This window comes from Pseudomonas sp. P7779 (assembly GCF_013386315.1).
In the GTDB taxonomy this organism is placed as follows: Bacteria; Pseudomonadota; Gammaproteobacteria; order Pseudomonadales; family Pseudomonadaceae; genus Aquipseudomonas.
On record NZ_JACARZ010000021.1, the window covers coordinates 1 to 46,583 of the forward strand.

Annotated in this window: 27 protein-coding genes and 1 riboswitch; of the genes, 17 read left to right on the plus strand and 10 right to left on the minus strand. The window is 62.4% G+C overall.

The genetic code is table 11. The features are described from left to right. Positions 1 to 72 precede the first annotated feature (72 nt). The 4 genes from gspE (at position 73) to HX869_RS08060 (ending at position 17,114) form a co-directional block, all read left to right on the plus strand. A complete protein-coding gene (gene gspE / locus HX869_RS08045) occupies positions 73 to 1,491 on the plus strand; it encodes a type II secretion system ATPase GspE (RefSeq protein ID WP_178902958.1) in 1,419 nt (472 codons plus the stop codon). Next, a complete protein-coding gene (gene gspF / locus HX869_RS08050; RefSeq protein ID WP_177080281.1) occupies positions 1,491 to 2,702 on the plus strand; it encodes a type II secretion system inner membrane protein GspF in 1,212 nt (403 codons plus the stop codon). Before gspE ends, gspF begins: the two co-directional genes overlap by 1 nt. Positions 2,703 to 3,185: 483 nt before the next feature. Continuing rightward, positions 3,186 to 4,349, plus strand: a complete 1,164-nt coding sequence (locus tag HX869_RS08055) for a substrate-binding domain-containing protein (protein ID WP_003210472.1) — start codon at positions 3,186 to 3,188, stop codon at positions 4,347 to 4,349. A 201-nt stretch (positions 4,350 to 4,550) separates the two neighbouring features. After that, on the plus strand, positions 4,551 to 17,114 hold the full coding sequence (locus tag HX869_RS08060; RefSeq protein ID WP_178902959.1) for a filamentous hemagglutinin family protein: 12,564 nt from the start codon (positions 4,551 to 4,553) through the stop codon (positions 17,112 to 17,114). Between the two features lie 293 nt (positions 17,115 to 17,407). Here HX869_RS08060 and HX869_RS08065 read toward each other — a convergent pair whose 3' ends face one another. From HX869_RS08065 to HX869_RS08075, 3 genes are read right to left on the minus strand one after another with little or no spacing between them, the layout of a single operon-like run. Continuing rightward, a complete protein-coding gene (locus HX869_RS08065; protein ID WP_177019852.1) occupies positions 17,408 to 18,328 on the minus strand; it encodes an ABC transporter substrate-binding protein in 921 nt (306 codons plus the stop codon). Continuing rightward, complete coding sequence (locus tag HX869_RS08070) at positions 18,325 to 18,657, minus strand: (2Fe-2S) ferredoxin domain-containing protein (RefSeq protein WP_178902960.1); 333 nt, start codon at positions 18,655 to 18,657, stop codon at positions 18,325 to 18,327. The genes HX869_RS08065 and HX869_RS08070 overlap by 4 nt, the downstream gene beginning before the upstream one ends. A gap of 11 nt (positions 18,658 to 18,668) precedes the next feature. Next, positions 18,669 to 20,603 carry a TonB-dependent siderophore receptor gene (locus tag HX869_RS08075; RefSeq protein ID WP_178902961.1) on the minus strand — a complete coding sequence of 645 codons (1,935 nt, stop codon included), beginning with the start codon at positions 20,601 to 20,603 and terminating at the stop codon, positions 18,669 to 18,671. Between the two features lie 93 nt (positions 20,604 to 20,696). Next, positions 20,697 to 20,904, minus strand: a riboswitch (cobalamin riboswitch). A gap of 101 nt (positions 20,905 to 21,005) precedes the next feature. On the opposite strand from HX869_RS08075, the gene lexA reads away from it, so the two are divergent. From lexA to uvrA, 6 genes are all read left to right on the plus strand, one after another. Then, positions 21,006 to 21,623: a transcriptional repressor LexA gene (lexA, locus tag HX869_RS08080; RefSeq protein WP_003210482.1), complete on the plus strand. Its 618-nt coding sequence runs from the start codon at positions 21,006 to 21,008 to the stop codon at positions 21,621 to 21,623. Further along, complete coding sequence (imuA, locus tag HX869_RS08085) at positions 21,623 to 22,234, plus strand: translesion DNA synthesis-associated protein ImuA (protein ID WP_008432576.1); 612 nt, start codon at positions 21,623 to 21,625, stop codon at positions 22,232 to 22,234. Before lexA ends, imuA begins: the two co-directional genes overlap by 1 nt. Positions 22,235 to 22,241: 7 nt before the next feature. Next, positions 22,242 to 23,657, plus strand: a complete 1,416-nt coding sequence (locus tag HX869_RS08090; protein ID WP_177049833.1) for a DNA polymerase Y family protein — start codon at positions 22,242 to 22,244, stop codon at positions 23,655 to 23,657. Then, the gene (locus tag HX869_RS08095; RefSeq protein ID WP_372865199.1) at positions 23,633 to 26,722 is read left to right on the plus strand and encodes an error-prone DNA polymerase; all 3,090 of its coding nucleotides are present in this window, start codon (positions 23,633 to 23,635) and stop codon (positions 26,720 to 26,722) included. Before HX869_RS08090 ends, HX869_RS08095 begins: the two co-directional genes overlap by 25 nt. A 113-nt stretch (positions 26,723 to 26,835) precedes the next feature. Further along, positions 26,836 to 28,545, plus strand: coding sequence for an ATP-binding protein (locus HX869_RS08100; RefSeq protein ID WP_178902963.1), 1,710 nt, complete (start codon positions 26,836 to 26,838; stop codon positions 28,543 to 28,545). 165 nt (positions 28,546 to 28,710) lie between these two features. Then, a complete protein-coding gene (gene uvrA / locus HX869_RS08105; protein ID WP_177028437.1) occupies positions 28,711 to 31,239 on the plus strand; it encodes an excinuclease ABC subunit UvrA in 2,529 nt (842 codons plus the stop codon). Positions 31,240 to 31,276: 37 nt separating this feature from the next. On the opposite strand, the gene HX869_RS08110 is transcribed toward uvrA, so the two are convergent. Next, positions 31,277 to 32,224, minus strand: a complete 948-nt coding sequence (locus tag HX869_RS08110; protein WP_177022073.1) for an AraC family transcriptional regulator — start codon at positions 32,222 to 32,224, stop codon at positions 31,277 to 31,279. A 161-nt stretch (positions 32,225 to 32,385) separates the two neighbouring features. Between HX869_RS08110 and HX869_RS08115 the strand changes: the two genes are divergently transcribed. The 3 genes from HX869_RS08115 to HX869_RS08125 are packed head-to-tail and all read left to right on the plus strand — an operon-like array spanning position 32,386 to position 34,943. After that, a complete protein-coding gene (locus HX869_RS08115) occupies positions 32,386 to 32,814 on the plus strand; it encodes a hypothetical protein (protein ID WP_003210496.1) in 429 nt (142 codons plus the stop codon). Positions 32,815 to 32,817: 3 nt separating this feature from the next. Beyond that, entirely contained in the window at positions 32,818 to 34,290 is a 1,473-nt protein-coding gene (locus HX869_RS08120; RefSeq protein WP_023658733.1) for a M48 family metallopeptidase, read from the plus strand. Beyond that, complete coding sequence (locus tag HX869_RS08125; protein ID WP_177045014.1) at positions 34,287 to 34,943, plus strand: hypothetical protein; 657 nt, start codon at positions 34,287 to 34,289, stop codon at positions 34,941 to 34,943. Before HX869_RS08120 ends, HX869_RS08125 begins: the two co-directional genes overlap by 4 nt. 74 nt (positions 34,944 to 35,017) lie before the next feature. Here HX869_RS08125 and HX869_RS08130 read toward each other — a convergent pair whose 3' ends face one another. Together HX869_RS08130 and HX869_RS08135 are read right to left on the minus strand one after the other, a co-directional pair. After that, positions 35,018 to 36,070 carry a DUF1176 domain-containing protein gene (locus tag HX869_RS08130; RefSeq protein WP_177022075.1) on the minus strand — a complete coding sequence of 351 codons (1,053 nt, stop codon included), beginning with the start codon at positions 36,068 to 36,070 and terminating at the stop codon, positions 35,018 to 35,020. Positions 36,071 to 36,233: 163 nt separating this feature from the next. Continuing rightward, positions 36,234 to 36,995, minus strand: coding sequence for a BPL-N domain-containing protein (locus HX869_RS08135; RefSeq protein ID WP_178902964.1), 762 nt, complete (start codon positions 36,993 to 36,995; stop codon positions 36,234 to 36,236). Between the two features lie 333 nt (positions 36,996 to 37,328). Here HX869_RS08135 and HX869_RS08140 point away from each other — a divergent pair, with 333 nt between their 5' ends. After that, on the plus strand, positions 37,329 to 38,060 hold the full coding sequence (locus tag HX869_RS08140; RefSeq protein WP_177019861.1) for a hypothetical protein: 732 nt from the start codon (positions 37,329 to 37,331) through the stop codon (positions 38,058 to 38,060). Positions 38,061 to 38,310: 250 nt separating this feature from the next. On the opposite strand, the gene HX869_RS08145 is transcribed toward HX869_RS08140, so the two are convergent. Continuing rightward, entirely contained in the window at positions 38,311 to 39,912 is a 1,602-nt protein-coding gene (locus HX869_RS08145) for a PLP-dependent aminotransferase family protein (RefSeq protein ID WP_256736754.1), read from the minus strand. Between HX869_RS08145 and HX869_RS08150 the strand changes: the two genes are divergently transcribed. Together HX869_RS08150 and HX869_RS08155 are read left to right on the plus strand one after the other, a co-directional pair. Further along, positions 39,911 to 40,573, plus strand: coding sequence for an FMN-binding negative transcriptional regulator (locus tag HX869_RS08150; RefSeq protein WP_008432591.1), 663 nt, complete (start codon positions 39,911 to 39,913; stop codon positions 40,571 to 40,573). The genes HX869_RS08145 and HX869_RS08150 overlap by 2 nt on opposite strands. Further along, positions 40,558 to 41,322, plus strand: coding sequence for a sulfite exporter TauE/SafE family protein (locus HX869_RS08155; RefSeq protein ID WP_003210527.1), 765 nt, complete (start codon positions 40,558 to 40,560; stop codon positions 41,320 to 41,322). The genes HX869_RS08150 and HX869_RS08155 overlap by 16 nt, the downstream gene beginning before the upstream one ends. Before the next feature lie 435 nt (positions 41,323 to 41,757). Here the strand turns inward: HX869_RS08155 and HX869_RS08160 are convergent, their stop codons facing one another. Continuing rightward, positions 41,758 to 42,957 (minus strand): MFS transporter, encoded by a 1,200-nt coding sequence (locus HX869_RS08160; protein WP_177039825.1) that lies wholly within the window; start codon positions 42,955 to 42,957, stop codon positions 41,758 to 41,760. Positions 42,958 to 43,055: 98 nt separating this feature from the next. Here HX869_RS08160 and HX869_RS08165 point away from each other — a divergent pair, with 98 nt between their 5' ends. After that, positions 43,056 to 43,997: a LysR family transcriptional regulator gene (locus HX869_RS08165; RefSeq protein WP_177036102.1), complete on the plus strand. Its 942-nt coding sequence runs from the start codon at positions 43,056 to 43,058 to the stop codon at positions 43,995 to 43,997. Positions 43,998 to 44,099: 102 nt separating this feature from the next. On the opposite strand, the gene HX869_RS08170 is transcribed toward HX869_RS08165, so the two are convergent. Together HX869_RS08170 and HX869_RS08175 are read right to left on the minus strand one after the other, a co-directional pair. Further along, positions 44,100 to 44,900, minus strand: a complete 801-nt coding sequence (locus HX869_RS08170; RefSeq protein WP_178902965.1) for a GNAT family N-acetyltransferase — start codon at positions 44,898 to 44,900, stop codon at positions 44,100 to 44,102. 369 nt (positions 44,901 to 45,269) lie between these two features. Next, the coding region (locus HX869_RS08175) for a methyl-accepting chemotaxis protein (protein ID WP_178902966.1) at positions 45,270 to 46,583 on the minus strand (1,314 nt) is incomplete at its 5' end.

Consider the following 46,583-nt stretch of genomic DNA (forward strand, 5'->3'; position numbering starts at 1 on the left):
TGTAAGAGCGGAACCAATACAAGCCGTAACCGAAGGAATGGATATGTACTCAACCAAACGAAGCCCAAAAGCATGAGCCTCCTGCCCTACGCCTGGGCCAAATCCCAACGCATCCTCCTTCACCCGGGAACCCAGGGCCCGACGCTGACCATCTGCCCCTCGACCCCCGGCTGGTCCATCAGCGAGGTCCACCGCCAGTTCGGCCAAACCCACCTGATCCAGGTGCGCGACGACGAACTCGACGGCCTCCTGGCCACTGCCTACGCCGACACCGGCAGCGCCGCCGCCGTCGTGGGCGCCGCCGAAAACGAAGTCGATCTCTACCGCCTCATGCAAGACATCCCCGAAATCACCGACCTGCTCGACACCCAGGACGGCGCCCCGGTGATCCGCATGATCAACGCCTTGCTCACCCAGGCCGCCCGCGACGAAGCCAGCGACATCCACATCGAACCCTACGAAACCCACTCCGTGGTGCGCTACCGCGTCGACGGCACGCTGCGTGACGTGGTGTCCCCGCGCAAGGCCCTGCACGGCGCCTTGGTCTCACGCATCAAGATCATGGCCCAACTCGATATCGCCGAAAAACGCCTGCCCCAGGACGGCCGCATCGCCCTGCGCGTGGCCGGTCGCCCCATCGATATCCGCGTCTCCACCGTGCCCACCGGCCATGGCGAGCGCGTAGTGATGCGCCTGCTGGACAAACAAGCCGGCCGCCTGCAGCTGGAAACCCTCGGCATGGACCCCGCCGTCCTGGCCAAACTCGACACCCTGATCCGCCAACCCCACGGCATCGTGCTGGTCACCGGCCCCACCGGCAGCGGCAAGACCACCAGCCTCTACGCCGCCCTGGCCCGGCTGGATGCGAGCACCAGCAATATCCTGACCGTCGAAGACCCGGTGGAATACGACCTGCCGGGCATCAGCCAGATCCAGGTCAACGCCAAGATCGACATGACCTTCGCCCTGGCCCTGCGGGCAATCCTGCGCCAGGACCCGGACATCATCATGATCGGCGAAATCCGCGACCTGGAGACCGCACAAATTGCCGTCCAGGCCTCGCTCACGGGCCATCTGGTGCTCGCCACCCTGCACACCAACGACGCCGTCTCGGCGGTCAACCGCTTGATCGACATGGGCGTCGAACCGTTCCTGCTGGCCTCGTCACTGCTCGGCGTATTGGCCCAGCGCCTGGTGCGTCGGCTGTGCCCGCACTGCAAGCAGGAAGACCCGGCCGCGCCCGGCACCTGGCGGCCTGTCGGGTGCGCGCAGTGCAACCAGATCGGTTACAGCGGGCGTACCGGTATCCATGAATTGTTCTGCATCGACGACGAGCTGCGCGGGCTGATCCACCAGGGCGCCGGCGAGCAGGCCTTGAAGGCCGCCGCACGCCGCGCCGGCATGTTCAGCATGCGTGAGGATGGCGAACGCTGGGTACGCAGCGGCGCCACCGCCCCCGAAGAAATCCTGCGCGTAACACGGGACGCCTGATGAACCGATACCGCTACGAAGCCGCCGACGCCAGCGGCAAGCTGGAGTCCGGGCACCTTGAGGCAGACAGCCAGAGCGGCGCGTTTGCCCACCTGCGCAGCCGTGGCCTGACGGCCTTGCGGGTGCAGGTCGAGAACAACAACGAGCGTGCCGGCGGTGGCGGCCGGTTCAGCGCCAAACTCTCGGACAATGACCTGGCCTGGGCCACGCGCCAGCTGGCGAGCCTGCTCGGTGCGAGCCTGCCACTGGAGGCCGCGTTGAGCGCCACGGTGGAGCAAGCCGAGAAAAAACACATCGCCCAGACCTTGAGCGCGGTGCGCGCCGATGTGCGCAGCGGCATGCGCCTGGCCGATGCGTTGGCCGCCCGGCCCCGGGACTTTCCGTCGATCTATCGGGCGCTGATCGCGGCGGGGGAGGAGTCCGGCGACCTGGCCCAGGTCATGGAGCGCCTCGCCGACTACATCGAGGAGCGCAATAACCTGCGGGGCAAGATCCTCACGGCGTTTATCTACCCGGGCGTGGTGGGGCTGGTGTCCATCGGCATTGTGATTTTCCTGCTCAGCTACGTGGTGCCGCAGGTGGTCAGTGCGTTTTCCCAGGCTCGCCAGGACCTGCCGGGGCTGACGTTGGCGATGCTCAATGCGAGTGACTTTATCCGCGCCTGGGGCTGGCTGTGTTTTGCCGGGATCGTGGGTGGTTTCTGGAGCTGGCGCCTGTACCTGCGCAACCCCGTGGCGCGGTTGAGCTGGCACAGCCGGGTGTTGCGCCTGCCGTTGATCGGGCGTTTTGTACTGGGCCTCAACACCGCGCGGTTTGCCTCGACCCTGGCGATTCTCGGCGGGGCGGGCGTGCCGTTGTTGCGCGCCCTGGAAGCGGCGCGCCAGACCTTGTCCAACGACCGGCTGAGCCAGTGCGTCACAGATGCCACCGCCAAGGTGCGCGAGGGCGTCAACCTGGCTCCTGCGCTGGCGGTGGAAAAGGTCTTTCCGCCCGTGCTGATCCACCTGATCGCCAGCGGTGAAAAAACCGGCTCGCTGCCGCCAATGCTCGAGCGCGCGGCGCAAACCCTGTCGCGGGATATCGAGCGTCGGGCGATGGGCATGACGGCGTTGCTTGAGCCACTGATGATCGTGGTGATGGGGGCCGTGGTGTTGGTCATCGTCATGGCCGTGCTGCTGCCGATCATCGAAATCAACCAACTGGTGACCTGACTGCTGACGAAACACGATCAAAAATGTGGGAGCGGGCTTGCTCGCGAAAGCGGTGTGTCAATCAACACATGTCGCGCCTGATCCACCGCTTTCGCGAGCAATCCCGCTCCCACATTTGAATCGCGTTTCTTCAAGACTATTTTCGCGCGCCCGACACGCGGGTCCCAACCTCGGGTTCCTCATTCTATCATCTGCCCAACCCCACCACACGGCCCGTAACGCCTCCAGCCCGGTCCTCGAAATCCGCGCTGAAACCTCGCTGTCACCTCACCCCCAAACCGCTCAAAAGTGTGACCAAAACACCCGAGAATCTTTTTAAAAATCAAGCCGTTCCTCCCGAGGTTTTTTCCTTTAGCTGTCATCGGATGCTGCGAAATTTCATACCCATGGCCTCACCCCTGGGTACCCCCCGGAACACAGCCCGGGACCGAAGCCATAGCGTCATCTACCCCAACGTACAAACACGACGAAAGGAGCTTCTTCATGTTTAAGCGCAACGTTCTCGCGGTATCCATGACCCTCGCTGCACTGTGCTCGGCCCAGGCTGCCATGGCAGACATCAACGGCGGCGGCGCCACCCTGCCACAACCGCTGTACCAGACCTCCGGCGTATTGACCGCCGGTTTCGCCCCGTACATCGGCGTGGGCAGCGGCAAAGGCAAACTGGCGTTCCTGAACAACGACTACAGCCAGTTCGGCACCGGCACCAAGAACGTTCACTGGGCGGGCAGCGACTCGAAGCTGACCTCGACTGAACTGTCCACCTACGCCTCCACCAAACAAGCGACCTGGGGCAAGCTGATTCAAGTACCTTCGGTCGCCACTTCGGTTGCCATTCCATTCAACAAGGCCGGTACCAACGCAGTTGACCTGAGCGTTGATCAACTGTGCGGCGTGTTCTCGGGCCGCATCACCACCTGGAACCAACTCCCGGCTACCGGTCGCACCGGTAACATCGTGGTGGTTTACCGTAACGAAGCCAGTGGCACCACCGAGCTGTTCACCCGTTTCCTGGCGGCCAAGTGCGTCAATGAGTCCAAGAAATTTGTGGTCACCACCAACTTCGCGGACAGCTTCGGCGTGCCACCAGGCGCTGTGCCTGCCGTGACCAGCCAAGGCGTGATGACCGCACTGAACGCCGGTGATGGTCGCATTACCTACATGAGCCCGGACTATGCCGCGCCTACCTTGGCTGGCCTGGATGACGCCACCAAAGTGGCCAAGGTCGCCGGTGTTTCTCCAGCCCCTGATAACGTTTCCGCCGCCATCGCTGCTGTGCCCGTACCGGCTGCTGCCAACGTCGCCAACCAGAACGCCTGGGTACCGGTGTTTGCTGCCGCCGCCGATGCCAACGATCCAAGCGTCGTGCCTTACCCAAGCAGCGGTTATCCGATCCTGGGCTTCACCAACCTGATCTTCAGCCAGTGCTACGCCGACGCCACCCAGACCTCGCAAGTGCGTGCGTTCTTCACCCGTCACTTCGGTGCCAGCGCCTTGAACAGCAACGACAACGCGATCAAGGCCAACCGCTTCGTGCCACTGCCAGCTGCCTGGAAAGCCGCGATCACCAGCAACTTCGTTACCGCAACCAGCGCGCTGAGCATCGGCAAGTCTGATGTCTGCAACGCCATCGGTCGTCCGCTGTAACCCACGCTTTTACCGACCGGCAACACCCGATCAGCAACGGCCTGTGCCGTTGCTGATTTTTGCGTTTGCGGCTCGGCTATCAGCCTTACATGAACTTTCCATGACAGAAGTTCAGTCCCGCCCCTCGCCAACCGCCTAACTCCCATACGTGACGCACGTCGCCAGTTCCCCATGGGCAATAACAAAGAAGGAAGCTTCCTGATGGTCCGCTGCAAACCACCGGTCAACCTGAATGCCCAAGGCCCTGGCGGCCAGACGATCCTGCGCCTCAAACCCCTGGCCCAGGCGATTGCCTTGTTCATGGTGGCAGGCAGCGCCCACGCGGCGACAGCGTTCAGCTCCGGCTGGTTTGCCGACAAGGGTGCCTCCCAGGCGGCGACAGCGGCCCGCCTCAACGGGGCGCAGGTGCCGGGGATTCCATCGTTGAATCAGCAGGCGCGGGCGAACCAGCAGTTGTCACGTTCCATCAGCACGCTCAACAACAGTGTCGCGGCGATTGCGGCCCAGCAGGCCGCCCAGGCCGCTGGCCGGCAAGCGGCGCTCGGCCAGGTCTCGACGATTCCCGACGGCCTCGGCAAGGGCGGCTTGCAGGTGGACAACAGCCTGACCCAGGGCTGGACCAACGCCAAGGGCCCGACCCAGAGCCAGTCCGGTGGCAAGACCACGGTGACCATCGAGCAGACCGCCGACAAGGCGATCCTAAACTGGGAAACCTTCAACGTCGGACGCAACACCACGGTCGATTTCCAGCAGCAATCGAATTGGGCCGTGCTCAACCGTGTCAACGACCCCAACGCGCGCCCCAGCGAAATCCAGGGCCAGATCAACGCCCCTGGCACAGTGATGATCATGAACCGCAACGGGGTGATCTTCAGCGGCAGCAGCCAGGTCAATGTGCGCAACCTGGTGGCGGCCGCCGCCACCATCACCGATGACCAATTCACCCAACGCGGGATCTATGTGGATGCCAACGGCACCCAGCCGACTTTCACCGACGCGGCGGGCAAGGTCGAGGTGCAGCGCGGCGCGTTGATCCAGACTCACAACCCGGCCACCTCTACCGACGCCGGTGGCTACGCCTTGCTGCTCGGCTCGGAGGTCGAGAACGCCGGCAGCATCATCACCGCCAGGGGCCAGGCCACCCTGGCCGCCGGCGACAGTTTTTATATCCGCAAGGGCGTCGGCACCACCGGCAACGACCGCTCCACCACCCGTGGCAATGAAGTGGCCACCAGCCTCAAGGCCGGCAGCACGTCGGGCAAGGTCAGCAACAGCGGCCTGATCATGGCGTCGACCGGCGACATCACCCTCACCGGGCACCAGGTGCAGCAGAACGGCGTGGCCCTGGCCAGCACCTCGGTGGATACCCGCGGCACGATTCACTTGCTCAACGCCGCCAGCGACACCAGCGCCAGCGTGACCCTGGGCGAGGGCAGTACCACGGCGATCCTGCTGGACGCCAGCGGCAGCACCGCCCTCAACAGCCAGAAGGACAACGGCCTGATCAAGCTCGACGGCTTGCCTGCCAACCTGATCACCGGCCAGTTCAACAACCTCAGCGCGGTGGCCGATCGCACCGACCAGTCGCGGATCGAGATCGTCAGCGGCGGCACTGTGGATTTGCGCAAAGGCTCGATCACCCTGGCCACCGGCGGCCAGGTGGCGGTCAGTGCCGGCCAGCGCAGCCTGGTGCGTGACGGCGCGATGATCGACGTGTCCGGCGCGATTGGCGTCAAGGTGGCGATGGAAGCCAACAACATCAAGATCAACGTGCAAGGCAACGAACAGCGCGACGCGCCCGCCAACCGTGACGGCGGGCAATTGATCAACAACGATGTATGGGTCGACCTGCGGGACCTGGTGTTCGTCCCGGCCGGCACCAACGGCTATGCGACGGACCGCTGGTACACCGCCGGCGGGCTGCTGGAAGTCGGCGGTTACCTGGGCACCCAGGGCCACTCGGTCGGCGAGTGGATGGCCCAGGGCGGCACTGTGACGTTCACCGGCAAGGACGTGGTGACCCAGCAGGGGGCCCAGGTCAATCTGTCGGGCGGCACCGTCGATGTGCAGGCCGGCTACATCCGCCAGACCTGGCTCAAGGGGCCTGACGGCCAGCTCTATGAGCTGTCGAAAGCCCCCGGGGACATTCTCTACGCGGGGATCTACAAGGGCTTTGAAGACACCAGCGTCCGCTGGGGCCGCAGCGATTTCTACTACAACCCGCTGGTGGCCCAGCAAAGCCGCTACGAGGCGGGCTACACCGTGGGCCGCGACGCCGGCAAGCTGGTGGTGGGCACCACCAACGCGGTGCTGGAAGGCCAGTTGATCAGCGATGTATTCCAGGGCGATCGCCAGACCCAGGCACCGAATATCAACCTTGATGGTTATCAGCAGTCACAGCAGGCCATGGCCCAGCGGGCGCAGTTGATCATTGGCCAGTACACGCCGGTGTACAACAAGGCCACCGGCACCTTGCGCTACGCCTTGACCCCGACCATCGACCAGGTGCTGATCGAGAGCAGCACGCAAAAAATCGCCGACGGCCTGGACCTGGCCACTGCGCTGCCGACCGAACGCCAGGGCAAACTGGTGCTCGACAGTGACCAGCTCAATGGCTACCGATTGGGCGCGATCAAGGTCGGCGCAAAGCAGCAGATTGACGTCAATGGCGCACTCAAGGTGGCTGACGGCGGCGACATCACCCTGTTCGGCCCCGTGGTTTCAGTCAATGCCAACCTCACGGCCCACGGCGGCAGCATCAACGCGGGCAACCTGCTGAATCAGGTCGACCTCAATCGCTCCAATGCCGTTGGCGATGTGATTCTGCCGGGTATCGGCCGGCTCGATGTGGCCGCCGGAGTCAAGCTGGACAGTTCCGGGCGCTGGAATAATCTGGCGCTGGACCCTTCGGCCACTGATGGGGTGGCGTATATCAACGGTGGCAAGGTGTCGTTGCGCAGCTCCGGCGACGTGAACCTCGCGGCGGGCAGCCTGGTGGAAGCGTCGTCCGGGGCAACCATCGGCCTGGATGGCAAAGTCCGGGGCGGCAAGGGCGGCGACGTGACCGTGGGCGCACTGGGGGCTTTGGACCTGGGCGCCGAGATTCGCGGCTATGGCGTCAGCACAGGCGGCACCCTGACCTTGCAGGCCAACAAGGTGCAGATCGGCCAGAGCCCGCAGGCGCCGGATGCCAAGACCTTGCAGTTGGCCGGGGATTTTTTCAACAAGGGTTTTTCGGCCTATGACATTACCGGCAACGAAGGATTGCTGGTCGCCGATGGTACTCAGGTGGATGTGAACGTGCCGGCCTACCGGCTCTCGGAGCAGGCCGCCACGACGCCGGGTGGCGGCGATGCGGCCAGCGTGATGGAGCGCTGGACCCCGCCGTTTTACCAGGAAGACGCCAGCAAGGGCGTACTCGGCCAACGCCGTGGCGCCAGCCTGACCCTTTCCGCCGGCCACCTGGAGTCGCCTGCCGAGCAACTGCCGACAACCGCGCTGTTGGTCGGCAAGGGCGCGGTGATCAGCGTCGACCCGGGCCAGTCGATCAACCTGCGCAGCATCGGCCAACTGACGGTCGACGGCACGCTCAATGCCTGGGGTGGCAGCGTCAACCTGAACGGCCTGACCACGCGCGCGTTCGAGCCGGCCAACGCGGTTGGCCACGGCCGCTCCATCTGGCTGGGTGAAAACGCACTGATCGATGTCGCCGCCCGGGCCGCGACCGCCGTGGACAATCGCGGGAGCCAATACGGGTTGGTCCGTGACGGCGGCAAGATCAGCATCGGTGGCGAGATCAACCTGAGCACCGGCACGGTCACTGCCAGCGACCTGTTTGTGGTGGTACGCGAGGGCGCCCGGCTGGACGCGTCGGGCACGCAAGCGGTGTTGGATGTGCCGGGGCAGGGCGCAACCCGGGTGGCCAGCAATGGCGGCAGTATCAGCCTGGCGTCCAACAATGGCTTGTACCTGGACGGCAGTCTGGTAGCCCGGGCCGGCGGTGCCGGCGCAGCGGGCGGCAGCCTGAACGTAGCGCTGGACAGCCCGTATTACACCAAGAGCAGTGTCACGGATCGCGTGCTGAAGGTGCGTGAATTGGTGCTCGGCCAGACCTATCAGGCCCACCCGCTCGCCGGCACCGCCGCCGACGCGGCCGACAGCCTGGAATACGGCCACGCTCGCCTGGGCGTCGACCAGGTCAGTGCGGGCGGCTTCGACAGCCTGGCATTGATGAGCAACGGCCTGTTGAGTTTCGACGGCGATGTGTCCTTGAACATGGGCCAGAGCCTGCGCCTGTACAGCGGTGCCTTCAACCTCAGTGAGGGCGCGGCAGCCAATGCCCGGGTGAATCTGTCGGCACCGTCTCTGCTGCTGTCCGGCATGGATTCGCCGGCCCGGGAGTTCTACGTGAACCCGGTGTCGGTGTTGCCGTTACCCTCGCTGCGCGCCACCGAGGCGCAGTTCAATGCCAGCGGCAGCTTGATCGATGTGCGCGGCAGCGTGTTGTTTGGCAGCAAGGGCAAACTGCGCCAGGCCGACGACAGCCTGGTCGGCCTTGAGCGTCGCGGCTTTGATCAGGTCAACCTGACCAGCCAGGGCGATCTGCGCTTCCTGGCGGGTGCGAACCCGGACGGCGTGGCCTTGAGGGTCAGCACCCAGTTATTGACCCAGGGCGACATGACCTTGCGGGCGGCGCAGTTGTATCCGGCCACGGAGGTCGGTGCGCGGGTCATTGCCGGCTACCTGAGCGAATTCAACAGCCTCAACATCACGTTCGACCCGCTGCGCACCCTGACCATTGGCCGTACCGGCAACACGGATGCCGCGGTGCCTTACTCGGCATTCGGGCGCCTGCAACTGGGCGCCGCGACGGTGCGGCAGGGCGGTGTGGTGCGGGCGCCCCTGGGGTTGATCGATATCGGCAGCATGGGCAGCAGCCAGGTGCAATTGCTGCCGGGCAGCGTGACGTCGGTGAGCGGCAAGGGCCTGGTGCTGCCGTATGGCGGCACCCTGGACGGGCAGGTCTATAAGTACAACGGCAAGACCGTGACGTTTGTCGGCCAGGGCGGGCTGGTCAACCAGGACGCGGAACTCAGCGTCGGGGTGATTCTCGGCGGCCAGTCGGTGCAGGTGCAGCCTGAGGCTACCCTGGACCTGTCGGGCGGCGGCGAATTGCTGGGGGCCGGTTTCGTTTCCGGGCGCGGAGGCTCTACGGATGCGCGCTACAGCCCACTGGTGCAGTTTGGTGCCAATGGCGGTTTTGTGTTGCCGGGCCTGGGCACCAACCCGATTTACGCCATCGTGCCCGGGGTGCAGCCTGGCGCGGCGCCGGTGGCACCGGAGAAGGGCGCAGTCGATCCGTTGGTGGGCCAGCAGGTCACCATCGGCGCGGGAGTGCCGGGGCTGCCGGCGGGCACTTATACCCTGATGCCGTCCACCTACGCCTTGATGCCCGGCGCTTTCCGCGTCGAGATCAACGGCCTGGCCGGGCTCGGCAGTGATGCCGCCACCCAGCGCATGCGCAATGGCTCCTGGTCCACCGCCGGGCGCTTGTCCATCGCCAACACCGGGATCGGCAACAGCGTTGCCAGCCAGTTGATTTTGACCTCGGCCGATACCTTGCGTCGCTATTCCCAATACAACGAAACCAGCTACGCCCAGTTCGCCATGGCCGACGCCGCGAAACAGGGTGTGCCACGCCCGATGCTCGCCGTCGACGCCAAGACCCTGAAACTGGCCTTGCGGCCAGGGGGCGGCGCTGATGCGTTTTCGTTCCAGGGCATAGGCCGTTTTGAGGCCGCGACGGGTGGCTATGGCGGCGCGGTGGCGGTGATTGATCCAAGCAAACTGGGTATTGAAGTCGTCGCGGCGGGCAGTTCCGCAACCAGCGGTTTTTCCGGCATTACCTTCAACGATGACAGCCTCAACGCCTTGGGAGCCTCGCGTTTGATGGTGGGGGGGATGACGGCAGTTACGTATGGCCAGTCCGGGAATTACATCGTCCTGGCTGGCGGTACGAGTCGGGCCAACAGCACCGTCACGCTTCGGGAAGGTGTGACGCTCGCAGCGCCGGAAGTCTTTTTGTTGAGTGACACCAACGCGATCGTCCTGGAGCAGGGCGCATCCATCAACACCATCGGCCGTGGCAAAGCCAGCTACGACGCTCGTGACGGTTTTATCTACAAAGTCACCAATATGCTGGCGGCGTCCAACGGCTTGCTCAATGTCATTGCATTCAATACGACGGTGCCCAGCGGCGGGATCAGCATCGGTGTGTGTGACACGGGCCTGTGCAGCGGGCAAACCGGGCTGTACTCCGAAGGCAGCATCGTGGCGTTGACCAACAATACCTTCCAGTTGGGCGACCAGGTGCGCTACGGCACCCGTCACCTCAACCTGGGGGTCAACACCATTAACCTCGGCAGCGCCCAAGCCCTGGCCGCTGCCGCTGTGGCCAATCAGTTGCCGGCCGGCCTGACACTCACCCAGGCGCTTCTTGATCGCCTGCTCAAAGGTGATTCACAGTTCGGTGCGCCGGCCCTGGAAACCCTGCAGCTCTCGGCGCGGGACAGTTTCAACTTCTACGGCAGTACCTCCCTGGACACCTATGACCCACTGACGGGTAAATCGCGGCTGAGCAACCTGATGCTTGCCACTCCGGCGATCTACGGTGCCGGTGGCGCTGGCGACGTGGCCAACATTCATACCGCCAACCTGATCTGGCAGGGCGCGACCACCCCACCGGGCTCGGTGATCGCCGGCGGGGCGGGCACTGGCAGCGGGCGCCTGGATATCAACGCCGAGCGTATTGAGTTCGGCTACGGCGCCTTTGCCCAGACCAACACCGTGAGCAGTTTCGATCGCCTGGCTTTGGGCTTTGCCAGCGTGAACCTCAATGCCAGCGAGCGCATTACCGCCAACCACAAGGGCAGCCTCTCGGTGTATCAGAGCCAGGGCGCCTATGACCCGGTGAAGGGCTTCCAGTACAGCGGCGGCGACCTGAATATCCTCACCCCGCTGATGACCGGCGAAGCCGGTTCGGTGAACCGCATCACCGGAGGTGGGGCGATTGATATTGCAGCGTCCGCGGGGGCGCGTGGCAAGGCCGACGGCCAGGGCGCCGAACTGTCCCTGCAAGGCGACAGCATTCGCCTGGCCACGGCGGTAGTGCTGCCCAGCGGTAAAATCAGCCTGGGCGCCCGGGGTGATGTGGTGCTGACGGATGCGGCGTTGATCGACGTGGCCGGTCGCGCCACTGTGTTCAACGATGTGAGCCAATACGACGCGGGCGGCACGGTGCTGCTGGACAGCCGCAGCGGCAACATACTGCAGGCTGCCGGCTCGACCATCGACCTCTCGGCCAAAAACAACCAGGCCGGCAAACTGCGGGCGGTTGCGGTGGACGCGGCGGGCGGTATCGTCGACCTGCAAGGCACGATCCTCGCCGGCAGCAGTGGCTATTACGATGCGGGCGGGACCACGATGCCTTATGAGGCCGGTACCGTGGAAATCCAGGCCCAGCGCCTGGGCAGCAGCGGTTCACTGGACCAGCAGTTCGCCGACCTCAACCAGCGCCTGAATCAAGGCCAGGTGTTCGGCACACGCAGCTTCCAACTCAAGCAGGGCGACTTGACCATCGGTAATGGCCTCAAGGCCGGCACCGTCAACGTCTCCGTGGACAACGGCAGCCTGCGGGTCACCGGCCTGGTGGACGCCAGTGGCGAGCGCGTCGGCAGCATCAACCTGGCCGGCAAGCACGGCCTGACGCTGGACGGCGGCGCGGTACTCGACGCCCATGGCAGCAAGCTGCGGGTGGACAGCTACGGCAAGATCATCGATTCGCCCAACCGGGCCATGGTGGTGCTCGGCTCCGGCACCGGTCAACTGACCCTGGCCGATGGCGCACGCATCGACCTGCGCCACGGCACCGAGGCGGTCCAGGGCAATGACGGGCGCAACCGCGGCACCCTGGAACTGAATGCACCACGGCTGATCAACGTCGATGGCACCAGCAACGACATCAACATCGATGCCCATGGCCGCCTGACGATCCAGGGCGCGCGCTCGATCACCCTCAACGGCATGATCAGTTACGACGATGCGCCACTGGTCTCCGATCCGACGGCCAGCGGGCGGCCTTACCAACAGATCGACCAGGCCTACCTGGATGGCAAGCATGTGCTGAGCACGGCCTTTATCAACGGTGCATTGCTCAACCAGAACCTGCTGCAAAACAAACTCGCCGGGCTTAACAATGCAACCTACGCCGATGCCTTCCACCTGCGCCCGGGCGTGGAAATCGTCAGCAAGACCGCGGACGGTGACCTGGTGGTGCAGGGCGATCTGGACCTGTCCGGCTACCGTTACGCCAGCCTCAACCCCAACAGCCAGAAAACCTCGGTGTATGGCTCCGGTGAGTCGGGCAGCCTGACCCTGCGCGCCGGTGGCGACCTGAACATTTACGGCAGCATCAACGACGGTTTTGCGCCGCCACCGCAGACCGTCGATGACAAGGGCTGGGTGTTGTTGCCGGGCATCGACTTTACCGGCGGCACGATCATCGTGCCGGGTAACGGCATCACCCTGGCGGACGGCACGACCTTCCCGGCGGGCACCGTGCTCAACTACGACCTGCCGATCAAGGCCGTGGGCGTGGCCGCCGGTACGCGCTTGCCGACCCGGGCGACGCTGAACCAGGACCTGACGCTGCCTGCCGGTACGGTATTGGCCGCAGCGGTGTTCGACAGCGCGGGCAATGTGCTGTTTGCCGCAGGCACGTTATTGAGCCAGGCACACACCCTGGCGGCCGGCTCACAGCTGGACGCCGGCAGCCTGCTGACCCAGGACACCCGGCTCGGGGCGCTGACCTGGCCCAAAGGGGTGCCGTTGCCGACGAACTACGAGGCGCTTAACCCGACGCAAAACCACGTGACCCTCAATGGCGACATACCGCTGCCGCGCGGCGCGTTGATTCCTTCCGGCACCAACGTCAAGTTGCCGGGCGGGGCTGAGTCGGTGGCGTTGCGCCCGGAAGTGGCGGGGCGCCAGGGCAAGCTGTGGGCCCTCTCGCCGATGCTGGCCGAAGGTTCGCAATCCTGGTCGCTGCGGTTGGTTGCAGGTGCTGACACCGAGGCGGCCGACAGCCGCATCCTGCAAGCCCATCCGCGCAGCGGCGACCTGCGTTTGGCTGACAGCCACTACGGCATGTTTGCCAAGGAGATGCCCGCCAAGGGCAAGTTGACCTGGACCGCCTTCGCGGTGGAGGACTTTGCGGCCAATGGGGTGGTGGTCAAGGAAGGCGACCCGATCGACCAAAAGATCCTCGATGATTTCGGGCTGGGTTCGATTGATGATTTCTGTGGGGGCAATCCGGCGTACTGCGCCGTGAAAGTTGGCTATGTCTGGACCGAATTCGGCGCCAAGGACCTGGCGGACAACGGGATTATCGTCACCGTCGGAACGCCGATCGAGCAAAGCATCCTGGACCAGTTCGGTATCCCTTCCATCGATGAGTTCTGTGCAAGCTCGCCCGCCTACTGCCAGGCCCAAAGCGGCAAAGAGTATGCGGCGACCCCCTCCAGCAGCCGTTTCAGTGTGATTCGCACCGGTACGGGCGACCTCGAACTGCTCAGCGCCGGCAACTTGAGCATGGACTCCCTGTACGGGGTCTACACCGCCGGTACATCGTCCACTGCAACCGGTGCCAGTGACCCCTACAACCAGCCCAAGGCGCTGAACAGCGCGAAGACGGTGCTGAACGATACCAACAGTTATTTTGAACAGTTCGTCAACGGCTCATCTGACAGCCTGTACCGTGCCTGGTACCCGGAGGCAGGGGGGAATTTGAGCGTGAACGTGGGGGGCAACCTGACGGGGAATATCCTGGGAGGCGTCTTCAACCCAAGTCGGCCCAACCCCCTGGATAACGGCATCGACTCCGCCGATGTGGCCAACTGGCTGTGGCGCCAGGGCAGCGGCACGGTGAACACCGGCGGGCAGGCGCAGCCGACGGCCTGGTGGATCAATTTCGGTAGCTATACCGCCAACGCCTCCAAGGCTGATGCGTTCGTCGGGTTTACCGGTTTCGGCACCCTCGGCGGCGGTGACGTGGATGTACAGGTAGGCGGGGATGCCGGTGTGCTTCGGCGCATGGACGGCAACCCAATGTCGGCCTCTGCCAACCCGCGCAGCCAGGGGCTGGTGCTGGCGGTTGGCAGTACCGGGCGGGTTGCCGGTGATGGCAGCCTGCAGTTGACGGGCGGTGGTGATCTGCGGGTGCGTATCGGTGGCGCCCTGAACCCTGGCAGCGTGGTTGATGTAAACGATCAGAACGGCCAGTTGGTGAATATCCGGGGCAATGTCCAACTGCAAAGTGCGACCACGGGCCGGATCGACCTGACCTACGGCAGCAACAGCTCTGAGCAGAGCCCGGGCGAAACCCGCGCATTCGATCCGTTCCAGGCGACCCGTGGTCGGGCAGTGGGGGGTATCACCCTGGTGCCGGGGGATGCCACATTCAACCTGACCACATTGGGTGACCTGGTGCTGCAGCAAGTGATTGACCCGGGCCGTGTCGTCCTGCTGAACAACTCATCGTTTACCCGTGGCGGGACGAGTGGGACCGGCGAAAGTTGGTTCTCGTTGTGGACCGGTCACACGGCAATCGACCTGTTTTCAGCGGGGGGCAACTTGACGCCATCTGTCTCCGCCGCAGCGTCCGACCTGGCAACTGTCTACCCATCGATCGTTCGAGCGACGGCGGCTGGCGGCAGTATTTATTACGGTAACGCCGTCCTGGGGTACCAAGCCGATACGAGTCCGATAAATGCCTTGGTGCTCGCCCCCGGTGCCAGCAGCCAGTTGCAATTCCTGGCCCATGACTCGATTTATGCGGGCGGTATGTTTGTCACGCCTTCCGGGGCCGACCCCAGCATCATGGCCACACCTTGGCGGCCGGCGTTCGTCGGGACCATTGATGGTCAGGTGGTTGCCGATGGCAACAATCTGTCGGAGAACGGTAGCTCGTCGGGTTCCATTCCGCGTCCTTTGTTTGCCTTTGGCTCCGCCACGGCGTCGGCAGCCGCTTACGCGCCAACGGAACCGGCGCGGTTCTATGCCTTGACCGGCGATCTGGTGGGGGTCAGCAGCGGCCGGACCCTGACGTTCAATTCTTCCCCCTCGTTTTTGCATTCAGGGCAGACCTGGTACGAGGGTAACGGGCCAGTTTGGATGATGGCGGGGCGAGACATTGTCAGCAGTGGCAGCCGTTTTAATACGGCCCCTGGTGCGGTCAGCGAGCAGTCGACCGGCAACCTGTTCATCCACAACAACCCCACTGACATCTCCATCGTCTCCGCCGGGCGCGACATTCTGTACAGCAACTTCCAGGTTGCCGGTCCTGGCCTGCTGGAAGTGACGGCGGGCGGCAATATCCTGATGTCCGGGCGTGACCCGGCGAAGGGCGGCGAAGTCAGCATCACCAGCCTGGGCCCGGTGGTCGCGGGCGACAACCGCCCTGGCGCAGGCATCGTCATGCAAGCTGGCGTCGGCCCCAACGGCCCGGATTACCGGCGCTTTGTCGAGGCCTACCTGGACCCGGCCAACCTCGTCCAGCCAGGCGAAGCCCTGTCGATCCAGGGCGGCAAGGTCGCCAAGACCTATGAGAACGAACTGGTCACCTGGCTCGCCGAGCGCTTCGGTTTCGTCGGCACCCGCGAGCAGGCCCGCGCGGTTTACGCCGCACTGCCCGCTGAACAGCAACGGGTGTTCGCCCGTGATGTGTACTTCGCCGAACTCAAGGCCGCCGGCCGTGAGTACAACGCGGTGGGCGGTGTGCGCCAGGGCAGCTATGTACGGGGGCGTGCAGCGATTGCCGCGCTGTTCCCGGACAAGGACGTGGCCGGCAACCCGATCACCTACAAGGGCGATATCACGTTGTTCGGCGGCTCGGGTGTACACACCAATTTCGGTGGCTCGATCCAGATGCTCACCCCGGGCGGTGGGCAGACCTTCGGCATCGAAGGCGCGGCACCGCCGTCCACCGCCGGTGTGATCACCCAGGGCGCCGGCGATATCCAGCTGTATTCCATGGGCAGCATCCTGCTGGGCCAGAGCCGCATCATGACCACCTTCGGCGGCTCGATCATGGGCTGGTCCGGCGAGGGCGACATCAACGCCGGTCGCGGATCCAAGACCACCGTGGTGTACACGCCGCCCAAGCGTGTCTACGACAACTGGGGCAACGTGACCCTGTCGCCGGCGGTGCCGAGCACCGGGGCGGGGATTGCCACCTTGAACCCGATTCCGGAAGTGCCGGCCGGAGACATCGACCTGATCGCCCCGCTGGGCACCATCGATGCGGGTGAGGCGGGGATTCGGGTCTCGGGCAACATCAACATTGCCGCGTTGCGCGTCGTAAACGCCGCCAACATCCAGACCCAGGGCAAGTCGTCCGGGGTGCCGGTGTCGGCGGCGGTAAACACCGGGGCCATGACCTCGGCGAGCGCAGCCGGTGCGGCGGCGTCCCAGGCGGCGGAAGATGCCGCGCGCAGCCAGCAGGCGGCGGCCAAACAGGGCCGGGCGTCGATTGTCACGGTGGAAGTGTTGAGCTTTGGCAGCGAGCCAGTGGAGCGCAAGCCGGAGGACGGGCAGAAGACCTCGGGCTACAACCCCAACAGCCCGGTGCAGGTACTCGGCGCCGGACCGTTGAGTGACCAGGCGCGGGCGCGGTTGACGGATGAGGAGCGCCAGCAGATCAGCTTGTAGTTTTAGAAAAGGACCTCTCGTTGTATTTGGGGCGATCATTGATCGCCCCTTTTTTTCGTCTTGGGGGCCCGGCTTTCCCAGGTGGGATGGTGGTGCGGTCGAGCCGGTAGTCACTGAGGCCGGGATGAGTGATATCTCGGCCACCAAGTGCGAGCTCTATCACCCTGATCTGTCAGGCCAGGAGCTGGAGGCGATTAAAAGTACGAAGCGCTCAGCATTGGAAACCTACAGCGTTTCACAACTTTGGTCGGTGGCATGGACTGAGTAAATTGGTCAGGCGCTTCGCTCGTGAATTATTCAGCCAGTTGTTTGAATTGCCTCGCCAACTCCAACACGACTCGGCCGCTATTCGCGGTGGGCACCAAATGGGTAAAGGGAATATCGATCATCCGGTTCTCCCGCACCGCCCGCAAACGCGACAGCACCGGGTCGGTGGTCAGCAACTGACGTTTGCGGCTGGCCGGTGACCACAGCGCATCTGCCAGCAAAATCACATCCGGGTCACTCATCAGCAGGGTTTCGCTGCTCACGGTGACGCGGTATTGGTTGATCCCGGCAAATAAATTGCGCGCACCAGCAGCCGCCACCAACGTGGTGACAAAACCACGCCGACCCTCGCTGTCCAACCCGTTGACCTCACTGTCCAGGTAAAACACCGACAGCGGTTTACCCTCACCAGCCAGCGCCTGGGCACTGGCCAGGTCGGCGTCCATGGCATCGCTCAACGCCCGCGCCCGTTGCTGTTTGTGCACCAGGGCGCCGAGGGTAAACAGGTCGTTGCGAATATGCCCGAAGTAATCCAGCGAGTGCCCGTCGCACGCCGACTCCAGCAAGTACGACCCAACCCCGTTGCCTGCCAACCCTGTGCGGGAGGTGACACCAGTGCCAAAGGCAGTGGCGAATCCACCGACCACCAGATCCGGTTTCTGCGCATAGAGCACTTCGCTGGACGGGTACTTGGGCGCAATCACCGGCACGCCGAAATACTCGCCGTGTCGGTGGGCCACACCGTTGTCATCCAGATACGCCACGCCCACCAAGGCCGGGCCGACATCCAGCGCCAACAGCAGGTCTGCGGCATGCTGGTTGAGGGCCACGATGCGCGAAGGCGGTGAGTGGGCGGCGGTCCAATCCTGGTTGCAGTTGCGAAAGCTGTCGGCCAATACCGATGGCGCGCAGAGCAGGGCGCCCAGCAGCAGCCACGAGGCCTTCATGGGCGCTCCTTGATCAGCAGATCCTCGACGACTTCGCCGCCCACCAGATGCACTTCCACCAGCCGTTGCACATCGTCTTTGTTGTGCACGCCGTACCAGCAAGTGTCCGGGTACACCGTCACGATTGGCCCCAGGTTGCACGGGAACTGGCAGTGGGTGCGTGTCAGCAGCACGCCGCCAGGCTTTTTGATGCAGTCGTGTTGCAGCAGGTGGCGGCGCAGGGTTTTCCACAGTTGCAGCGCGCCACGCTGCGTACAGCGTGGGCCAGTGCACAGGAACACGTGACGGGCGTGGTCAGGCACGTGGGACCAGTCCGGATGAGTTTCCACGGGCGTACTCATCAGAAGCGATACGTGTAGCGTACTTCGGAGGTGAACGGCCGCCCGAGGTTGTCGACGTTGCTGGCGCGGCTGGTGACGTAGTCGCGGTCGAACAGGTTCTCTACCAGCAGGCTCACGCGGTGTTGGTGGGCGTTGTCGAGGTAGCGATAGGCGTCGGCATCCACCACGGTGTAGTTGCCGTATTCGACCTTTTTCGAGCTGACGATATCGCCGATGTAACGCACGGCGGTGCCGGCGCCCCACAGGCGGTCCGCCGATTCATAGCCGACCCGCGAGCGGGCGAAGAAGCCCGGGATATCGTTGATGGTGACACCCGCACGGGACTCGGTGAGGTTGCGGGTCATGTCGGCCTGCACGCTCCATTGTTCATTGAGCTGCAGCTTGGCGTCGGCCTCGAAACCACGCATCTGGATCTGCCCCTGGCCGTTGACCCACTGGATATCGTCCAGGGTGATCAGGTCGGTGATCTTGCGTTTGAACAGCGTGACGCTGGCGCTGAAGTCCCGGGCCAGCAGGCTGCCCTTGTAGTCGATGCCCAGTTCGGCGTTGCGGCTCTTCTCCGGCTTGAGGTTGCGGTTGCCTTTCTCATCGTCTTCGTTGACGAACAGTTGCTCGGCGTTTGGCAGTTTGTAGGCAGTGCCGTATTGGCCGCGCAGGGCCCAGTTGTCGTTGAGGTCGTAGAGCGAAGTGAGCATGCCGACAGTGGCGCTGTCGCCGCCGCTCATGGCTTCGTGGCGTACGCCGATGCTCGGGTGCCAGTTCGGCAGGGCTTCAATATTCGGGCGCAGTTGGGTGTACAGCGCGTGGGCCTGGGCCTTGTTGTCGTCGATGATCAATACATCGTCCTGGCCCTTGAACCACTGGTTGTCGGAACCGAATACCAGCACATGCTCACCGGGCAACACGGCCTTGCCTTCGGCCTGCACGCCCCAGTCGGTGAAGCCCCAGTAGTCGTTGTGGTTGATGACCCGGGTGCCGCCGCCTTCGATATTGTTGATGCGGGTATAGCGTGTGTCCCAATCGTTGATATGACCTTTGACGAAGTAGCTCAGGCGCTCGTTGAGGGTTTGCTCGAAGGTGGCCGTGGCGATTTGTTGCACGCGGTCGTTGGTGGTCTTGTGGTTGTCCACCGGCCGGGCGAAATCGAGGTTGGCGTCGGCGTACTGGTAAAACAACTCAAGGCGCGTGTCATCGCCAAACGACTGGATCGCCTTGGTGCCGAAGGTGGTGACTTCGTAGGAGCGTTTCTTGTCGCTGACGTTTTTCATGTCGCGGTTGCGAAACGGCTGGTAGCCCTCGGAGACGTTGCGGCTGACGTAGGCCAGCAAGCCAAGATCGCCGAAACCGTTGTTGAAGATCTTCTCGACCCGGGCATCGCCGGTGGTGCCGCCGAAGGTGTCTGCGCCCAGGTTCACCTCGCCGGACGCCTCGCGGGTTTGCGGGCTGCGGGTAACGATGTTGATCACCCCCGACACCGCCTGGGTGCCGAACAGCAGGCTCTGGCCACCCTTGAGCACTTCGATGCGCTCGATGGCGTTGGCGGGCAGGGTGTCCAGGTACAGGCCGCCGTACAGGCGGTTGTTCAGGCGCACGCCGTCCAGCAGGATCAGCGTGTCGTCGTTGCGTCCACCCAGCAGGGAATAGGTGCCGTAGTCGAACGGGCCGTTCTTGGGGGCCACGTAGAGGCCGGGGATGAACATCTGCATCACGCGCGACACATCGGCGGCGGGGCCGGCGCGTTCAATCTGTTCGCGGGTGACGATCTCAACCTTGCTGCCGTACTGGGCCATGTCGGCCACGGTGGTGGATTCCACCGACGGTGCGGAAATGATCTGCTGCTTGAGCTCAAGGGGAGGGTCGTCGGCCAGCAGCAGGGGGCTGAACAGGCAGCCGAGCAGCAGGCTGGGCACGGAAGTAGTGTAAGGTCGAATCATAGTCTTCTCGGAAAAGTATCTTTCGCGAAAAGCACGCACGAGTAGGCACCGAGCACACGCCAATACCGGCCCATGCCCGCCCACCGCAGGATTTTGCCAAACAGAATTCCAGGCCGGTCTCCGGGCTCACGCGTATGGACACCTTCACCTTCCCATGGCGCGCAGGCCACAGTGGTGTGTCGAAGGGGTCACGCGTCTACCGTTGCGGGGGCAGCACCGGACTGGCTCGAAAAGAGCGGCACCGGTTTCCCGTTTCACCCCATGCACGGCGGCATGAGGCACCTGAAACAGGCCGGCATCTGAACATTCGAAAGACCGTTCGTCAACTTGGCGGGTACTTTTCCGGCGGTTGCCAGGGAAGCGACTGACGGATATTGCCAGAAAATTCCCACAGGAGTACAAATGTACTCCATGAAGAATCTAACGCCCCGCCGTACCGCCATCCTGACCTTTATCCGCGACCGTATCGCGCAGCAAGGCCAGTCCCCCAGCCTCGCCGAGATCGCCGAGGCGTTCGGCTTTGCCTCCCGCAGCGTGGCGCGCAAGCATGTGCTGGCGCTGACCGAGGGCGGCTTTATCGAGGTCAACCCGAACCAGGCTCGCGGCATCCGCCTGCTCAATCAACCGGCGCGGCCGGAGCTGCTGGATATTCCGGTGCTCGGCCGGGTGGCCGCCGGTTTGCCCATTGGCGCCGATGCCGAAGTGCACAACCGTCTATTGCTCGACCCGGGCATGTTCGCGAAAACCCCGGATTACCTGCTGCGGGTGCAGGGCGACTCGATGATCGAAGACGGCATCCTCGATGGCGACCTGGTGGGCGTACGCCGCAGTGCCGAGGCCTTGAACGGGCAGATCGTGGTGGCACGCCTGGACGGTGAAGTCACCATCAAACGTTTCGAACACGTGGGCGAGCGCGTGCGCCTGCTGCCGCGCAACCCCGCCTATCAACCCATCGTGGTGCGGCCCGATCAGGACCTGGCCATCGAAGGGGTGTTCTGCGGCCTGGTGAGGCAAGGCTGATGGGCGCCGTCGTTGCACTGGACTCGCTGTTCAATGGCGGCCGGGTCTGGAAAGGCCGGCCCGCCGCGCCGCCGGCCAGCGTCCATCCCACCGGGCTTGCGGCCCTGGATGCGGTGCTGCCCAGCGGTGGCTGGCCGGAAGCGGCATTGAGCGAAATCCTGATGGCGAAGGAGGGCGTGGGCGAGTTGCAGCTGGTGTGGCCGACCCTGGCACGGTTGGCGGCGGCCGGTGAGCGCATCGTGCTGGTGGCGCCGCCCTACACGCCGTACCCCCACGCCTGGCAAAACGCCGGGGTGGATGTGCGCCAGCTGTCAGTGATCCAGGCCGATGAACGCGATGCCTTGTGGGCAGTGGAGCAATGCCTGCGTTCCGGCAGCTGTGGCGCGGTGCTGTGCTGGCCGCGCAAGGCCGATGACCGCGCCTTGCGCCGCTTGCAGGTGGCGGCGGAAACCGGCCAGACCCTGGCCTTTGCCTGGCGCTCCTTGAACGAGGCCATCAACCCGTCACCGGCCGCGTTGCGCCTGGCGGTTGAGGCGAGCCCTGCGCAAGTGCGGGTGCTCAAGTGCCGGGGTGGCCTGGCCCATCCCGCGCCCATTGCGCTTGGGCACTGAGGTTGGCATGCGCTGGGTGTGTATTGTGTTCCCGCAATTGGCGCTGGACGGGGTGCTGCGTTCGCGCCCCGAACCGGACCAGCCGTTGGCCCTGCTGGCCGGCACGCCGCAGCGGCGGGTGCTGCAAACCGTCAATGACGCCGCGCGCAAACTCGGCCTGCGCCCCGGCCAGTCGCTGACGGCGGCCCATGCCTTGACCAAGGCGTTCGCCTGCGCCGAATACGACCCGGCGCAGATCGAATACTGGCAGCAGTTTCTCGCCGCCTGGGCCTACCGTTTCAGCTCCCAGGTCAGCGTGTTCTACCCACGGGCGTTGCTGTTCGAGATCGAGTCGAGCCTGGGCCTGTTCGGGCCCTGGCCGTTGCTCGAAGCACGCTTGCGCAAGGAGCTGACCGAACTGGGGTTTCGTCATCGCATCGTCGCCGCGCCGAACCCGGCGGCGGCGCGGATATTGGCGAATGCCTACGACGGCCTGGCCGTGGCCGATGAGCAATACCTGCAACACGCCCTGGCACCGATCCCCATCGACCGCGCCGGCCTCGACCCGCAAGCCGCCAGCGCATTGTCGCGCATGGGCTTGCGCACCCTGGCCCAGGTGCAGGCGTTGCCTCGGCATACCCTGGCCCGGCGCTTCGACGCTGCGCTGCTCAAGCACCTAGATGCACTGTGCGGCCAACGGCCCCTGGCGCTGGCGTTCTACCAGCCGCCGGACCGGTTTGATGTGCGCATCGAGCTGAATTTTGATGTGTTGTCCCACCAGGCCTTGCTGTTTCCCTTGCGCCGTTTGACTGGCGACCTGTCGGCGTTCCTGTGTGGCCGCGACAGTGGCGTGCAGCGTTTTGACCTGCACCTGGAGCACGCGGCCGAGCCCGACAGCGTGATCAAGGTCGGCCTGCTCAGCGCCGAGCGTGACGCGGCGATGCTGTTCGAACTGGCCCGTGGGCGCCTGGAGCAAGTGCAAGTCACCTCGCCGGTGCGCGGCTTTCGCCTGGTGGCCGAGGACCTGCCGGTGTTTGTGCCCCAGCGCCAGGACCTGTTCGACGAGCGCCCGCAACAAACCCTGCCGTGGGAACAACTGCGCGAACGCCTGCGGGCGCGGTTGGGGGACGAAGCGGTGCAAGGCCTGCGCTTTCACGCCGACCACCGCCCAGAATGCGCCTGGCAAGCCGGTGCTGATCTTCGCCCGTGCTCACCCTCAAACAACGTGCAACGCCCGGGCTGGTTGTTGCATGAACCGACGCCCCTGGCCGAGCAGGGTCTACACATCCTGATGGGCCCGGAGCGCATCGAATCCGGCTGGTGGGATGGCGCCGATGTGCGCCGCGATTATTACCTGGTGCGCACCCGTGCCGGCCAGCAAGGCTGGGCCTACCGCACCGTGGGCGAGAGCGGCACGCTGTGGCTGCAAGGCTGGTTCGCATGAAGTACGCGGAGCTGCATTGTCTGTCCAACTTCAGTTTCCAGCGGGGCGCCTCCAGTGCCCGCGAGCTGTTTGAACGGGCCAGGCAGCAGGGTTACGAGGCGCTGGCCATCACCGATGAATGCACCTTGTCGGGCATCGTCCGTGCCTGGCAGGCAGCCAAGGAAGTCGGGTTGCCGCTGATTATCGGCAGCGAGATGCGCCTGGAAAACGGCCCGAAGCTGGTGCTGCTGGTGGAGAACCTGGAAGGCTATCAACACCTGTGCCGGCTGATCACCATTGCCCGTCGCCGTGCGGGAAAAGGCCACTACCGCTTGCTGCAGGAAGACTTCACCGCGGTACACGGCTTGCTCGCGTTATGGATGGTCGAAGACACCGACACCCAGGCCCATATCCAATGGCTGTGCAGCACCTTCACCGATCGCCTGTGGCTGGCGGTGGAACTGCATTGCGGCCAGAACGATGCCCGTCACCTTGAGCAACGCCTGAACCTGGCCGCCAGCCTGCACCTGCCGGCGGTGGCCTGCGGCGATGTGCATATGCATGTGCGCGGTCGCCGTGCGTTGCAAGACACCATGACCGCAATCCGTCACCACGTCCCGGTGGCCGAAGCCGGCGCGCGCCTGCATCCCAATGGTGAACGGCACTTGCGCAGCCTCGATGCATTGGCCGCGCTGTACCCGGCGCACTTGCTGGAAGAGTCCCTGAACATTGCCCGGCGTTGCACCTTTGACCTCGGCCAATTGCGCTATCAATACCCCAGGGAGTTGGTACCTGAAGGCCAGGATGCAAAATCCTGGTTACGCACCTTGACCGAGCAAGGCATCGCCCAGCGTTGGCCGAAAGGGGTCGACGCCAAGACCCTCCAGCAGATCAATAACGAACTGGAACTGATCAGCGACCTCGGCTACGAAAGCTACTTCCTCACCGTACACGACATTGTGCGCTTCGCCCGCAGCCGTTCGATCCTGTGCCAGGGCCGTGGCTCGGCGGCCAACTCGGCGGTGTGTTTTGCCCTGGGCATCACCGAGATCGACCCGAGCCTGATGAACATGCTGTTCGAGCGCTTCCTGTCTCGTGAACGCAACGAGCCGCCGGACATCGACGTGGACTTCGAGCACGAACGCCGCGAAGAAGTGCTGCAATACGTCTTCCAGCGCTACGGTCGTACCCGCGCCGCGTTGACGGCGGTGGTCAGCAGCTATCACGGCGCCGGCGCGGTGCGCGACGTGGCCAAGGCCCTCGGGTTGCCGCCGGATCAGGTCAACGCCCTGGCCGACTGTTGTGGGCGCTGGAGCGACGAAGCACCGCCCCTGGAACGCTTGCGCGAAGGTGGTTTCGACCCCGACAGCCCGGTGCTGCGCCGGGTGCTGACCTTGACCCAACAACTGATCGGCTTCCCCCGGCACCTGTCCCAGCACCCCGGCGGCTTCGTGATTTCCGAACACCCGCTGGACACCCTGGTGCCGGTGGAAAATGCCGCCATGGCCGAGCGCACCATCATCCAGTGGGACAAGGACGACCTCGACGCCGTGGGCCTGCTCAAGGTGGACATCCTCGCGCTGGGCATGCTCAGTGCGATTCGCCGCTGCTTCGACCTGCTGCGCCGCCATCGCAACCGGGACCTGAGCCTGGCTTCGGTGCCCAAGGAAGATGCGGCAACCTACGCGATGATCAGCAAGGCCGACACTATCGGCGTGTTCCAGATTGAGTCGCGGGCGCAGATGTCGATGTTGCCCCGCCTGCGACCGGAAAAATTCTACGACCTGGTCATTGAGGTCGCCATCGTGCGGCCGGGGCCCATCCAGGGTGGCATGGTGCATCCGTACCTGCGGCGGCGGAACAAGGAGGAAGAAACCACCTACCCGTCGCCGGAACTCAAGTCAGTACTGGAGCGCACCCTGGGCATCCCGCTGTTCCAGGAACAGGTCATGCAGATCGCTATGGTCGCCGCCGATTACACACCCGGCGAAGCCGACCAACTGCGCCGTTCCATGGCCGCCTGGAAACGCCACGGCGGCCTCGAACCCCATCAGCAACGCCTGCGCACCGGCATGCTGAAAAACGGCTACAGCGAAGCCTTCGCCGCGCAGATCTTCGAGCAGATCAAGGGCTTTGGCAGCTATGGTTTTCCCGAGTCCCACGCCGCCAGTTTCGCCTTGCTGACCTATGCCAGTTGCTGGCTCAAATGCCATGAACCGGCAGCGTTTGCCTGCGCCCTGATCAACAGTTGGCCCATGGGTTTCTACAGCCCCGACCAGATCCTGCAGGACGCCCGTCGCCATCATTTGCAGATCCGCCCGGTGGATGTGCAGGCCAGTGACTGGGATTGCAGCCTTGAGCCGATCGAAGGCCAGCAACCGGCGATTCGCATGGGCTTGCGCATGATCTCCGGGTTTCGCGAAGAGGATGGCCGGTGTATCGAAATGGCGCGCCAGGCCCGGGCGTTTTTTGATATTGCCGACTTGGGCGAGCGTGCCCAATTGGACACTCGCGCCCAGGAACTGCTGGCGGATGCCGGTGCCTTGCGCGGCCTGGCCGGGCATCGGCACCGGGCGCGTTGGGAGGTGGCCGGGGTGCAGAAACAACTGGGCCTGTTTGCCGGTATCGCCAGCCCGGAAGAGGCGGTGGTGGAGCTGCCGCAACCGACAGTCGGCGAAGATTTGTATGCCGACTACGCCAGCGTCGGCACCACCCTGGGCCCACACCCGTTGGCGCTGTTGCGCGATGAACTGCGCGCGCGGCGTTGCCGCAGTTCCAGGGAATTGCTGCGGGTTGAACATGGCCGCAACGTCAGCGTCGCCGGCCTGGTCACCGGTCGACAACGCCCGGGCACGGCCAGCGGCGTTACCTTCGTCACCCTGGAAGATGAGTTCGGCAATATCAATGTGGTGGTCTGGCGCGATTTGGCCGAGCGCCAACGCCAGGCGCTGGTGGGCTCGCGGTTGCTCAAGGTGGATGGCCGCTGGGAGGCGGTGGGCGAGGTTCGGCACCTGATCGCCGGGCGCTTGACCGACCTGACCCCGTTGCTGTCGGGCATCAGTGTGCGCAGCCGGGACTTTCGCTGAGTCGGCCCTTGCTCCTTCCTGCCGGCATAAGCAATATGCGATGAAACCAACCGCCACTGCCGGGCTCAAAGTTTTCATCGCCGCCCACCTTTTATCTTTTGCAGAGCCGACCGATGCAGTTTTTATCCAATACCCACGGCTGTGAGGGTTGGGCTGGGGAAATGGCCCAGAGGATTCGTGCTTTCGATTGGTCCACCACCGACCTCGGCCCGATGAGTGCCTGGCCCTCCAGCCTGACCAGCGCCGTGCAGATGATGCTGGCATCGCCCATGCCCATGGTGATGCTGTGGGGGCACGCCGGTTACATGATCTACAACGACAGCTATTCGGTGTTTGCCGGCGGTCGCCACCCTTATCTGCTGGGTGCGCCGGTGGAACTGGGCTGGCCGGAAGTCGCCGACTTCAACCGCAATGTGGTCGACACCTGCCTGGCCGGCGGCACCTTGTCCTACCGCAACCTGCCCCTGGAACTGTTGCGCGACGGCCGCCCGGAAGAAGTCTGGATGGACCTGTATTACAGCCCCGTGGCCGGTGACGACCAACGACCGGCCGGGGTCCTGGCGATTGTGGTGGAGACCACCGAACATATGATCTCCGAGCGCCTGCGCCAGGAACTCACCCACAACCTGGAGCAGCGCGTGGCCGCGGAGGTTCAGGCCCGTTCCGCTGCCGAAGAACAGTTGCGTCAATCACAGAAGCTGGAAGCCATCGGCGGCCTGACCGGCGGCGTGGCCCACGACTTCAACAACCTGCTGCAAGTGGTCGCCGGCAATCTGCACCTGCTGGCCCGGCATGAGCCGGACAACCCCCAGGTGCAGCGCCGGGTCAGCGCCGCCATCGCGGCAGTGGAACGTGGGGCCAAGCTGACCTCGCAACTGCTGGCCTTCGCCCGTCGCCAGCCATTGTCACCGGCGGTGTACAACCCGCTGCGCATCTATGAAGGCCTGGGCGAGCTGCTGCAGCGGGCGCTGGGAGAAACCATCCACATTGATGTGCAACTGCCCCAGGATCCATGGTGCATTAACGTCGACCGCAACCAACTGGAAAACGCACTGCTCAACCTGGCGATCAACGCCCGGGATGCCATGAAAGGCGAGGGCGTGATTCGGATCACCGGCGAAAACATTATTCTCAACCCTCCGGATTGCGCCGGTAAAAGCATCAACCCCGGTGAATATGTGCGCCTGGCCGTCGCCGACAGCGGCGCCGGCATGTCACCAACGATCCTGGCACGGGCCTTCGAACCGTTTTTCACCACCAAGCCGAATGGCCACGGTACCGGCCTGGGCCTGAGCATGGTGTTCGGGTTCGTGCGCCAAAGTGGCGGGCATGTTGAGGTCGAGAGCGTGGAGGGCAGCGGCACCGTGGTGCAGATGTATTTCCCGCGCAACCTGGGAGAGCCGGAAAACCACGATGCGCCCGTCGAGCTCACACAACCCACCGGCGGCCAGGAGACCATCCTGGTGGTGGAAGACAACGAAGGCGTACGTGCGGCTGCGGTGGAATTGCTTGAACAGTCCGGCTACACCGTGCTTACCGCCGAAGATGGCGACCGGGCCATGCTGATGCTCCAGGCCGGCCTGCAACCGGACCTGATTTTTACCGACGTCGTGATGCCGGGCCGGGTCAAAAGCACCGACCTGGCCAAGTGGGCGCGAGAGCAAGTGCCGGCGATAGCGGTGCTGTTTACCTCCGGGCATACCCGCGACATCCTTTCCAGCAACCACCTGCTGGGCACCGACATTCACCTGCTGAGCAAACCCTATGGCCCGGATGAATTGGCGCAACGGGTGCGCTCGGTGCTGACCTCACGAATGATGTGACGGATGGAGATCCAGCCAGCAACACCAAACCACTTTGGGAGCCGGGCTTGCCCGCGATGGTGGAGTGTCAGGCACCCCATCCGGTAACTGGCACACCGTCATCGCGGGCAAGCCCGGCTCCCACAGTGGATCTTCACTGCCTTGAACACACCGATAAGGTTACCCATGACTTCCCAGCGCAACCTGCCACCAGACACCTCACTCACCTCCCAACGCCCTGGCTTCGTGCGGGTGCGGGGTGCACGGGAACACAACCTGCGCAACGTCGACGTGGACATCCCCCGCGACGCCCTGGTGGTGTTCACCGGCGTGTCAGGCTCCGGCAAGTCCTCGCTGGCATTCTCCACCGTCTACGCCGAAGCCCAGCGGCGCTACTTCGAATCCGTGGCGCCCTACGCCCGCCGCCTGATCGACCAGGTCGGCGTACCGGACGTCGACTCCATCGAAGGCCTGCCGCCCGCCGTGGCCTTGCAACAACAGCGCGGTACACCCAGCACACGTTCATCAGTGGGCAGCGTCACCACCTTGTCCAGCCTGATCCGCATGCTCTACTCCCGCGCCGGCAGTTACCCGGCGGGGCAACCGATGCTGTACGCCGAAGACTTTTCCCCCAACCTGCCCCAGGGCGCCTGCCCGCAATGCCACGGCCTGGGCCGCGTGTACGAAGTGACCGAGGCCCTGATGGTGCCCGATCCTTCCCTCACCATCCGCCAACGCGCCGTGGCGTCCTGGCCGTTGGCATGGCAAGGCCAGAACCAGCGCGACATCCTCGTCACCCTGGGCTACGACGTCGACATCCCGTGGCGCGACCTGCCGAAAAAGCAGCGCGACTGGATCCTCTTCACCGAAGAAACCCCCACCGTACCGGTGTACGCCGGCTTCACACCTGCCCAAACCCGCGACGCCCTCAAACGCAAACTCGAACCCAGCTACCAGGGCACCTTCACCGGCGCCCGCCGCTACATCCTGCACACCTTCACCCACTCCCAAAGCGCCCTGATGAAAAAGCGCGTGTCGCAGTTCATGCAAGGCAGCCCATGCCCGCTGTGCGAAGGCAAACGCCTGAACAAGGCCGCGCTGTCGGTGAAATTTGCCGGCGTGGACATTGGCGAACTGTCGCAAATGTCTCTGCTGCAACTCGCCGAACTGCTGCGACCGGTGGCCGAAGGGCAGGGCGATAAAAAGCTCTCCGTGGAAAAACGCCTGGCCGCCCAACGCATCGCCCAGGACCTGCTCGAACGCGTCAGCACCCTGACCGACCTCGGCCTGGGCTACCTGGCCCTGGAACGCAGCACACCAACCCTGTCCTCCGGCGAACTGCAACGCCTGCGCCTGGCCACCCAACTGGGCTCGCAACTGTTCGGCGTGATCTACGTGCTCGACGAACCTTCCGCCGGCCTGCATCCCGCTGACGGCGAAGCCCTGTTCGCCGCCCTCGACCGCCTGAAGGCCGCCGGCAACTCACTGTTCGTGGTGGAACACGACCTGGAAACCATGCGCCGGGCCGACTGGCTGATCGACGTCGGCCCGGCTGCCGGTGAACACGGCGGCCAGGTCCTGTACAGCGGCCCACCCGCCGGCCTGGCGCAGGTCGAAGCCTCGCAAACCCGCGAATACCTGTTCGCCGAAAAACGCCCGGTCAGCCAACCACCGCGCCAACCCACCGGCTGGCTGAGCCTGGAAGGCGTCACGCGCAACAACCTCAACGACCTCAGCGTGGACTTTCCCCTGGGCTGCTTCACCGCCGTCACCGGCATTTCCGGCTCGGGCAAATCCAGCCTCGTCAGCCAGGCGCTGTTGGAACTGGTAGGCGCAGGCCTGGGCCGCGTGGTGGAAACCGAAGACGAACCCAGCCTCGAAGACGACGCCCCGCAAACCAGCGGCGGCCGCATCAGTGGCGGCCTGGAACACATCCGCCGCCTGGTCCAGGTGGACCAAAAACCCATCGGCCGCACACCGCGTTCCAACCTCGCGACCTACACCGGCCTGTTCGACAATGTACGCAAACTGTTCGCCGCCACACCGGCGGCGAAAAAGCGCCATTTCGACGCCGGGCAATTCTCCTTCAACGTCGCCAAAGGCCGCTGCCCGAACTGCGAAGGCGAGGGGTTTGTCAGCGTTGAATTGCTGTTCATGCCCAGCGTGTACGCGCCATGCCCGACGTGCCACGGAGCGCGGTACAACCCGGAAACGTTAGCAATCAAGTGGGAAGGGCTGACCATCGCCCAGGTGCTGGGGCTGACGGTTGAACAGGCGGTAGAGGTATTTGCTGAAGAGCCGGGTGTGCTGCGCTCGCTGCAAGTGCTGCGGGATATTGGCTTGGGTTATTTGCGCCTTGGCCAGCCGGCGACCGAGTTGTCAGGCGGGGAGGCGCAGCGCATCAAGCTGGCGACCGAGCTGCAACGCAATGCCCGGGGCGCGACGTTGTATGTGCTGGATGAACCGACGACCGGGCTGCATCCGCGGGATGTGGATCGGTTGTTGAGCCAGTTGAATCATCTGGTGGAGGCGGGGCACACGGTGATTGTGGTAGAGCATGAAATGCGTGTGGTGGCGCAGAGTGATTGGGTGATTGATATTGGGCCGGGGGCTGGGGACAGAGGCGGGAAGGTGGTGGTGAGCGGGACGCCGCAGAAGGTGGCGAAGAGTAAGGGGAGCCGGACTGCGCCGTTTTTGGGGCGGGAATTGGGATAGCTAATGGCCGGAAGGGGTCTATTCATGGCTTTGCTCTCTAGCGTTCGGCACCTGGCGGGTGACCAAAGTAGGCCTTGTAGGCATGGTTGAAGTTAGCGGGATTGGCATAGCCCAGGCGGTAGGCGATCTGCGCCACCTGCCACTTGCGCTGACGAAGCAGATTGCGCGCAAGCTCCATGCGTTGCTGGCGCACATAATCCAGCATCGACTGGCCGTAGATTTGACTGAACGCCCTGCGCAACGTGGTTTCCCCCACACCCAGGCGCCGGGCCAGCGCTTGAGTGCCGGGAGGGTCGATGAGGTTGGCATCCAGTTGAAACCGCGCTTCATGGGCCAGGTCTGAATGACCGCGTACCGCAGGTATTGGCCTGGCAGGTTGAGGGGCAAGATGGGCTGCCAGCTCCACCAGCGCTGCCAGGCTCAGGCTTTCCTGATTAAGGCGCTCCAAGGCGCCTTGGTAGGGAGAGTGATATATCCGCTCCAGCAAACGCCCCAGTGCCGGGCACCCGTGCAGTCCCGAAAATTGAACGCCGTCATTGAGCAGGCTGAGTAACGGCTGGAGCGCCGAGTCTTCTTCGGCCAGCTCGCGCAAATAATCGCCTGCGATGCGTAGCCCGGCCATGCGCGCATGACTGCCGGCGGGCAGTTGATCGACGGTTTCCATGCTCTCACTCAGGCCCAGCACATGGACTGCGCCCGTGGTGTATTCATTGAGCACACCGTCGACCCGATGCTGCCACTGGCCGCCGAGCACCTGCACGATGCACACACTGTCGGGCAATACCTTGTGGATCTTCAGCGGCTCGGGGAACTGCAAGTCACAGTCGAAATACTGCAGGTCTGGCCGAACGGTCCGTGCGCGGTAGTGGCCGATGGCAGAACCAATAACCTGACGAGCGCTGTCGTCGAATACGCCGGCCTGGTCCAGGGGACCCGGGTGATCGAAGCAGAAGTGTGTGTCGAGATAAGGATTCTGGCGTTTCATCGAGAAGGGTTTGAGTCATGTCCTTATGTGTTCGCGCCATTGTACCCCGTCACTCGTCGTTGTGAACCGCAGTCTCATTGTTGTGCGCAACGGCCTGCACGGTTGGCAGATCGCCGAGGGTGACTTTCAATGGTCGGCCGTGAAATTCAAGGAACCTGAGTATGCTGATTTATCGCAAATGGGCTGCCGTGCTAAGCATGGTACTGGCCGTCATGACGGGCAATACCTTCGCTCAAGATCGCCCGGAAGTCGCAGATAAGGTCGCTGCGTATTCGGGTGAGGCCGGGGTGAAAGTCTGGACACTGCGTATCGGGGCCCGTGACGAAAATCAGGCACTGGTGCAAGTGGAAGGGGCTGACCACGACTGGAACCTGAAAATCCAAAAGATGTCTGTCGAGAAGACCAGCAAGGACACGCGCTATTACACCACGGTAGACGGTCAGAAGTTCGTCGTACTGATTCTGCAAAACGGCTGGGGAGAGCTGTACTTGCCAGGCGAAGCAAAAGCGCTGGCCGTCGCCTATAACGAGGCGCTGGCGAGTCAGGGCAATGCGCAAGCATTTCTCACTGACTATCTCCAGGCGAACTGAGCCATGAGCCTGTTGAGACGATGGTCGTGGGGCCTGGCGATGTTGCTGCTGCCGCTGGTACTGATGGGCTGGAGCAGCCTTCAGAGCTGGCGTGCCGACAGTACCCTGGAAGAAGCGCAGGTGATGCGCCAATGGCTCGCCAGCCCGAGCGATGAATTGAGGCAGCAACTGCCGCAACAATGGCGCAAAACGCCGGTACTCCCGGACGACAGCCTGCGCGGCTACCTGCAGCGTGAGGTCGCTCGGGCCGATGCCGACCAGGGCTCGGTGCACATGCGCCAGGTCTTGGCGTTTCTCGGTTACTGGCTGGCGGTCGCGGCCGTGCTGGCGGGCTGCGCGACCTGGGTAAAACTGCGCCTGGATGCCTGGCGCGCGTTGCGTTCGCGGGACTTTCTTTATGACCGACTGGTCCTGAGCTGGCGTGCGCTGGGGCAGTGGCTGGTGGTCTACACCGGGTTGATAGTGGGGGCGCTGGCGATGGCCCTGCTGTATGAAGTCAGCTGGGGCTGGAGCAACCGCCAGAACAGCGGCATGGTGATACTGCTGGTGGTGGTGCCCTTGCTGGTGATGCTGTACCTAGGCGTGCTGTTGATTGGGCGCCTGCGTCGGCAATGGCAGGATATGGAAACGCCGCAATCCGGGTTTCTGGGGCGTTCAATCAGCCGGGCCAGCGCCCCGGCCTTATGGGAGTGGATAGAAAAACTGGCAGCCGTCACCCGCGCGCCCGTGCCAGACCACATCGTGATTGGGGTCGACCAATCGTTTTTCGTCACCAGTGTCCAGGTGGCCCTGCAACCCTCGGGGCAACTGTTGACGGGCCGTACGATGTACCTGCCGCTGACTTTCCTGTCGACCTTGAGCCAGGAAGAAGCCGCCTCGATTATCGGCCATGAGCTTGGCCACTTCAGCAGCCGCGACACCGAGCGCGGCAGTGAAGCCGGGGCACGGTTCAGCCTGATGTACATGCATTTCCTGAACATCAGCGCGGTGGATGACATGCCGTCCTGGATCGAACGCCCGGCGATCTGGATGACGTGGCGCTTTCTGCACCACTTCCAGATAGCCGTGCACCATTGGAGTCGTGCGCAGGAATTGGTGGCGGATAAGGTCGGGGCGCAAATTGCCGGCGAGCGGCTGTTTTGCCAGGCGCTGCTGCGCGTCATCGCCCTTGATGCCGAAGTCAACAAACTGCTTGGGCAGCGTACCCACAGCAACTTGATCCAGGCGTTAGCGGACCACCTTCGCCAGGCTCCGGTGATCTTGAACGAGGCGGTGATGGATCACGCGATCGCTCATCCGTTCGATACCCATCCCCCCACTGCCGTGCGCCTGCAGCAACTGGGTGTGGTTCTCGACGACCAGTTGCTGGCCCAGGCAACACGGACGCCCACCGCGCACGACCGGCAGTGGTTCAGTCAACTCACTCATGATCCGCAGTCGGCTGAAGATGCCAACAAGAATGGAGTACCGGTATGAACCACCCTGATGATCCACTGGCCAGCCTGGCCCAATCCCTCACTGAGGATTTTAATCAGCACACTGGCGATCAGTTGCAGGCGGCCATCCAGGAACGCGAGGAGTGGTTGGCCGAGGTTCCCGCAGTCACCGAACTGGCCTACCCACGCAAGGTGCGCCGCACCCTGTTGCTCTTTTCAGTGTTCGCTTTCGTGATGGCGGGCGGGAGTGCATGGGATGGCAAAAACGCGTTGATGGGAGGCATTTTTGCAATCGTGGCGCTGGTCTTGCTCAGCGGGGTGTGGCTGCACCGTCGGGCCGGCGAAGAAATCCTGATGCGCCTGACCCATAGCCACTTGTGGTTTCGCAACCTTGATGCAGAAATCGATCTGCTGGATATCGGCGATATCCACATCAAAGAGGGCCGCATCAAGCTATGGATCACGCTGACATTGCGCGAGGGTGCGCCATTGCCCGCCTGCAAAAACGCTGCGGGCCCCCTGATGCCCCACGTCAAGATCAAGCGCTCCCGGGAGCCTCAGATATGCCTGACGCTGTTCGGCCTGCAACTGAACGGTAACGTCCTCACCGGCGAACAAGTGCTGGAAATGCTGGACACCTACTGCAACGCGGCGCGTGTAGAGGGTGAGTTGCGGGCGTTGAAGGCTTCCTGAAGGGGTAGGGGGCTACACCCGTTTGTGGCGAGGGCGCTCGCGCCTCGCCACACACATTGATGTATTCGACAGTTTCAGCGACTTGCCTCGGTACGCCACAGCACAGGCCAATGAACCTGCTCCAGCCCCATGCAGGTGTTCATTTCAGCCGCATGGGTCAGCGTGAAACCGTTACCGTCGTAGCGCCAGCGCAGCGCAGTGCCACAACCGCCCATGCCCATCGCCATTGCCTGGCTGCTCAGCTCACCCGTGGCCGGATCAAAATCGACCAGGCCGTTGGGCTCTCTTTCCGGCAGATTTGGCACTTCGGCGACCCGTGCTGGGCGCGCCTGCTCAGGGTGGTCCAGGGGCGCCTGGTAGATATTGTAGAAACAGTTGTATGCCCCACAGCCGGTTTCGATGATCACCAGCGCTTGATCTGCACTCAAGGCATAGGCGTTTGCCTTTGGCGCAACGCCTTCATTCAGATCCGCTTGCCACTCCTTGCGCGTGGCCGCCACCACGGCATCCGCGACTTCTTTTGCCCTGTCCGGGGTTAGCGCAACGGGTGCCTGCCAACTCGGTGCCGGCGGTGCGGCCGGTGCTTGCGGCACGCTGCTGGCGGGCGCCTGCCCCTTGGAAATCAGTGCGTCCTGTGTACCAACGCGCCCCTGGACCGAGTCGATCAGCAAAAGCGCCGCGCTCATCCCGTTTAGCGAGGCGACGGAGGTACCGCCCTCAATGGGTAAAATCAACTCCCGCCCGTTGCGCAACTCTGCAATCAAGGCGTCGGCATTCGTTCCGGTCAGAGCAAACACCTCAGATACCTCACCTTTTTTGAGTTCGCCAGGCTCGAATCGATTTTTCAGCGGCTTGCCATCGAGTGTTGGCTGACCCTGGGGGGCGGTGTAGCTGAACACGCCTACCCGCAAGTCTCCATGTGGTCCGGCTTCACGGGTTACCCGCAGGCTGAACGTCGCGATACCGATATCGTCACGCTCCGGGACGGCACCGATAGCCGTGCAGGCACGCGTGTTATCACAGCCGATAATCCAGTCCTTGATCGAACGCTCCAAAGGGACATTGTCGGCGGCGTTCGCACTGGTAACTGCAGCAGCCATCAGGAATATGAGGGGGAGTCGGGTCATCAAACAGGTGCCTGTAGACTGGAAAAACGCTATTAGGGCAGGGTTCTTTGCCAATACCTATTGCATGGCCGTCAGGCACAACAGAAACCCTGGCTGGAACAATCGGTACGGTGTTCCAGCCAGCGCCTGAACGTGGGATGTCGCCAGTCCAGCGCGCTCCAAGTCAGGGTGACTTTGCGCCGTTGCGCCCCTCAATGCTGCGCACCAACGCCCCAAAAAGCTCACCCCGCGGCATCTTGCTCAAGGGAATATTCGCCTTCTCGAACCACTCCCGATCCGCCTCAGGGTGCGGGCCGCTCAGCACCACGACCCCGTTTTCATAGGTGTAACGCGCTGCCGCCACATCACCATTCCGGTAGGTCGCAATGGTTGAAGAAGGCGAGGTCGCGTCAGGCCTGGGGAAGTAAGGCCCATCCTGATAAAAGACGCTATCGGTTTTCCCATCCCACACAACCTGCACCGCCGCGTCTGCAATGCCCGCGACCTCAAACCCAGGCCTGCCCGCCTCTGAATCAAGGTCGTAGGGTATCAGGCCAAAGTTGCTGTCGTCGGCCAGATAAGCACCCATACAAAGCCCCAGGTAGCGCCCACCCTGGGCGACAAAGTCACGAATGGCCTGCACCCGCGCATCCCCCAAACTATCAAGCGCCGCAGGGATGTCCTGACCGCCACCCGGTTGAACGTAGAGGTCATAACGAGCGAGGTTTTGCGGCGTGATGTCGATCGATTCATCGGCACCTACAAAGTCAATCTGCGCAGTTGGGCGGACGCGCAGCAGGGCTGTTTTGACATTCTCTGAACATCCCTCGCAGCCCGCCGGGCCTCGGTAGATAGCGACATGGGCGATGGGTGTCGCGGCGTGCACTGAGGAAGGAAGCAGTGTGAAAAACGCAAAAAGCGTCGCGGCGATGGCGTGCAGATTCATGGTTGTAGAGTCGTCTTAGAGCTGATTGGGTCCGATCGGACTTTGTGATTCGAAGCCTAAAGCCAATAGCCAGTTGAAGGAGTTAACATTTGTAAAACGGCTAGGAAAAATCGGGATTGATGATCGCAACGACGGTTTTCCCATTGAAATTTATGGGTTTTCCTTTAGTGCATAAATATCGAAGAGAGCGTTTCTTCCATTTTCAGTCCCCGGAATTTTTCAGGCCGTTTGAGTCAGCTCTCGGCCATGCGCGAATGCTATCGGCCAATAGCACACACTCAAGTATCGACTATGCTTGGAGCGATTCAGCCCTGTACCTGAAGGATCTAAACAATGGGGTACCTTGTCGTTGCTCACGCGATGAATGTGAAGCCGGAGTTAGAACCACTTTCTACGTTGCCGGTGAGCATTGGTTGGTCATTGCACCAGGATGAAAACGCCACGTCGTTCTACTTAGACACGTTCAAGGCTGGCGAAGAACGGAAATGGCCCTTTACGTCTATGCCACCCATCAAGGATGTACCGCTTGAGCTCCCTCAAGAATTGGCAGCGCTATCGCGGATATACAAAGTGCTTAAGGATGCTCAGCTAGCCGACTACTTCAAGAGAGCTTTCCTGAATGTGAATTTAGCGCTGAGTAAAAGCCTTCAATTACACGTTTGCAGCTTTTGCACGGATGACGACGGGCTGGATTTTGTGTGTGTATCGTCGAATGGTGAACTGCAAAGACTGCGTTGCGTTTGCGGTGATCTGGATATCACCTACGAGCTTGGGACGGTCATGATCCAGCCGCTTCTGATAGACGGCGTTGAAGGCACCGATGTAAGTGGTCTGCATGACCCAGAGAGCGGCATTCACGTCTTGAGTCGGAATATAACGCCCTCGTCGTTACTGCATGCAGTGGCTTCAGCAGAAACCACTCGCTTTCTACAAGCAGAAAGCCCCCCTCTGGGTCTAGGTAGCTTCGATGGTCTGGACGTCGCACCGGTAAAGATTGCAGGCTCTAAGATTGCCTCGCTGAAGCCTGAGGTGGTTGCTCAGAAAGCGTGGTGGAGGCGGTGGTAGTTGTATCGACGACTTCGACCCAAGCCAGGAGGTTTTCCGGGGAAAAGGAGCCAATTATCAGCATCGAAAAATTGGGGCCGATAATGGGGGTCAGTTTTCAAGAAGCTACCCGTCACGATGGGCTGCAATCGGCCAATAGCGGTCCCTCCGTCCAGAACCATTTTCCACCTTTAGCAGTCACTCAAGCCGACCACTTTTTCTTATTCGCCTTATCTCTACCTTGTAAATTTGCTCGTGTTCGAGCCGCATATTAGATGACATAGTCATCCACTGATCCGGACCGAGCCCCAAGCTCTTCAACCTCCCGAACCACCGTGCCAAGAATGCCGATCCCTTCATGAATCTGCTGCGTTGTCAGGCCGGCATAGCCCAAAATGAGCCCTGCCGGTCGCTCGTATTCTACCGACGTGGGTTCGGCAAACAGCGGCGAAAGCGGATATACGCCAACCCCGCGTTCGAGCGCTATCGCCTGCAACGTCGGCTCATCCTGAGCGCGAAGCGCGGGTAGCGTTAATACGCCGTGTAAGCCCGCCGCCATGCCGGCCAGTTGCCCATATTCCGCCAGATGCTGTTCAAAAGCCTCCAGTAATGCCCTTCGCCGCAGTTCATTTTCCCGCCGCAGGCGGCGAACGTGACGCTCATAGGTTCCACTTTCGATCAATGAGGCGAGCACGTTTTGCTCCCAGCGCGGTGAGTGTCGATCGGTCAGCCGTTTTGCTTCACGGAAAACGTGAACCAACTCGCGTGGAAGAACCAGATAACCCAACCTGAGTTGCGGTGAGAGTGCCTTGGAGAACGTTCCGACATAAATGACGCGAGCATCTGCGTCCATGGATTGCAGTGCGTCGATGGGCCGCTGGCCATAGCGAAACTCGCCGCCGTAATCGTCCTCAATGATCCACGCGCGATGTCGCCTCGCCCAACTCAGCAGTTCGAGGCGACGTGCGACAGGAAGCACCGCCCCCATGGGAAACTGGTGCGACGGAGTGACAAAGGCCAGGCGCACGCGATCACCTTCCGGCAGAGCACTGGTATCCAGTCCAGAGGCATCGACGGGTATGGGCAACGCCGTCGCGCCCGTGGCCTCAAAGCAATATCTGGCCATGCGGTAGCCAGGCTCTTCGAAGACGAATGCATCTTGCGGGTTCAGCAAAAGCCGGGCGCACAGGTCAAGTCCTTGCTGCGAGCCATGCACTACGAGTATTTGATCCGCATCGCACGCCAGACCGCGTGCGCGTCGCAGATAACCTTGCAGCGCATTGCGCAAGCGCTCTTCCCCTTCGGGGTGGCCGTAAGCGAGGCTCGGTTGACGCTTGACTAGTTCGGAACGGTAGGCGCGCTGCCAACCCAGCGCCGGAAAATCCCTGGTAGCGACTGAGCCGTACCTGAAATCGATGCGGGCTTGGGGTGACGCCATGTTGTACGGCTTCATGATGGCCACTCGTTGCCCGTAAAGGGAAAGCACTGGCGGCAGTTCCTTTTGCTGCGCCGAGTCCCCTTGGGCATGCCCGGATTGAGTGCTGATTATGCTCGCTACCGTGGCGGCCTTGCCCACTGATGTCAGGACAAAGCCTTCGGCCGCCAGTTGCTCGTAAGCCGCCGTTACCGTGGTTCGCGACACGCCGAGTTCGGCCGCGATTGCCCGCGTCGACATGAGCCTCGTGCCGGCGGCAAGCGTGCCGTCTTCTATCTGCGCGCGCAGCCTGGCATAGATCCGACGTTGCGCGCCGCGGGAAAATGCATCCGGATTGGCTGAAAACTGGCCCATGGAAAAACCTCGAAACTGGCACTTTCGATGATGCGGATCGTGGTCGACATTATGGACTCCCAACAATCCGTAGTGAAATCCCATGTACATTCCCGAACACTTCGCAGAGCACCGCCCGGAACAGTTGCACCGAATTATCCGCGACAATCCGCTGGGCATCCTCGTGACTGAGGGTGAATCCGGCATGGATGCGGACCACATTCCCTTTGAACTCGATACCGGCCACGGAACATACGGGTTGCTGACCGCTCATGTGGCCCGCGCCAATCCTGTGTGGCAACGTTGCGCCGGCGGCACGCCTGTCATGGTGATCTTCAGGGGGGCAGAAGGCTACATTTCGCCCAACTGGTATGCGTCCAAACACGAAACGCATCGCCAGGTTCCCACATGGAACTACGAGGTGGTGCATGTGCATGGCGTCATGCGCGTGATGTCGGAAGAAAAGCTCCTGCGCCGCACCCTGGCCCAGCTGACTCGCCACCAGGAGTCCAAGGAGATCAAGCCCTGGAAGATGGGCGATGCGCCGCGTGAATATCTGGACGAGATGGTGTCGAGAGTTGTCGGTATCGAGATCGAAATGCAGTGCGTTGAATGCAAGCGCAAGCTCAATCAAAACAAGTCGCACGCTGATCGCTTGTCTGCGATCGCGCACTTGCGCGAGCGCGGGCACGTTGAGCTTTCTTCGATAATGCTGGCCAACCTTGAGCAGCCGGATCAGGGGGCAGCACCGTGGACCTTGAGTTGACCACCACCACGATTCTGGTGACCTTCGCCGGAGTTTTTTTGATCTGCTTTATGAAAGGTGCCTTCGGTGGAGGCTTCTCCATTGTCGGCATTCCGCTGCTGTCGCTGGTGATGGATCCGCTCACAGCCGGCGGACTGCTAGCGCCGTTGTTTATCGCGATGGACCTGTTCGGCCTGCGTTACTGGAAGCCATCCACTTGGTCTAAACCCGACTTGGTGCTGTTGTTACCAGGTCTGATTGTCGGCATCGGTGTCGGCTATCTACTCTTTCGCGTCATGGATCACCGCGCAGTCGCGTTAGTGATGGCGGCGGTTACCCTGATTTTTGTCGGCCTCTGGTTCAAAACCGGTGGGGAAATCAGGGTCAGCCAGCGCTCATCGCTCAAGGCGGTGTCCGCAGGCGTCACCTCTGGGATCACGACTATGGTCGCGCATTCTGGTGGGCCACCATTAGCGATGTACCTGTTGCCGCTCGGTCTAAGCAAGAAAACCTATGCCGGCACCACCAGCATGTTCTTTACCGTAGGCAATCTGCTCAAGGCAGTGCCTTGGCTGCTGTTAGCCAGGCCCACCGGTAACGTGCTAAGCCTGATGGTCATCTGCCTGTTAGCAGTTCCAAGTGGTGTCTGGCTGGGCTGGCGACTGCACACCAAGCTGGATCAACGCCAGATGTACCTTGCCTGCTACTGCCTGCTCGTAGTCACGGCGGTAAAACTTCTGTGGGACGGCATAAGTGGCTATATCGTCTGAAAATGCCTCACCACTATGAGGCCCAACGTTACGGCTATTATCCGATTGGCTGCCAACGGAATGTTAGCAGTCAGAGGCCGTTCAAATGGCCTGTGACCCCACGATGCTCTGCTCGGCTAGGCGTGCTTCATCGAGCTAAAATTAGCGCTTGAGGACTTCGTCAGGGTAGTAACCGAGCATCTGAACTGGACGCAGATACTCAGACGGCGCTCCGAACAATTTAATCGAGCTGCTTAGAGTGACGAAGTTGAGATTGAGCGGCGGCGTAATATCACCGGCATTGCGTGCCGTCGCTTGAGCCTCATCGAGTGCCTCGGAGATGCTGTTGATTGCAGCTCCGGAACACTCCGAGGAAGGCATCACACAGCATTTGTGTGAACTGGCTTGCCTGCATTTTGGCTGAGCCGAATTCGGACTAAGCGGCAGTAAAACCGGTCAGGGCTTGGACAAGCTCCTGAACCCAGCTTGGCCACCCACCTTAACAACCAACCAGGCCAGCAGCACCAATCCCAAGGTTGCCCAGGGGATCGATCCCACGCCTGTCGTCTCAAGCAGTACACCGCCCACTACGGCACTGCCCGCAAACGCGAGGTTCAGCACGGTCACCAGCATCGACTGAGCCACATCGGCACCGTCGGCAGCAGCATTCGCCAAAGCTGTCTGTAGCAGGGTCGGTGCACCGCTGTAACTCAGGCCCCAGGCAGCCATCGCCACATAAACCGCTATGGCAGGCAAGCCACCCAACGCCAATGCAAGCGATACCAGCGCAAACCCGGCCAGGCTCAACAGCACCAACCGCCGCAGCCAGCGGTCAATCAATAGCCCAGTGAGCCAGATACCCACGAGAGCCGCAATGCCGAACGCAAGCAATGCCTGCTCGACCTGTCCATCCAACCCGACCGATGCCAGGAATGCCGCAATATAGGTGTAGAGCATGTAATGAGCCATGATCCACAGCATAACTACCGTCAGCACCGGTCGCACGCCTGGCCTGGACAAAACATGGCCCAGGGACAAGCGCTGGCCAGCCCGTTGCCCGGCAAAGTCAGGGACATTCAGCCGAATCCAAACCATCAGCGCCAGGCTCAACGCCGCTAGCAGCCCGAACACATTGCGCCAACCGATCTGCTCACCCAGCCATGCACTCAGTGGTACGCCCAGCGCCAAGGCGACGGGGATACCCAGCATAGCCACTGCCATCGCGCGGCCTTGCAAGGGCGCGGCGACCATGCGTCGCGCATAACCGGCCAACAGGCTCCACGCCACACCAGTGGCGACCCCGACGATCAGGCGCGCGACCAGGGTGAGGGCAAAATACGGCGACAAGGCAGTTACCGCGTTGCACAAACAGAACACCCCCACTGTCAGTAATAACACAAGGCGCCGTGGCCAACCTTGCAAGGCCAAGGTCAAGGGAACGGCCGCCAGCCCGGAACCGAGGGCACACGCGGTGACCCATTGCCCCGCCCATGCCTGGGAAACCTCAAACGTGTCGGAGATGTGTGGCAACAGGCCGGCGGGTACGCTCTCGTTGGCAGTGGCGATAAAACTCGCGGTGGTCAGGGCCAGTAAGCCAGTGATAGGTAGTTCTGAGGACGGCGGGGGGGTGGGTTGAATCGATTCTTCGCGGTTCATGAGCTTGCTCGAAAAACAGGTGAGGCCTGATTGTGATGAAGTGTCTGTGATTTGATAATTGGTCTAGAATTTGATGCTTAATCAAATCTGGATTGAAGATGGCCACTGATCGATTGGGGGACATGCGCTTGTTCGTTGAGGCTGCCGACCTCGGCAGTCTTTCAGCCGCTGGACGCAAGTTGGGGTTGTCGCCGGCGGCGGCCAGCGCACGGTTGCTCAAATTGGAGGCGGCGCTGCATACCCGCTTGTTTGATCGCACAACCCGTCAACTGCGGCTGACTGATGAAGGCCGGTTCTATCTGCAGCAATGCTGGGTCGCCTTGCGCGCCATTGATGAGGCGGAGGCGGGGTTGCAGGCGAGTCAGCAGGAAGTACGCGGTAAAGTCCGTCTGTCTGCCTCTACTGACTTTGGCCGTCACCTGCTTAATGACTGGCTCGAGACCTTTTGCGCGCAGCATCCGCAGTTGAAGGTGGCGCTGACCTTGTCGGACGCTATGTCTAACCTGGTACAGGACGATGTCGACCTGGCCATTCGTTTCGGCCCACTGCGTGATAGCTCGTTGATCGCCCGGCAACTGGCACCCAACTGGCGGGTGCTTTGTGCCTCGCCGGACTACCTGGCGAGCCACGGCGAGCCGCAGACGCCGGCCGAGCTCACCGGGCATAAATTTATTCTGCTGGTGACTCCGGCGGGTCCTTTAAACACCTTTCATTTCAGGGTGGACGGCCAGACATGGAACCACAGTGTGCCATTGGAAAGCGCCTGGGAAACCAACGATGGCGCCGTGGCACGTGCTTGGGCATTGGCCGGTCATGGCATTGCACGCAAGACCATTTGGGACGCAGCAGCGGATATCCGTGCCGGGCGGTTGAAGGTGCTGCTGCCTGACTATTGCGTAGCAGAAGCTGGGGTGTTTGCGGTGCTGCATGGCAATCGGTACCGAATTGCCAGAGTGCGGGTCCTGTTAGACTTTCTGGTGGAGCGTTTCAAATGTGCCACCGAGGAACTTCTGCGCGACGTCGATGTGCCGAGGTTTTAAATGAATATGAACAGCTCTGGCTGACTTACCATTTTCGCCATAGGCGCAGCAGCTTTTTACATCTACCGTTCGCACAAGCGGAAGGTAGATTACGAATTTGTTTCAACCATCTGCCAAGCGGTACAGCGCCTGAGCATGAGACGCCGCCAGCCCAATGCGCTGCAAATTACGGCGACTCTGTGAACTTGGAAGCGCAGTTGCAGCAATCACCAGGCTGCCGTGCTTCTTTGCTTGCTCTATCCGGTGAGATATCAGCGCTCCATGATAGCCCAAGCCTCGTGCATTTTTTCGAGTGGCAGCCGTGCCCAGGTAGGCAACGCCATTGGTGGCCAGGTACATCAACGCGCCTGCAACGACTTGCCCATCAGCTTTAAGGACGTAGATTTTCAGGCGTTCATTCGACATCAGTCCTGCAAAACAAGCCTGGCTCAACTGACGATGCTCTGGCTTGGTATGAAAGCCACTCGCATGAACTGCCGCGAACTCCGGGAGAGAGTCTGAAGTGGCCTCTTCGATGTTGAATAATTGGGGGGTCAACACCGCATCCTCGATGGGGCACGCAAGCTGCAGATGCGTCCACCCCCTCAAACGCTCGAATCGCTCCTCACCCACAAAAGCGAATTGCTCCAACGTCGAGGCTTTCCCGATAAGGGGCGTTACTGTTGAATACTCCGCTGACTCCTTGAGCAAGCTCAGCAGTGAAAGGGGGTTGCCGGTGCTGTCACCGTAGATACGATTGAACATCGGGCTAGGTGTTGCCTTCACCTGAAAGCACGGAAAGGCCCCATTGAAAAACACACAAGCACCAAAAGGATTTCCACTAACCCGCGACAAGCTCTCAACGCGGGAACACAAGTACTCGCTTTCTGCGGCTTCGATGGCATGCGCCCATTCAACATCCATGTGCATCGTCTCTTTGCAAGATTTCCAGGGAAGGTAGCGGTAATCAACCCCTACGCACCTGCGAGGGCAGTGAAATAGATTGTCGGGCCAATGGGAGAAGTTTGGGCATCTGCCACAGAAGAGACATCGCTTGGCTTGTAGATAATCGACCCGGCTGCCTACATGCTCAAAGCCAATCCGATGTGCGATGACTTGATGGAAGAGGCAAGCCGCTATGCGTTATCCGGCCCACGCTCAAAATGAACACGCCACGTCCAAATAAAGGAGCAGAAAGGGCCCGATTCATTTGATTGAAACCCGATCTGCCCGTAGCGACGCTCACGCCTGGACTATCCAGCGCTTGAATCAAGCACCGGCCCATGCTCCCACTCACTGATGAAACCGGCGCCCCAACGCATCCAACCGCACCGCAATCGGCGGCAGCCGCTCACTGCTCCTGGCCAGCGTCTCCACATCCTGCGCCGTATTCTGCGCGATGCTCTGCACCGACTGCAGCCGCCCCACAATCTCCACATTCGCCGTGGATTGCTCCCGAGTGGTCGACACAATCCGCCCATTCAACTGATCGATCTGCGAAATATCATTGCCCACCGCCCGCAGCATCTCCACCGCCAATTGGCTGTCCTCCACGCAGCGCTCCACGCCCTGGCGACTGTCGTGCATGGCCTCTACCGCTTGCCGGCTGCCGTGTTGCAACCCTTCAATAATCGTCTTGATCTCCTGCGTCGACACCGCCGTGCGTTGCGCCAGGCTGCGTACCTCATCGGCGACCACGGCAAACCCGCGCCCTTGCTCACCCGCGCGGGCGGCTTCGATGGCGGCGTTGAGGGCCAGCAGGTTGGTCTGGTTGGCGATGCTGTTGATCACCTCCAGCACCGAGCCGATCTGTTCGGCTTGCACGGCCAGCCCTTCGACCGTCTCGTTAGTGTCGTGGAGGCGGGTGGCGAGTTGAGTGATTTCCAGCTGGGCGCGGCCGACGCTTTCCTGGCCAAGGATGATCTGCTGGCTGGCTTGCCCCGCGTGCTCGACGGCATGCTCCACGTGCACGGCGATATGGCCCATGGCATCTTCCATGCGCTGCATGGAACCGGTCATCTGGGCGATTTCCGCCAGTTGGTGGCGCGCGCCTTTTTCCAGGGTGCCGCTGGCGTGAGCCAGCTCCTGACCCAGTTGGCCGAGGCCGTGGGAGTCGCGGGCGACGCCGTCGATCAGGCCGGTGATCTGGGTCAGAAAGTGATCGAAACGGGTGGCAAGGGAGACATGGACTTTTTCCGGACTGCCCTTGACGGCCTCACCGCTGAACTGCGTGGTGACGGCGAGCATTTTTTCAAGCATTTCCTGGCTTTCTACCGCTTCGGACTGGCTGTGCACCGCGAGGTAGAGCAGGGCGACCGTCTCCATCACCACGTAGAACGCGTGGATGAAAATCATGCTCCAGCCGCCGTGATGCTCCATCACAAACACCGGGAAACCCTGATGCTGCAACGCATGAAACACCACGTGATGCACCGCGATGGTGACGGCGGCCACCAGGATAGGCAGCCAGTCGCGGTAGAAGGTCAACACCGCCAGCAGCGCGAAGATACCGAAGTGCGATTCGATGACACCCTGGGCCTGGTTGATGTGCAACGCCGCCATCACCATCAGCCCAACGCCAAGGGCGCAACGCATCAGGCGGGTGCC

Bases quoted from the DNA above. Each gene is read 5' to 3' on its own strand.
- HX869_RS08090 (WP_177049833.1), top strand. From the start codon at position 22,242: ATGCGCTGGGTGTGTATTGTGTTCCCGCAATTGGCGCTGGACGGGGTG.
- HX869_RS08115 (WP_003210496.1), top strand. From the start codon at position 32,386: ATGCTGATTTATCGCAAATGGGCTGCCGTGCTAAGCATGGTACTGGCC.
- HX869_RS08160 (WP_177039825.1), bottom strand. From the start codon at position 42,957: ATGAACCGCGAAGAATCGATTCAACCCACCCCCCCGCCGTCCTCAGAA.
- HX869_RS08060 (WP_178902959.1), top strand. From the start codon at position 4,551: ATGGTCCGCTGCAAACCACCGGTCAACCTGAATGCCCAAGGCCCTGGC.
- HX869_RS08165 (WP_177036102.1), top strand. From the start codon at position 43,056: ATGGCCACTGATCGATTGGGGGACATGCGCTTGTTCGTTGAGGCTGCC.
- HX869_RS08110 (WP_177022073.1), bottom strand. From the start codon at position 32,224: ATGAAACGCCAGAATCCTTATCTCGACACACACTTCTGCTTCGATCAC.
- HX869_RS08075 (WP_178902961.1), bottom strand. From the start codon at position 20,603: ATGATTCGACCTTACACTACTTCCGTGCCCAGCCTGCTGCTCGGCTGC.
- gspE (WP_178902958.1), top strand. From the start codon at position 73: ATGAGCCTCCTGCCCTACGCCTGGGCCAAATCCCAACGCATCCTCCTT.
- lexA (WP_003210482.1), top strand. From the start codon at position 21,006: ATGTACTCCATGAAGAATCTAACGCCCCGCCGTACCGCCATCCTGACC.
- uvrA (WP_177028437.1), top strand. From the start codon at position 28,711: ATGACTTCCCAGCGCAACCTGCCACCAGACACCTCACTCACCTCCCAA.
- HX869_RS08150 (WP_008432591.1), top strand. From the start codon at position 39,911: ATGTACATTCCCGAACACTTCGCAGAGCACCGCCCGGAACAGTTGCAC.
- HX869_RS08100 (WP_178902963.1), top strand. From the start codon at position 26,836: ATGCAGTTTTTATCCAATACCCACGGCTGTGAGGGTTGGGCTGGGGAA.
- HX869_RS08170 (WP_178902965.1), bottom strand. From the start codon at position 44,900: ATGGATGTTGAATGGGCGCATGCCATCGAAGCCGCAGAAAGCGAGTAC.
- HX869_RS08135 (WP_178902964.1), bottom strand. From the start codon at position 36,995: ATGAATCTGCACGCCATCGCCGCGACGCTTTTTGCGTTTTTCACACTG.
- HX869_RS08145 (WP_256736754.1), bottom strand. From the start codon at position 39,912: ATGGGATTTCACTACGGATTGTTGGGAGTCCATAATGTCGACCACGAT.
- imuA (WP_008432576.1), top strand. From the start codon at position 21,623: ATGGGCGCCGTCGTTGCACTGGACTCGCTGTTCAATGGCGGCCGGGTC.
- gspF (WP_177080281.1), top strand. From the start codon at position 1,491: ATGAACCGATACCGCTACGAAGCCGCCGACGCCAGCGGCAAGCTGGAG.
- HX869_RS08125 (WP_177045014.1), top strand. From the start codon at position 34,287: ATGAACCACCCTGATGATCCACTGGCCAGCCTGGCCCAATCCCTCACT.
- HX869_RS08140 (WP_177019861.1), top strand. From the start codon at position 37,329: ATGGGGTACCTTGTCGTTGCTCACGCGATGAATGTGAAGCCGGAGTTA.
- HX869_RS08065 (WP_177019852.1), bottom strand. From the start codon at position 18,328: ATGAAGGCCTCGTGGCTGCTGCTGGGCGCCCTGCTCTGCGCGCCATCG.
- HX869_RS08130 (WP_177022075.1), bottom strand. From the start codon at position 36,070: ATGACCCGACTCCCCCTCATATTCCTGATGGCTGCTGCAGTTACCAGT.
- HX869_RS08120 (WP_023658733.1), top strand. From the start codon at position 32,818: ATGAGCCTGTTGAGACGATGGTCGTGGGGCCTGGCGATGTTGCTGCTG.
- HX869_RS08055 (WP_003210472.1), top strand. From the start codon at position 3,186: ATGTTTAAGCGCAACGTTCTCGCGGTATCCATGACCCTCGCTGCACTG.